This window comes from Xanthobacter sp. NM-25, assembly GCF_022138605.1.
Taxonomy (GTDB): Bacteria; Pseudomonadota; Alphaproteobacteria; order Rhizobiales; family Xanthobacteraceae; genus Xanthobacter.
In genome coordinates, this window is the sequence record NZ_JACBFS010000006.1 from 223,003 (window position 1) to 280,673 (window position 57,671).

51 protein-coding genes (1 of these 51 running past the window's edge) are annotated in these 57,671 nt (G+C 67.7%); 17 read left to right on the forward strand and 34 right to left on the reverse strand.

Features of this window, described 5'->3' with window-relative positions:
• On the forward strand, positions 1-199 hold the final stretch of the coding sequence (locus MEU52_RS17685; RefSeq protein ID WP_238123226.1) for a LysR substrate-binding domain-containing protein. It extends 770 nt beyond the left edge of the window; the window shows 199 of its 969 coding nt (coding positions 771-969); the start codon falls outside the window, past its left edge; the stop codon is at positions 197-199.
• On the opposite strand, the gene MEU52_RS17690 is transcribed toward MEU52_RS17685, so the two are convergent.
• Positions 145-882 carry a FadR/GntR family transcriptional regulator gene (locus MEU52_RS17690; protein ID WP_238123225.1) on the reverse strand — a complete coding sequence of 246 codons (738 nt, stop codon included), beginning with the start codon at positions 880-882 and terminating at the stop codon, positions 145-147. The two genes, MEU52_RS17685 and MEU52_RS17690, sit on opposite strands and share 55 nt — an antisense overlap.
• 347 nt (positions 883-1,229) lie before the next feature.
• Between MEU52_RS17690 and MEU52_RS17695 the strand changes: the two genes are divergently transcribed.
• The 7 genes from MEU52_RS17695 to serA all read left to right on the forward strand — a co-directional run bounded on the left by MEU52_RS17695 (position 1,230) and on the right by serA (position 11,895).
• Complete coding sequence (locus MEU52_RS17695; RefSeq protein WP_238123224.1) at positions 1,230-2,417, forward strand: acetyl-CoA C-acyltransferase family protein; 1,188 nt, start codon at positions 1,230-1,232, stop codon at positions 2,415-2,417.
• Positions 2,418-2,493: 76 nt separating this feature from the next.
• The gene (locus MEU52_RS17700; protein WP_238123223.1) at positions 2,494-4,152 is read left to right on the forward strand and encodes a long-chain fatty acid--CoA ligase; all 1,659 of its coding nucleotides are present in this window, start codon (positions 2,494-2,496) and stop codon (positions 4,150-4,152) included.
• A 61-nt stretch (positions 4,153-4,213) separates the two neighbouring features.
• On the forward strand, positions 4,214-6,298 hold the full coding sequence (locus MEU52_RS17705; protein ID WP_238123222.1) for a 3-hydroxyacyl-CoA dehydrogenase NAD-binding domain-containing protein: 2,085 nt from the start codon (positions 4,214-4,216) through the stop codon (positions 6,296-6,298).
• The gene (locus MEU52_RS17710; RefSeq protein ID WP_238123221.1) at positions 6,295-7,083 is read left to right on the forward strand and encodes an SDR family oxidoreductase; all 789 of its coding nucleotides are present in this window, start codon (positions 6,295-6,297) and stop codon (positions 7,081-7,083) included. The genes MEU52_RS17705 and MEU52_RS17710 overlap by 4 nt, the downstream gene beginning before the upstream one ends.
• Positions 7,084-7,123: 40 nt before the next feature.
• The gene (locus MEU52_RS17715; RefSeq protein ID WP_238123220.1) at positions 7,124-8,938 is read left to right on the forward strand and encodes an acyl-CoA dehydrogenase; all 1,815 of its coding nucleotides are present in this window, start codon (positions 7,124-7,126) and stop codon (positions 8,936-8,938) included.
• A gap of 108 nt (positions 8,939-9,046) precedes the next feature.
• On the forward strand, positions 9,047-10,243 hold the full coding sequence (locus MEU52_RS17720; protein ID WP_238123219.1) for an ABC transporter substrate-binding protein: 1,197 nt from the start codon (positions 9,047-9,049) through the stop codon (positions 10,241-10,243).
• Between the two features lie 362 nt (positions 10,244-10,605).
• Positions 10,606-11,895 (forward strand): phosphoglycerate dehydrogenase, encoded by a 1,290-nt coding sequence (serA, locus tag MEU52_RS17725; protein ID WP_238123218.1) that lies wholly within the window; start codon positions 10,606-10,608, stop codon positions 11,893-11,895.
• A 185-nt stretch (positions 11,896-12,080) separates the two neighbouring features.
• Here serA and MEU52_RS17730 read toward each other — a convergent pair whose 3' ends face one another.
• From MEU52_RS17730 to MEU52_RS17805, 16 genes are all read right to left on the reverse strand, one after another.
• Positions 12,081-13,103 (reverse strand): LLM class flavin-dependent oxidoreductase, encoded by a 1,023-nt coding sequence (locus tag MEU52_RS17730; RefSeq protein WP_238123217.1) that lies wholly within the window; start codon positions 13,101-13,103, stop codon positions 12,081-12,083.
• Positions 13,104-13,198: 95 nt separating this feature from the next.
• On the reverse strand, positions 13,199-14,824 hold the full coding sequence (locus MEU52_RS17735; RefSeq protein WP_238123216.1) for a TRAP transporter large permease: 1,626 nt from the start codon (positions 14,822-14,824) through the stop codon (positions 13,199-13,201).
• Between the two features lie 5 nt (positions 14,825-14,829).
• Positions 14,830-15,510, reverse strand: coding sequence for a TRAP transporter small permease (locus tag MEU52_RS17740; RefSeq protein WP_238123215.1), 681 nt, complete (start codon positions 15,508-15,510; stop codon positions 14,830-14,832).
• 107 nt (positions 15,511-15,617) lie between these two features.
• Positions 15,618-16,622, reverse strand: coding sequence for a DctP family TRAP transporter solute-binding subunit (locus MEU52_RS17745; RefSeq protein WP_238123214.1), 1,005 nt, complete (start codon positions 16,620-16,622; stop codon positions 15,618-15,620).
• Positions 16,623-16,952: 330 nt separating this feature from the next.
• Positions 16,953-18,428 carry an aldehyde dehydrogenase family protein gene (locus MEU52_RS17750; protein WP_238123213.1) on the reverse strand — a complete coding sequence of 492 codons (1,476 nt, stop codon included), beginning with the start codon at positions 18,426-18,428 and terminating at the stop codon, positions 16,953-16,955.
• A 52-nt stretch (positions 18,429-18,480) separates the two neighbouring features.
• Positions 18,481-18,921 (reverse strand): acyl-CoA thioesterase, encoded by a 441-nt coding sequence (locus tag MEU52_RS17755; RefSeq protein ID WP_238123212.1) that lies wholly within the window; start codon positions 18,919-18,921, stop codon positions 18,481-18,483.
• 7 nt (positions 18,922-18,928) lie between these two features.
• Positions 18,929-20,455 carry an acyl-CoA carboxylase subunit beta gene (locus tag MEU52_RS17760; RefSeq protein ID WP_238123211.1) on the reverse strand — a complete coding sequence of 509 codons (1,527 nt, stop codon included), beginning with the start codon at positions 20,453-20,455 and terminating at the stop codon, positions 18,929-18,931.
• A gap of 1 nt (position 20,456) precedes the next feature.
• Positions 20,457-20,693, reverse strand: a complete 237-nt coding sequence (locus tag MEU52_RS17765) for an acetyl-CoA carboxylase biotin carboxyl carrier protein subunit (protein ID WP_238123210.1) — start codon at positions 20,691-20,693, stop codon at positions 20,457-20,459.
• Positions 20,694-20,731: 38 nt separating this feature from the next.
• Positions 20,732-22,012, reverse strand: a complete 1,281-nt coding sequence (locus MEU52_RS17770; RefSeq protein WP_238123209.1) for a TRAP transporter large permease — start codon at positions 22,010-22,012, stop codon at positions 20,732-20,734.
• A gap of 3 nt (positions 22,013-22,015) precedes the next feature.
• Entirely contained in the window at positions 22,016-22,513 is a 498-nt protein-coding gene (locus MEU52_RS17775) for a TRAP transporter small permease (RefSeq protein WP_238123208.1), read from the reverse strand.
• A gap of 87 nt (positions 22,514-22,600) precedes the next feature.
• Positions 22,601-23,638, reverse strand: a complete 1,038-nt coding sequence (dctP, locus tag MEU52_RS17780; protein WP_238123207.1) for a TRAP transporter substrate-binding protein DctP — start codon at positions 23,636-23,638, stop codon at positions 22,601-22,603.
• Positions 23,639-23,827: 189 nt separating this feature from the next.
• Entirely contained in the window at positions 23,828-24,739 is a 912-nt protein-coding gene (locus tag MEU52_RS17785; protein ID WP_238123206.1) for an HpcH/HpaI aldolase/citrate lyase family protein, read from the reverse strand.
• Entirely contained in the window at positions 24,736-25,998 is a 1,263-nt protein-coding gene (locus MEU52_RS17790; RefSeq protein WP_238123205.1) for a CaiB/BaiF CoA transferase family protein, read from the reverse strand. Before MEU52_RS17790 ends, MEU52_RS17785 begins: the two co-directional genes overlap by 4 nt.
• Positions 25,995-26,483, reverse strand: coding sequence for a MaoC family dehydratase (locus MEU52_RS17795; RefSeq protein WP_238123204.1), 489 nt, complete (start codon positions 26,481-26,483; stop codon positions 25,995-25,997). Before MEU52_RS17795 ends, MEU52_RS17790 begins: the two co-directional genes overlap by 4 nt.
• A gap of 1 nt (position 26,484) precedes the next feature.
• Positions 26,485-27,639, reverse strand: a complete 1,155-nt coding sequence (locus MEU52_RS17800; protein ID WP_238123203.1) for an acyl-CoA dehydrogenase family protein — start codon at positions 27,637-27,639, stop codon at positions 26,485-26,487.
• On the reverse strand, positions 27,636-28,139 hold the full coding sequence (locus MEU52_RS17805; RefSeq protein WP_238123202.1) for a MaoC family dehydratase: 504 nt from the start codon (positions 28,137-28,139) through the stop codon (positions 27,636-27,638). The genes MEU52_RS17800 and MEU52_RS17805 overlap by 4 nt, the downstream gene beginning before the upstream one ends.
• A 280-nt stretch (positions 28,140-28,419) precedes the next feature.
• On the opposite strand from MEU52_RS17805, the gene MEU52_RS17810 reads away from it, so the two are divergent.
• The 6 genes from MEU52_RS17810 to MEU52_RS17835 all read left to right on the forward strand — a co-directional run bounded on the left by MEU52_RS17810 (position 28,420) and on the right by MEU52_RS17835 (position 34,796).
• Positions 28,420-29,265, forward strand: coding sequence for a helix-turn-helix domain-containing protein (locus MEU52_RS17810; protein ID WP_238123201.1), 846 nt, complete (start codon positions 28,420-28,422; stop codon positions 29,263-29,265).
• Between the two features lie 53 nt (positions 29,266-29,318).
• Positions 29,319-30,692 carry an acetyl-CoA carboxylase biotin carboxylase subunit gene (locus MEU52_RS17815; RefSeq protein WP_238123200.1) on the forward strand — a complete coding sequence of 458 codons (1,374 nt, stop codon included), beginning with the start codon at positions 29,319-29,321 and terminating at the stop codon, positions 30,690-30,692.
• A gap of 41 nt (positions 30,693-30,733) precedes the next feature.
• Positions 30,734-31,096, forward strand: a complete 363-nt coding sequence (locus tag MEU52_RS17820; protein ID WP_238123199.1) for a RidA family protein — start codon at positions 30,734-30,736, stop codon at positions 31,094-31,096.
• 12 nt (positions 31,097-31,108) lie between these two features.
• Positions 31,109-32,545 carry an aldehyde dehydrogenase family protein gene (locus tag MEU52_RS17825; RefSeq protein ID WP_238123198.1) on the forward strand — a complete coding sequence of 479 codons (1,437 nt, stop codon included), beginning with the start codon at positions 31,109-31,111 and terminating at the stop codon, positions 32,543-32,545.
• 71 nt (positions 32,546-32,616) lie between these two features.
• Positions 32,617-33,372: an SDR family NAD(P)-dependent oxidoreductase gene (locus tag MEU52_RS17830; RefSeq protein WP_238123197.1), complete on the forward strand. Its 756-nt coding sequence runs from the start codon at positions 32,617-32,619 to the stop codon at positions 33,370-33,372.
• 23 nt (positions 33,373-33,395) lie between these two features.
• The gene (locus MEU52_RS17835) at positions 33,396-34,796 is read left to right on the forward strand and encodes an MmgE/PrpD family protein (protein ID WP_238123196.1); all 1,401 of its coding nucleotides are present in this window, start codon (positions 33,396-33,398) and stop codon (positions 34,794-34,796) included.
• An 18-nt stretch (positions 34,797-34,814) separates the two neighbouring features.
• Here the strand turns inward: MEU52_RS17835 and MEU52_RS17840 are convergent, their stop codons facing one another.
• Positions 34,815-36,164, reverse strand: coding sequence for an aspartate aminotransferase family protein (locus tag MEU52_RS17840; protein ID WP_238123195.1), 1,350 nt, complete (start codon positions 36,162-36,164; stop codon positions 34,815-34,817).
• A 140-nt stretch (positions 36,165-36,304) separates the two neighbouring features.
• Between MEU52_RS17840 and MEU52_RS17845 the strand changes: the two genes are divergently transcribed.
• The gene (locus tag MEU52_RS17845) at positions 36,305-36,853 is read left to right on the forward strand and encodes a cupin domain-containing protein (protein ID WP_238123448.1); all 549 of its coding nucleotides are present in this window, start codon (positions 36,305-36,307) and stop codon (positions 36,851-36,853) included.
• Positions 36,854-36,919: 66 nt separating this feature from the next.
• On the opposite strand, the gene MEU52_RS17850 is transcribed toward MEU52_RS17845, so the two are convergent.
• The 8 genes from MEU52_RS17850 to MEU52_RS17885 are packed head-to-tail and all read right to left on the reverse strand — an operon-like array spanning position 36,920 to position 46,699.
• Positions 36,920-38,557 (reverse strand): hydantoinase B/oxoprolinase family protein, encoded by a 1,638-nt coding sequence (locus tag MEU52_RS17850; RefSeq protein ID WP_238123194.1) that lies wholly within the window; start codon positions 38,555-38,557, stop codon positions 36,920-36,922.
• Between the two features lie 10 nt (positions 38,558-38,567).
• Positions 38,568-40,655 (reverse strand): hydantoinase/oxoprolinase family protein, encoded by a 2,088-nt coding sequence (locus MEU52_RS17855; RefSeq protein WP_238123193.1) that lies wholly within the window; start codon positions 40,653-40,655, stop codon positions 38,568-38,570.
• A gap of 27 nt (positions 40,656-40,682) precedes the next feature.
• Positions 40,683-41,786, reverse strand: coding sequence for a DSD1 family PLP-dependent enzyme (locus MEU52_RS17860; RefSeq protein ID WP_238123192.1), 1,104 nt, complete (start codon positions 41,784-41,786; stop codon positions 40,683-40,685).
• Complete coding sequence (locus MEU52_RS17865) at positions 41,783-43,222, reverse strand: MmgE/PrpD family protein (protein ID WP_238123191.1); 1,440 nt, start codon at positions 43,220-43,222, stop codon at positions 41,783-41,785. The genes MEU52_RS17860 and MEU52_RS17865 overlap by 4 nt, the downstream gene beginning before the upstream one ends.
• A gap of 31 nt (positions 43,223-43,253) precedes the next feature.
• Positions 43,254-44,009 carry an ABC transporter ATP-binding protein gene (locus MEU52_RS17870; RefSeq protein ID WP_238123190.1) on the reverse strand — a complete coding sequence of 252 codons (756 nt, stop codon included), beginning with the start codon at positions 44,007-44,009 and terminating at the stop codon, positions 43,254-43,256.
• Position 44,010: 1 nt separating this feature from the next.
• The gene (locus MEU52_RS17875; protein ID WP_238123189.1) at positions 44,011-45,084 is read right to left on the reverse strand and encodes an ABC transporter substrate-binding protein; all 1,074 of its coding nucleotides are present in this window, start codon (positions 45,082-45,084) and stop codon (positions 44,011-44,013) included.
• 38 nt (positions 45,085-45,122) lie between these two features.
• A complete protein-coding gene (locus tag MEU52_RS17880; protein ID WP_238123188.1) occupies positions 45,123-45,878 on the reverse strand; it encodes an ABC transporter permease in 756 nt (251 codons plus the stop codon).
• On the reverse strand, positions 45,875-46,699 hold the full coding sequence (locus tag MEU52_RS17885; RefSeq protein ID WP_238123187.1) for an ABC transporter permease: 825 nt from the start codon (positions 46,697-46,699) through the stop codon (positions 45,875-45,877). Before MEU52_RS17885 ends, MEU52_RS17880 begins: the two co-directional genes overlap by 4 nt.
• Before the next feature lie 103 nt (positions 46,700-46,802).
• Between MEU52_RS17885 and MEU52_RS17890 the strand changes: the two genes are divergently transcribed.
• Complete coding sequence (locus MEU52_RS17890) at positions 46,803-47,540, forward strand: GntR family transcriptional regulator (protein WP_238123186.1); 738 nt, start codon at positions 46,803-46,805, stop codon at positions 47,538-47,540.
• Between the two features lie 17 nt (positions 47,541-47,557).
• Here the strand turns inward: MEU52_RS17890 and MEU52_RS17895 are convergent, their stop codons facing one another.
• Both MEU52_RS17895 and MEU52_RS17900 read right to left on the reverse strand, forming a co-directional pair.
• Positions 47,558-49,261 carry a hydantoinase B/oxoprolinase family protein gene (locus MEU52_RS17895; RefSeq protein WP_238123185.1) on the reverse strand — a complete coding sequence of 568 codons (1,704 nt, stop codon included), beginning with the start codon at positions 49,259-49,261 and terminating at the stop codon, positions 47,558-47,560.
• On the reverse strand, positions 49,251-51,296 hold the full coding sequence (locus MEU52_RS17900; RefSeq protein WP_238123184.1) for a hydantoinase/oxoprolinase family protein: 2,046 nt from the start codon (positions 51,294-51,296) through the stop codon (positions 49,251-49,253). The genes MEU52_RS17895 and MEU52_RS17900 overlap by 11 nt, the downstream gene beginning before the upstream one ends.
• A 144-nt stretch (positions 51,297-51,440) precedes the next feature.
• On the opposite strand from MEU52_RS17900, the gene MEU52_RS17905 reads away from it, so the two are divergent.
• On the forward strand, positions 51,441-52,352 hold the full coding sequence (locus MEU52_RS17905; protein ID WP_238123183.1) for a LysR family transcriptional regulator: 912 nt from the start codon (positions 51,441-51,443) through the stop codon (positions 52,350-52,352).
• Between the two features lie 19 nt (positions 52,353-52,371).
• Here MEU52_RS17905 and MEU52_RS17910 read toward each other — a convergent pair whose 3' ends face one another.
• The 6 genes from MEU52_RS17910 to urtB form a co-directional block, all read right to left on the reverse strand.
• The gene (locus MEU52_RS17910; protein WP_238123182.1) at positions 52,372-52,725 is read right to left on the reverse strand and encodes an FmdB family zinc ribbon protein; all 354 of its coding nucleotides are present in this window, start codon (positions 52,723-52,725) and stop codon (positions 52,372-52,374) included.
• 77 nt (positions 52,726-52,802) lie between these two features.
• Positions 52,803-54,035 carry a formamidase gene (fmdA, locus tag MEU52_RS17915; RefSeq protein ID WP_238123181.1) on the reverse strand — a complete coding sequence of 411 codons (1,233 nt, stop codon included), beginning with the start codon at positions 54,033-54,035 and terminating at the stop codon, positions 52,803-52,805.
• Positions 54,036-54,066: 31 nt separating this feature from the next.
• Positions 54,067-54,756, reverse strand: a complete 690-nt coding sequence (gene urtE / locus MEU52_RS17920; protein ID WP_238123180.1) for an urea ABC transporter ATP-binding subunit UrtE — start codon at positions 54,754-54,756, stop codon at positions 54,067-54,069.
• Positions 54,757-54,768: 12 nt separating this feature from the next.
• Entirely contained in the window at positions 54,769-55,548 is a 780-nt protein-coding gene (gene urtD / locus MEU52_RS17925; RefSeq protein ID WP_238123179.1) for an urea ABC transporter ATP-binding protein UrtD, read from the reverse strand.
• Between the two features lie 12 nt (positions 55,549-55,560).
• Positions 55,561-56,685 (reverse strand): urea ABC transporter permease subunit UrtC, encoded by a 1,125-nt coding sequence (gene urtC / locus MEU52_RS17930; protein WP_238123178.1) that lies wholly within the window; start codon positions 56,683-56,685, stop codon positions 55,561-55,563.
• A 10-nt stretch (positions 56,686-56,695) separates the two neighbouring features.
• A complete protein-coding gene (urtB, locus tag MEU52_RS17935) occupies positions 56,696-57,622 on the reverse strand; it encodes an urea ABC transporter permease subunit UrtB (protein WP_238123177.1) in 927 nt (308 codons plus the stop codon).
• Positions 57,623-57,671 lie beyond the last annotated feature (49 nt).

Consider the following 57,671-nt stretch of genomic DNA (forward strand, 5'->3'; position numbering starts at 1 on the left):
CACCAGCGACGAGGTGGTGTTTCGCCCGGTGACACCCACCATGGTGGCCGATGTCTACATGATCTACCGCCTGCGCGAGCAGGCCCCGGCCGTGCACGAATTCCTGCGCTGGCTGAGCACTCGCCCGGACGGAAGCGCCACCGGTCAGGCCCCCTCGAAGGCGATGGCCTCGCGCAGATCGAAGCTGCACAACTCGTAGCCGCGACGGAAATCCACCATGTGCCGGCGCATCCACAGTTCCGCCTGGTCGCGGTCGTGGTGCTTGAGCGCGTCGATGATGTGCCGGTGGGCATCGGCCAGCCGGCGCGGGCCGGTGACGCAGTTCAACGGATGGGCGAACAGCTTCTCCAGCGCCGGATAGAACAGCTGCGAGATGGGCTCGCGGGCCAGCAGCAGCGCCTTGTTGCCGGCGATCTCCGCCACCAGGGTGTGGAACGCCACATCGAGGGCGATGATGGAGCGGCCCGCCGCCAGCTCCTCTTCCATCTGCCGCAGGTTGTCTTCCAGCGCCGCGATCTGGTCGTCATCGATGCGGCTCGCCGCCCGCGCCGCCGCGCTCGGCTCCAGTGACATGGAGACCTCCCACAGCTCCTCGAAGGTGACCCGCTGCATGATGAGGGCGCGGGAGGCGCGCGGGGCGAGCTCGGTGTAATGGGGCTCCTTCACCACCAGCCGGCGGCCGGCCTCGCGGCCCACCAGCCCGCTCTCCTCCAGCAGGCGCAGGCCCTCGCGCACCGTGTGGCGGGCGAGGCCGAACTGCTCGGCCAGCTCGGTCTCGGTGGGCAGCTGATCCCCGGCGCCGATGCGCCCGCTCATGATCTGCTTCTCGATGGCGTCGCAGACGATGCGATAGGCGGGAACCGCCTCAATGCGTTGGAACATGTCGCCGCCTCGTTGGGTGTTGCCGGTCCGTAGCATTCCGATGCACATTGCGCAAATGTTCGCTTGTCCAACAAGCGAACATCGAATAGGAATGCGAGGCAAGCGGAACACACCGCACCGATCGGCCCGCCAGAGGCCGGCGGCAAACGGGCCCCAGCCGCGCCCGAGGGAGGACACGCCATGACCGGCCCGATTGACCTGCGACGCTCCCGCTGCGCCCCGCGCGCGGACACGCCGGCCAACGGCGCAGTTGCACCCGATCCCCGCCGGATCTGAACCGCGATCATGCGCCCCGGCGCCGGACCAGTGCGGGCCGGCGCGCCATCGACCATCACCAGGAAATTCTCATGACCCGTGACGTCGTCATCGTCGGCGCCGCCCGCACCGCCATCGGCGGGTTCGGCGGCAGCCTCAAGGATGTGCCCCTGTCCACCCTCGCCACCACGGTGGTGAAGGCGGCGCTCGATCGCAGCGCGGTGGAGCCGGACGCCGTGGGCCATGTGGCCATGGGCAACGTCATTCCCACCGAGCCGAAGGATGCCTATCTCAGCCGCGTCGCCGCCCTGAAGGCGGGCCTGCCCAAGGAGGTGCCCGCTTTCAACGTGAACCGGCTGTGCGGCTCGGGCCTGCAGGCCATCGTCTCGGCGGCGCAGACCATCCTGCTCGGCGATTGCGACATCGCCATCGGCGCCGGCGCGGAATCCATGAGCCGCGGCCCCTATCTCGCTCCCGGCATGCGCTGGGGCCAGCGCATGGGCGATGGCCGCATGGTGGATTACATGGTGGCCGCCCTGCACGATCCGTTCGACGACATCCACATGGGCGTCACCGCGGAAAACGTCGCCGCCCGCCATCAGGTGAGCCGCGACGATCAGGATGCGCTGGCTGCCGAAAGCCATCGCCGCGCGGCGGCCGCCGTGGCGGAAGGCCGCTTCCGCAGCCAGATCGTTCCGGTGGAGATCAAGACCCGCAAGGGCACGGTGATCTTCGACACCGACGAGCACGTGCGCCCCGACACCACCGTCGAGGTGCTGGCGAAGATGAAGCCGGTGTTCAAGCCCGATGGCAGCGTCACCGCCGGCAACGCCTCCGGCATCAACGATGCGGCCGCCGCCGTGGTGCTGGCCGATGCCGTCACCGCCGAACGCAAGGGGCTGAAGCCGCTGGCCCGCCTCGTCGGCTATGCCCATGCCGGCGTCGAGCCGGATCACATGGGCATCGGCCCGGTGCCGGCCACCCGCAAGGTGCTGGCGCGCACCGGCCTCACCGTGGCCGATCTCGACGTGATCGAATCCAACGAGGCGTTCGCCGCCCAGGCCTGCGCGGTCTCCCGCGAGCTCGGGTTCGATCCCGCCAGGGTGAACCCCAACGGCTCGGGCATCTCGCTGGGCCATCCGGTGGGGGCCACCGGCGCCATCATCACCATCAAGGCCATCGCCGAATTGCACCGCACCGGCGGGCGCTATGCCCTCGTCACCATGTGCATCGGCGGCGGCCAGGGCATCGCCGCCATCTTCGAGCGCCTCGGCGCCTGAGCACGGCCGGGTGCGGACGCGCCAACGTTCCGCACCCGGACCACACGAACACAAAAGACAAACAACGGGGGGATGCATGCGCGCCTTGATGCAGCAGCGCGAGCTGAACGTCTCGGACATCATCCGGTTCGCGTCGCGCTATCACACCGCCGCCCGCGTCACCACGCGGCGGCCCGATGGCAGCACGGTCGCGTTCAGCTATCCACAGATCGAGGCCCGCGCCGCCCGCCTCACCAAGGCGCTGCGCCGGCGCGGCATCGCCCCCGGCACACGGCTCGGAACGCTGGCCTGGAACGATCACCGGCACCTTGAGATCTATTACGGCCTCGCCGGCCTCGGCGCCATCTGCCACACCATCAACCCGCGCCTGTTCCCGGCCCAGATCGCCTACATCATCACTGACGCGGCCGATGCCATGCTGTTCGTGGATCCGCTGGAGATGGCGGTGGCGGAGGCCATCGGCCCTGCGCTGAAGGCGGCCGGGGTGAAGACCCTGGTGGTGCTCGGCGAGGATGCCGATGTGCCCAACACCCCGCTCAAGGCCGAGCTGGAGGTGATCTCCTATGAGAGCCTGATTGGCGCCGAAACGCCCGATCTCGATTGGCCCCGTTTCGATGAAAACGAGGCGGTGAGCCTGTGCTACACCTCCGGCACCACCGGCCAGCCCAAGGGGGTGCTCTACTCCCACCGGGCCATCGTGCTGCACAGCTATTCCACCAATCTGCCGGACTTCTTCGGCCTGCGCTCGGTGGATGTGGCGATGCCGGTGGTGCCCATGTTCCACGTCAACGGCTGGGGCGTGCCCTATAGCGCGCCGCTGGTGGGGGCGAGCCTGGTGCTGCCCGGCCCGCGACCCCAGGCAGCGGCCCTGTGCGATCTCATCACCAACCATGCCGTCACCTGGTCGGCGGCGGTGCCCACCGTGTGGCTCGGGGTGCTGGAGCATCTGCGCGCCACCCGCCCGACCCTCGCGGCACCATTGCGCATCGTGGTGGGCGGCGCCGCCTGCCCGGCGCATCTGGCCGCCGCCTTTCACGACGAATTCGGCATCACCGTCAACCACGCCTGGGGCATGACGGAAACCACCCCCTGCGGCCTCTACAACCAGCGCAAGGTGGAGAATAAAAACCTGCCGCAGGCGGAATGGCTGGCCCTGCAGCGCCGCCAGGGCCGCCCCACCTTCGGCGTCGAAACCCGGGTGATGGGCGCGGAAGGCACGGATGTGCCGGCCGATGGCGCGAGCCCCGGGGAACTGCTCATCCGCGGCCCCTGGATCGCCTCGGGCTATTTCAAGGTCAACGCCACCGATGCCGCCTTCACCGCCGACGGCTGGTTCCGCACCGGCGACATGGTGACGGAGGATGCCTCGGGCTATGTGGAGATCGTCGACCGCGCCAAGGATCTCATCAAATCCGGCGGCGAATGGATCAGCTCCATCACCCTGGAAAACATTGCCTGCGGCCATCCCGACGTGCAGGAGGCGGTGGTCATCGCCGCCCAGCACCGCAAATGGGACGAGCGCCCGCTGCTGCTGGTGGTGCCGAGGCCGGGCCATGCCATCGACAAGGCGGCGCTGCTCGACTGGTACCTCGGCAAGGTCGCCAAATGGTGGATCCCCGATGACGTGGTGGTGGTAGACGCCTTGCCCCACACCGCTACCGGAAAGCTGCAGAAGACGGAAGTCCGCAAGCAATTCGCCGATTACATCCTGAAGCGGGACGACGCCGCGCAGTAATCGCGCGCATTCATTTCATCATGTTTGCGCCAAGAGGCGCCAGAAGGTCCAGGGGGAGCTCGTGCCAGTCGAAACACGCATCGAGAACGGGATCGGGGTTGTCGTCTTCTCAAACCCGCCGCTCAATCCCATTTCCGCCACCGCCGGCATTCCCCAGGCGCTGCGGGAGGCGGTCACCGCCCTCGACGCCCATCCCGATGTCACCGCTTTGGTCCTAGCCTCAGAGGGGCGGATGTTCAGCGCCGGCGCCGACATTGCCGAGTTCAATGGCGACGCCGCCACCATCGCCGGTCCCATCCGCGGCCTCTGCGCCACCCTCGACGGCCTCGCCAAGCCGGTGGTGACGGCCATCCAAGGTGGCGCCCTCGGCGGCGGGCTGGAGCTGGCCCTTTCCACCGATTATCGCCTCGCGACGCCCGACGCCCGGCTCGGCCTGCCGGAGGTCACGCTGGGCCTCATTCCCGGCGCCGGCGGCACCCAGCGCCTGCCCTGCCGCATCGGCGTTGCCCCGGCGGTGAAGCTCATCACCACCGGAACGACGGTGAGCGCCACCACCGCCCAGGCCATGGGGCTGGTGGATGAGGTGGTGACGGGCGACGTGCGCACCGCCGCCATCGCCTTCGCCCGCACCCTTTCCGGCCGGCGCCGCAGCCGCGACACCGCCCCCGCCACCGACGGCGCCGCGGAGGCTCTGGCCACCGCCCGCGCCCAGGCCGCGCCAGGGGCGCCGGGGGATGCGGCGCGGGCCACCGTGGAGGCCATCGAGACCGGCATGCGGGACGGCTTCGATGCCGGGCTTGCCGCCGAATATGGGCTGTTCGACCAGTTGCTGGTGAGCGAGCCCGCGCGCGGCCTGCGGCACCAGTTCCTGGCCGAGCGGGCGGTGGCCCGGGTGCCGGGGCTCGAAGCCCTGGAGAAGCCCCAGCCGGTGCGCGCCGTCGCCCTCATCGGCTCCGGCACCATGGGCACCGGCATTGCCCTGGCGGTGGCGCAGGCGGGCCTGCCGGTGACCGTCATCGACACCACCGAGGCCGCGCTCGCCCGCTCCCGGGCCACCGTCGCCTCCACCATCGCCCGGACGGTGGAGCGCGGCCGCCTCACCGCCGAGGCCGGCGCCGCCCAGGAAGGCCGCATCCGCTTCTCGTCCGACATGGCGGACGTGCGCGGCGCCGATCTGGTGATCGAGGCGGTGTTCGAGGACATGGGGGTGAAGAAAACCGTGTTCGAGGCGCTCGACCGGCTGGCCGATCCCGGCACCCTTCTCGCCTCCAACACCTCGACCCTGGACGTGGACCAGATCGCCGCCTTCACGCGCCGCCCGCAGGACGTGATCGGCACCCATTTCTTCAGCCCGGCCAATATCATGCGCCTGCTGGAAGTGGTGCGGGGCGCGCAAACGTCGCCCGCCACCCTGGCCCGTGCGATGGGCTTCGCCAAGCAGATCCGCAAGGTGGGCGTGGTCTCCGGCGTGTGCGATGGCTTCATCGGCAATCGCATGTTCGAGGAATATCTGCGCCAGGCCTATGTCCTCCTGGAGGAAGGAGCCCTGCCGCAGCAGGTGGATGCCGCCATGGAGGCGTTCGGCATGGCCATGGGGCCGCTGCGCACCATGGACCTCGCCGGCCAGGACATCGGCTGGAGCATCCGCAAGCGCCGCGCCGTGGAGCAGCCCGACCGCCCCTATTCCCGCATCCCCGATCTCATCTGCGAAATGGGCCGCTTCGGCCAGAAGACCGGCGCCGGATATTATCTCTACGGCAAGGGCGGCAAGGCCGAGGTGGATCCGGCCATCGACACCCTGGTGGTGGAGGAATCCAAGCGCCTCGGCCTCACCCGCCGCGCCATCAGCGATGAAGAAATCGTCGAGCGCTGCGTGTTCGCTTTGGTGAACGAGGGCGCGCGCATTCTGGATGACAAGATCGCCTATCGCCCCCTCGACATCGATACGGTGTGGGTGTGCGGCTATGGCTTCCCGCGCTTCCGCGGCGGTCCGATGTTCTACGCGGACCGGGTGGGCCTGCCCCGGGTTCTGGAGCGCATCTCTGCCTTCGCCGGCGGCTATCAGGGCTGGGCCTGGGAGACGGCGCCGCTGCTGCGCCGCGTTGCGGCCACCGGCCTGTCCTCTCTCAATGGAGACGCTGCGTGACCACGCCCGGCACTTTGCATCGCCTGTTCGATCTCACCGGCCGCGTCGCCCTCATCACCGGCGGCTCGCGCGGCATCGGCCTTCAGATGGCGGAAGCCCTGGGCGAGTACGGTGCCCATGTGGTGCTTTCCGCCCGCAAGGTGGACGAACTCGCCGCCGCCAAGGCCCATCTGGAGCATCAGGGCATCGCCTGCACCACGGTGACGAGCGATCTCGCCGATCCCGGAGCCATCGTCCCCCTGGTGGAGGCCACGGGGGCGGTCGCCGGGCGCATCGACATCCTCGTCAACAATGCGGGCGCCACCTGGGGCGCCCCAGCCGAGGCCTATCCGCCCCAGGGCTGGGCCAAAGTGATGGACCTCAACCTCAACCGGCTGTTCGATCTCACCCGCGAGGTGGCGGCGCGGGCTATGCTGCCCAAGAGCTACGGGCGCATCGTCAACATCGCCTCCATCGCCGGCCTCACCGGCAATCTGCCCGGCATGGAAGGCACCGCCGCCTACAATGCCTCCAAGGGCGGCGTCATCGCCTTGACCCGCGCCCTGGCCGCGGAATGGGGGCGGCGCGGGCTCACGGTGAATGCCCTGGCGCCCGGCTATTTCCCCTCCAAGATGACCGCCGGCACCCTCGATGCCCACGGCGAAGCCCTCACCGCCATGACGCCGCGCGGCCGCCTCGGCGGCGCCGACGACCTGAAAGGCGCGGTGCTGCTGCTGGCTTCCGACGCCGGCGCCCACATCACTGGCCAGACCCTGGCGGTGGACGGCGGCATGACGGCGCTGTGAGCGCCCGGCCGCATCCCGCCCCGAACCCCGAGGAGCCCTCATGACCGATGCGCTGATCCGCCGATCGGACCTCGACTTCCTGCTGCTGGACTGGCTCGGCGTGGAGCGTCTCGCCGCGCTTGCCCCCTTCGCCGAGCTCAACCGCGAGACCCTCACCGCCCTTCTGGACCTGAGCGACAGCCTCGCCGCTCGCCATTTCCTCAGCCACTACAAGGCGGGCGACCAGAGCGAGCCACGACTCGACGGCGAAAGCGTGCGCATCCTGCCGGCCATCCACACCGCCCTCAAGGCCTATGCGGAGGCGGGCCTGTTCGGCCAGAGCTTTGCCGCCGAGCACGGCGGCCTGCAACTGCCGCTGACGGTGGCCGCGGCCTCCTTCGCCCATTTCCTCAGCGCCAATATCGCCACCGCCGCCTATCCCATGCTCACGGTGGCCAATGCCCGGCTGCTCACCCGCTTCGGCAGCCCCGAGCTGATCGCGGCGCTGGCCCTGCCGCAGATCGAGGGGCGCTTCTTCGGCACCATGTGCCTGTCAGAGCCGCAGGCGGGATCGTCGCTGGCCGACATCACCACCCGCGCGGTGGCGGATGGCGCCGACGGCCTCGGCGCCCGGTATCGGCTCGCCGGCAACAAGATGTGGATCTCCGGCGGCGATCAGGATGCCTCGGACAACATCTGCCACCTGGTGCTGGCCAAGATCCCCGGGCCCGACGGCAAGCTCGTGCCCGGCACCGCCGGCATCTCCCTGTTCGCGGTGCCCAAAGTGCTGGTGGCGCCGGGGGAGTTCGCCGGCAGCCGCAATGATGTGACGGTGGCGGGCCTCAACCACAAGATGGGCTATCGCGGCACCGCCAACTGCCTCCTCAACTTCGGCGAGGGCCGCCACCGGCCGGGCGATGCCGCCGGGGCGGTGGGCTATCTGGTGGGTGCGCCCGGCCAGGGCCTCGCCATCATGTTCATGATGATGAACGAGGCGCGGCTGCAGGTGGGGCTCGGCGCCGCCGCCCTCGCCTATCGCAGCCATCGCCTGTCGGTGACCTATGCCACCGAGCGCGCCCAGGGCCGCCCGCGCGGCGCCGCGGCGGACACCAGTCCGGTGCCCATCGCCCGCCACGCCGACGTGAAGCGGCTGCTGCTGGCGCAGAAAAGCTATGCCGAGGGCGCCCTGGCGCTGGTGCTGTTCTGCTTCCATCTGGCCGACCGCGCCGAAGTGGGACAGGACCAGGCGGCGCAAGCGCTGCTTGATCTCCTGACCCCCATCGCCAAGACCTGGAGCTCGGAATGGGGGCTGGTGGCCAGCGACATCGCCATCCAGATCCATGGCGGCTATGGCTACACGCGCGATTTCGACGTGGAGCAGCTCTACCGCGACAATCGCCTGAACCCCATCCACGAAGGCACCACCGGCATCCAGGCGCTGGATTTCGTCGGCCGCAAGCTGGTGCGCGACAAGGGCGTCGCGTTCGCCGCTTTGCTGCAGCAGATCGACGCGACCCAGGCCCGCGCTGCCGCCTCCCCCACACTGGTGGAGGCCGGCCGCATGCTGGGCATGGCCCGTGCCGCCGTGGCGGAGCTGGTGGAGAGCGTAGTGGCGGACCCGGCGGCCACCGCCGCCCTCGACAACGCCACCGCCCTCCTCTCCGCCTGCGGCCATCTGGTGGTGGGCTGGATGACCCTCGACCAAGCCCTCACGGCGCAAGAGCGGGCGGACCAGCTGCCGCCGGAACTGGTGGCCGGAAAGGTCGCCGCCGCCCGCTATTTCAGCGCCCACGAGCTGCCCAAGATCCCCGGCTGGCTGGCCCCATTGCGGTCCGCGCCGCAGCTGTTTTCCGAACTGTCGGCGGAGATGTTCTGACCGCCGACACACCCCGGGCACCCATCAAAAAGTGAATGACAACAGTCATCAAGGGAGGAAGCCATGTTGCCGGGTCATCGTGTGAGGAAAGCTCTTAGGCGCGCGCTGGTGTCGCTCGCCCTCGCCAGCAGCGCCCTGAGCGGGCCGGCCTTTGCGCAGGTCGCGAAGGATGCGGTGCGCATCGGCGTGTTGAACGACCAGTCCGGTCCCTATGCGGACCCGCAGGGCCCCGGTTCGGTGGCCTCGGCGCGGCTCGCCATCCGGGATTTCGGCGGCAAAGTGCTGGGCAAGCCGGTGGAGCTGCTGGTGGGCGACCACCAGAACAAGGCGGACATCGGCGCCAGCATCGCCCGCCGCTGGATCGACGTGGACGGAGTCGGAGCCATCGTCGATTTCGGCAATTCCGCCGTCTCCCTGGCGGTGCAGGACCTCGCCAAGAACAAGGCGGTCATCATCAACGTCAGCTCGGTGACCGACCGGCTGTTCGGCGATGCCTGCTCCCCCACCGCCTTCGTGTGGAATTATGATTCCTCCACCATCGCCAACGCCATCGGCCGGGCGGCGGTGAAGGCGGGCGGCGACACCTGGTTCCTGATCGTCGCCGATTATTCCTTCGGCCAGTCGCTACAGCAGCAGATCGAGCGGGTGGTGGTGCCGGCCGGCGGCAAGATCGTCGGCGTGGCGCGCCATCCGGTGGCGACCACCGATTTCTCCGCCTACCTGCTCCAGGCCCAGGCCTCCGGCGCCAAGGTGGTGGCCGCCCTCAATGCCGGCGACAACACCATCAACACCATCAAGCAGGCCGGCGAGTTCGGCCTGGTGGAGGGCGGGCAGAAGATCGCCGGCACCGCCTTTTACATCACCAATGTCCACGCCCTCGGCCTGAAGACCGCGCAGGGGCTGCAGTTCGTGGTGCCCTTCTATTGGGACCAGGACGACGCCTCCCGCGCATTCACCCGCCGGTGGCGCGCCGAGCGCGGCACGGATGCCGCCCCCTCCCATCTCCAGGCCGGGGTCTATAGCGCGGTTCTCGCCTATCTGCGGGCGGTGGAAGCAGCCGGCACCGACGATCCGGTGAAGGTCTCGGAAAAGCTGCGCGAACTGCCGGTGAACGACTTCTATGCCCAGGGTGCCAAGGTGCGTGCCGATGGGCGGCTCATGAAGGGCATGACCCTTTATGAGGTGAAGACGCCGGCGGAATCCAAGGGGCCGTGGGATTATCTGAAGCCGGTGCGCGCCATGCCCGCGGAAGAGATCATCCGCCCCCTGGCTGAAAGCAACTGCCCCTACGCGAAGGCGAACTGATGTGCCGTGGGGCGGACTGCACCAGATCTTCCGCTGCGGAATACAGATCCCGCCCCACGCACGCCAGCCTTGAGCACAGCGGGCAGCAGGCCCGGCCAGGGTCCCTGCCAAGGACGCAGCCCGGCCCGCCGCAATGACAGTGTCCACCGGCACTCCCCCCGCGACATCGCGTCCACTCGGAAAAATCCTGACGGGCCATCTGTTTGCGCGGGCCATGCCGGCGCGAGGGCGCGCCGGCGCAGGGGAGCCTAGACGCAGCCGGCAAAAGCGCTAAGTTCTCGCGCCCAAGGATCGCCCCACCCGGGGACGAGGCCGGTGCCCATGCTCCGCGCAGGACCCCACCGGCCAGTGCTCGAACTGCAATGCTGAAGGACGCCGAGATCGTGCCCGATAGCCCAATCAACCCGCCGCAACTGTCGCTGGCCAAAGACAAGATCAAGGTGCTGCTGCTCGAAGGCGTGAACGACAGCGCCGTGCAGCTCATGCAGGATGCCGGCTACACCAATATCACGCGCCTCGCCAAGGCGCTGGACGGTGATGCGCTGAAGGAGGCCATCAAGGGGGTGCACATCCTCGGCATCCGCTCGCGCACCCACATCACCGCCGAGGTGCTGGAAGCCGCCGACCGGCTCATCGCCATCGGCTGCTTCAGCGTCGGCACCAACCAGGTGGACCTCGACGCCTGCCGTGCCCAGGGCATCCCGGTGTTCAACGCCCCCTTCTCCAACACCCGCAGCGTGGCGGAGCTGGTGATCGGCGAGATCGTGATGCTGCTGCGCCGCATTCCCGCCCGCTCGCATGCCGCCCACGAGGGCCGCTGGGACAAGTCGGCCACCCACAGCCACGAGGTGCGCGGCAAGACCCTCGGCATCGTCGGCTATGGCAACATCGGCTCGCAGCTGTCCAACCTCGCCGAGGCGATGGGCATGCGGGTGATCTTCTATGATCTGATCGACAAGCTGCGCCAGGGCAATGCCGAGCCCACCGCCAGCCTTGAAGAGCTGCTGGGCCAGGCGGATGTGGTCACGCTGCACGTGCCGGAAACCGCCGCCACCCACGGCATGATCGGCCGGCGCGAGCTGGCCCTGATGAAGCCGGGCTCCTACTTCATCAACAACAGCCGCGGCACCGTGGTGGATCTGGAAGCGCTCGCCGATGCCCTGCGCTCGGGTCACATCCTCGGCGCCGCCGTGGACGTGTTCCCGGTGGAGCCCGGCTCCAATGGCGAGCGCTTCACCTCGCCCCTGCAGGGGATCGACAATGTCATTCTCAGCCCCCATGTGGGTGGCTCCACGCTGGAGGCGCAGGAGCGCATCGGCGCCGAGGTGGCGCGCAAGCTGGTGGATTACAGCGATACCGGCTCCACGGTCGGCACGGTGAATTTCCCGCAGGTGCAGCTGCCGGCCCGCCCGCTGGGCACCCGCTTCATCCAGGTGCAGCGCAACCTGCCGGGCATGCTCGGCCGGCTGAACGAGGTGCTGGCGCGCCACTCCGTCAACATCGCTGCGCAGTATTACGAGACCGACGCAGACATCGGCTATGTGGTGCTGGACGCCGATGCCTCCGCCGCCGACAGCCAGGCGGTGCTGGAAGACATCCGGGCGCTGGAAGGCACCATCCGCGCCCGCCTGCTCTACGAATACAAGGCCTGATCCCATCAGCCCCGGTCTTCGACCGGCGCCACGCGGGTCCGCTCAAGCGCCGCGCGGGCTTGACCAACGGTCCATGAGAAAAGCTCATGAACCTTTGGTATGAGCCGCGTTCCGGCTCACCCGTTCAAAGAGAAAGGCGCCGGTGGCCCAGCCATCGGCGCCTTTCTCTTTGCGGGCGCCACCCGTCAGCGCCAGCCGAGGGCTGGCGCGACATGGGTCAAGATCGCCTCGATGACGTGGGCGTTGTAGTCGACGCCCAGCTGGTTGGGCACCGTGAGCAGCAGGGTATCGGCCTCGGCGATGGCCTCGTCCTTGGCCAGTTGCTCCACCAGCTTGTCGGGCTCCCCGGCATAGCTGCGGCCGAAGATGGCGCGGGTCTTCTCGTCGATGAAGCCGATCTGGTCCTGGTCCTGGCCCGAGCCGCCGAAATAGGCCCGGTCGCGGTCATCCACCAGGGCGAAGATAGAGCGGCTCACCGAGGCCCGCGGAGCGCGCGCATGGCCCGCCTCTTTCCACGCCTCGCGATAGGCGCGGATCTGTGCCGCCTGCTGCACATCGAACGGGCGGCCATCCTCGTCGTCCTTCAGGGTGGAGCTCTGCAGATACATGCCGAGCTTGGCGGCCCAGATGGCCGTCGCGTTGGAACTCGCCCCCCACCAGATGCGCTCGCGCAGCCCCTCGGAATGGGGCTCGAGGCGCAGCAGGCCGGGCGGGTTGGGGAACATGGGCCGGGGGTTCGGCTGGGCGAATCCTTCCCCGCGCAGCACGTCCAGGAACACTTCGGCATGGCGGCGGGCCATGGCGGAAGCGTCCTCGCCCTCCGGCGGGCGGTAGCCGAAATAGCGCCAGCCGTCGATCACCTGTTCCGGCGAGCCGCGGCTGATGCCGAGCTGCAGCCGGCCGCCGGCGATGAGGTCGGCGGCGCCCGCATCCTCCGCCATATAGAGCGGGTTCTCATAGCGCATGTCGATGACGGCGGTGCCGATCTCGATGCGCTGCGTGCGCGCCCCCACCGCTGCCAGCAGCGGAAACGGCGACGACAATTGCCTAGCGAAGTGATGGACGCGGAAGTAAGCGCCGTCGGCGCCCAGCTCTTCCGCCGCCACCGCCAGCTCGATGGACTGCAAAAGCGCGTCCGACGCGCTGCGGGTCTCGGATTGGGGCGAGGGGGTCCAATGCCCGAAGGAGAGAAAGCCGATCTTCTTCACGATGCTGCCGTATCAGGGAAAACAGGTGCGCACAGTACGCCGCCGGCGCCTTATGCGCACCTCCTGCCCGATCACAACGACGCGGGCTCGCCGCGTCAATGCACCAGCAGTTCCGGCCCCATCACCGCATAGGGCAGCCAGGTGGAGAGGACCGGCACATAGGTGACGAGGATCAGGAACAGGAACAGCACCACCACGAACGGCGCCGCCGCCTTGACCACCTGCACCAGGCTCATGCCGGTGATGCCCGAGGTGACGAACAGGTTCAGGCCGATGGGCGGCGTGATCATGCCGATTTCCATGTTCACCACCATGATGATGCCGAGGTGGATGGGATCCACCCCGAGCTGCATGGCGATGGGGAACACCACCGGCGCCACGATCAGCAGCAGGCCCGAGGGCTCCATGAACTGCCCGCCGATGAGCAGCAGCACGTTCACCGCGATCAGGAAGGTGAACCAGTTGAAGCCCATGTTCAGCATCAGATCAGTGATGGCCTGAGGGATCCGCTCCGAGGTGAGCACATGGGCAAACAAGAGCGCGTTGACGATGATGAACATGAGCATGATCGTCGTGCGGGCGGCATCCACCGTGACCTGGCGCGTCTCCTCGTTGAAGAAGGCCCGCAAGGCGTTGCGGCCGCTCAGCGCCAGGTTCCGCCCCCACACCGGGAGGCTCGCCGCCAGATAGAGCGGGATCTGGCCGACGCTGGCGCGCTCGCCGCGCCACAGGATGTAGCTGCCGCCCAGAAGCGCGCCGATGACGAGGCCGGACAGGGCGCGCGTCTGGATGTTCAGAAGCGCGCTCTCCACCTTGTCTGTGGCGAAGAAGGTCAGGATCATCCAAACGCAGAAGAAGGCGGCGCCATAGACCGTGGCGGAAAAGCCCACCCGCGCCCGCCGGCTGTCCCGCTCCAGCACCCAGGGCACGCCCTTCATGGGCCCCATGTCGCGGTAGATGAACAAGGCCACGAAGAAGGCATAGACCGCAGCCACCGCCGCCGCCTCGGTGGGCGTGAAGACGCCGCCATAGATGCCACCGAGGATGATGACGATGAGGAACAGGCCCCAACCGGCCTCCTTGCCACCCTTGAGGATCTCGCCGAAGCCGCGCCATGGTTCAGCCGGCAGCCCCTTCCAGCGGGCGAACACATAGATGGCCGCCATCAGCATGAAGCCCGCCACCAGGCCCGGGATCACCCCCGCCAGGAACATGCGCCCCACCGAGACATCGGTGGCCGCCGAATAGACCACCATGACGATGGAGGGCGGAATGAGGATGCCGAGGGTGCCAGCATTACAGATGATACCGGCGGCGAAATCCCGCGAATAGCCCACCTGCCGCATGCCGGCGATGGCGATGGTGCCGATGGCCACCACTGTTGCCGGCGAGGAGCCGGACAGCGCGGCGAACAGCATGCAGGAGAGCACCGAGGCCATGGCCAGCCCGCCGCGGAAGTGGCCCACCGTGGCAATGGCGAAATGGATGAGCCGCCGCGCTACGCCGCCGGTCGACATGAAAGCCGAGGCGAGCACGAAGAAGGGGATGGCCAGCAGCGTATAGTTCTGCGAGGCCGTGAACAGCTGCAAGGCGATGGACGACATGGAGTCGGTGGAGAAGAAGGCGATCGTCAGAATGGACGACAGACCCAGCGACACCGCCACCGGCGCACCCAGGAACAGCAGGCCGAACAGGAGGCCGAAGAGAACGACGAGTTCCATCCCGGTCAATCCTTCAACACGTCTTTGTTCTTGGCGACGAGGTCTTCGGCTTCATGGCTGGCGATCACCAGCTCCCGCTCGCCGCGCCAGATCTGAACGAAGGCCTGCAGGCCGCGATAGGCGAGCAGCGCCAGCCCCACCGGCAGGATGAGATAGGCGATCCAGCGCTGCACCCGCTCCTGAACCCCGAATGCCTCCTGGATGAACAGCGGATAGCGCAGGTCATCGAGGCCGATGCCGACCTTGTAGAAGCGGGTCCAATACGCCACCGCGCCGCCCTTGGTGTGGGCGCCCAGATAGGTGAGCCAGTCGGCCGACAGCAGGATCACCGCATAGAGCACGACACTGAGCGCACCGAACAGGGCCGCGAGGCGGAACAGCCGGCGCGGCAGCGCGCGGATCGCCGCATCCACCCCCAGGTGCAACCCCTGCTTGATGCCGTATCCCATGCCGAACAGGATCATCCAGGCGAACAGGATGCGGGTGAGCTCCAGGGCCCCGCCCCATCCGGACGAGAAGCCGTAGCGGGCGATGACCTGGATGAAGGAAATGAGGGTGATGGCCGCCAGCAGCAGCGCCAGGACATTCTCTTCAAGCCGTGTCACGGCCTTGGGAAAACGGCGCTCCGCGAGGAACAGCAGCACAATGAGACCAAGGATTGCGAAATAGGGCCAGGAGGCTGCCATGGTGTTCCCCGAGGCCGCCACGTTGCGGCGGCGATGCGGTCAGGACTGTGGGCTCCAGTGACGACACCGGCGAAGCGGCGGGGGCCAAATGCCCCCCCGCCTGGTCCTCAGCCGCCGTTGGCTGCCACCGCGGCCTTGATGTTGTCCTGGCCGATGTCCTTCTCGAACCGGCTCCACACGGGTTTCATGATGTCCACCCAGGCCTTGCGCTGCTCAGGCGTGAGCACCCGCACCACCGAACCGGCCTTGATGATGTTCTCGCGGTTCTTGTTCTCCACGGCGGCCACTTCGGCATTGGCGCCAGCGGTCACCTCGTCGACGATCTTCAGGAACTGGTCGCGCACGTCCGGCTTCAGGCCATCCAGCCATTCGGTGGACGTGACCAGCAGATAAGCGAGAACCTGATGGTTGGTCTCGGTGATGCCGTCCTGCACCTCGAAGAACTTCTGGGTGTAGATGTTCGACCAGGTGTTTTCCTGGCCATCCACCACACCGGTCTGCAGGGCGCCATAGACTTCCTTGAAGGCGAGCTTCTGCGCCGAGGCGCCCAGGGCCTTGATCATGGCTTCCGCGACATCCGAGGTCTGGATACGGAACTTGAGGCCCTTGGCGTCGGTGGGCAGAATCAGCGGCTTGTTGGCGGAGAACTGCTTGAGGCCGGAAATCCAGTAGCCGAGCCCCATGTAGCCCTTGTCCTTCATCACCGTCAGCAGGTTCTTGCCGGTGGGGCTGGCCGTGAAGCGGCCCACCGCATCCAGGTCCTGGAACAGGAAGGGCAGATCGAACAGGCGATACTTGAGGGTGTAGGCCTCGAACTTGGACAGCGAGGGCGCAGCCAGCTGCACGTCACCCAGAAGCAGGGCTTCCAGCACCTTGTCATCGTCGAACAAAGTGGAGTTGGGGAAGACCTCCATGCAGGCCTTGCCGTTCATCTCCTTGTTCACCCGGTCGGCCAAAAGCCGCGCCGCATCCCCCTTGGGATGGCCCGCATTGGCAACCACATGGCTGAATTTGATGACCACCTCTCCCGGGTCGCAGCCTGCGGCCTGAACCGCCGGAGCGGCAGCGGAGAGGGCAAGCGCGGACACCACTGCCAGAAGCAGCTTCTTCATCTCGGCGTTCCTCCACTCGGGGCATCTTCGGCCCCGCTTATTGGCTTTCGCGCCAGGCCCGTTGGCGCGGGCATGGCAATCGGCAAGACGGAACCTCGGACCCCGCGGGTGACCGGCATTGAAGCCGGCCCTCCCCACAGCCGATGGCGTGCGCCAAACCCGGCGTCCCGTACCGCTGCGTCACACGGTACAGCAAAACGCCGCGCTTCAACATGCGTTATCGTGTAGGGCGGGATCAAGCACGACGAACGGACCACTGGTCGTTTCGTCTCCGACCCCTTTTCGTCTCCACTCCCTGGTGGGCAGTACCGCGGGGCGGCGAGCGGTCGCTCAGCTGGCGAAATCGATCAGCACGGTCTTGTGCCGCATATTGGCCTCCACCGCCTGGCGGCCGAGATCCTTGCCGATGCCGGAGCTCTTGTAGCCCCCCGTTGGCAGGATGAAGTCCCCGGTGCGGTTGTAGCGGTTGATCCACACGGTGCCGGCCTGGAGGGTGCGCATGGCCCTGAGCCCACGGGCGAAATCGCCAGTGTAAACGCCGGCCGCCAGCCCGTAGTCCGGATGGTCGGCGAGGGCGAAGCCCTCCTCCTCCTCGTCAAACAGCTGGAAGGTGATGACGGGGCCGAACACTTCCTCCCGCACCACCGGCGTCTGCTCGTTCGCCTGGGTCATGATGGTGGGCTGGTAGAAGGCGCCGGTGAATTCGGCGAAACGCGCCCCGCCCACCAGGGCTTCCGCCCCGGCGGCGCGGCTGCGCGCCAGGATGCCGTCGATGCGGTCCGCCTGGGCCGGCGAGATGATGGGCGAGAAAGTCGATGCCGCGAGCCAGGTGAGACCCGGCTCTACGGCGGCAAAGTGCGCCTTCAGCTTCTCCAGCAACGCCTCCCCCACCGCCCGCTGGACGATGACGCGGGAGCCGGCGACGCAGGCCTGGCCCGCATTGCCCAGGATGGACTGGCAGATATGGCCGGCCACCTGGTCGAGATCCGGCGCATCGGCAAACACCAGCTGCGGGCTCTTGCCGCCCAGTTCCAGGGTCACCGGCTTCATGCCCGACTGGGCCGCCGCCGTCATCACCGCGGCACCGGTGCGGGTGGAGCCGGTGAAGGAGAGCTTGCCGATGCCCGGATGCCGCGACAGCGCCTCTCCCGTCACCGCGCCGGTGCCCTGCACCACGTTGAAGATACCCGCCGGCATCCCCGCCTCGATGGCGAGTTCGGCGAGGCGCACGGTGGAAAAGGGCGTGAGCTCGGAAGGCTTCAGCACGATGGCATTGCCCGCTGCCAGCGCCGGCCCGAGCTTCCATGAGGCCATGATGAGCGGGAAGTTCCACGGGGTGATGGCCCCCACCACCCCATAGGGCTCGGAAATGATGAGGCCGAGATTGTCGGCCTTGGTGGCGGCCACGTCGCCGCCGAGCTTGTCGGCATATTCGGCGCAGAAGCGGATGCATTCAGCGCTGAACACCACATCGCCGCCGGCCTGGGCGATGGGGCGGGTGGAGCCGAACGCCTCCAGCGGCGCCAGGGTCTCGCTGCGCGCCTCCATGAGATCCGCCCAGCGCCGCAGGATGCGCGCCCGCTCCCGTGGCGGGCAGGTGGCCCAGCCACTGGTGCGGGCCGCCGCCTGCGCATTCACCACCGCCCGGTCCACCAGATCGGCCCCGCCGATGGGCAGCTCCGCATAGGCCACCGCGTCCGACGGGCGCCGTACCGTCACCGTGTCGCCGCCCCGCCCCTCCACCACCTCGCCACCGATGAAGTGGCCATTGGCAAAGGCAATCTGGCTCGGATCGAAATCACGCATGGCAGACCTCACGGCAGGACGTCAGAGCGGAACGGGAGACGGGTGCGGCGCCTCAGGGCCGTGCCATGAGGGCGAGCAGCTTGGCGCGCTCCTCGTCATCAAAAGGCGTGGCCTTGCGCAGGGTGCGATCCACATTCACGGTGATCGCCCGGCCCGTGACGATGGCGCGCTCGCCATCGAACAGCCCCTGCCCGAACACCACCGCCGAGCGGCGCACCTCGACGATCCGGCAGCCCGCGTCCGGTGTTCCGGGATAGTTCAGCTCGCCGATGAAATCGCTCTCGAGATGCACCAGCATGTAGGTGCGCTGTTCATTGCGAACCAGCGGTGTGCGCTCTTCGATAAAGCGGTTGCGCGCATTCTCCAGCAGCGCCAGCAACGCCAGATTGTTGACGTGCCGGTTCTGGTCGAGATCGGCGATGCGCAGGCTTTCGCGCGTGAAGAAATCGAACGCGGCGCGCTGGCGCAGGTCCGGTGTGGTGGGGGTGTCCATCAGATCCTCAATAGGTGGTCGGCCAGGTGGCGAGGCGGCGCAGCCCGATGCCGCCGGAAGGCCGGCGGGTGTGCAGCGCGCGCATGCGGATCAGCCAATCCCGCGTCTCGTAGGGGGCGATCACCGTCTGTGCCATGAAGGCGTTGGCGAGTGCGTAAGCGGACGTGTCGCGGGTCAGCTCGGCCTCAAGCTCCGCATAGCGTTCCGGGGTCTGGCCGGGCTTCAGGCGGTGCAGCACGTTCATGGCCGGCTGGCGACCCATGAGGCTCACCTCGGCGGTGAACCACGCCGCCATCTCGTCGCAGTATCCGGCCCCCATGTTGAGATGGGCCTGGCCATAGGACTTGCGCATGATGACGCTCAGCTTCGGCACGGTGGCCGCGCCCAGCGCCTGCAGGTAATTCATGATCTTGCCCGGCATCTTCTGCCGCTCGCCGGCGGCGCCCACCAGGAATCCGGGCGTATCTGCGAAGGTGATGAGCGGGATGTTGAAGCTGTCGCACAGGACGATGAAGCTCACCACCTTGTCGCAGGCATCCGCATCGAGCGCTCCGCCCTTGTGCTGGGGATTGATGGCGATGACGCCCACCGTCTCCCCGGCCAACCGGGCAAGGCCGGTGAAAGCCACCGGCGCGAACCGTTCCTTCAGGGGAAACAGGGTGCCGGCGTCGAAGATCACCTCCAGCAGGCGCTTCACGTCATAGGTGCGCTTCGGGCTTTCCGGCAGCAGGTCCAGAAGCCGCATCTGGTCGCCTCCCGGCGCGCCGGGGGCGATGCGCGGCGGCAGTTCCTGGCCGTGGGAGGGCATGTAGGACAAAAACCGCTTGATGAGGTCGATGGCCTCCTCGTCCGTGTCCACGGCGCGGTCCACCACGCCGGTCACCTGGGTCTGCACCTCCCAGCCGCCGAATTCGCGCGGGTCGGCCGCCTCGGCCAGCGCCACCGAAGTGACGTGCTCGCTCGACACCGCCAGCACCGCGCCTTTGCGCATCACCACGAAATCGGACATGGAGGCGTAGAAGGAGCCATCGCCATAGGTCAGGCCCAGCACCGCCGCCGCCCACGGGGACGAGCGATCGCGCCACAGTTCCGAATGCTCGCCCGCCCGGTGCAGCCCCTGGCCACCCATGATGTCCGGGATGCGCGAGCCGGCGCATTCGTTGAGCAGCACCAGCGGCACGCCATTCTTCGCCGCATTGGCCTTGGCATGGTGGAACTTCTTGTCACCGATGGCGGAAGTGGAGGCGCCGAGGGTGGTGAAATCCGCCGCATGCACCACCACCGGCCGCCCGTCCACGCTGGCGGTGCCGCTCACATAGCCGTCGCCAGCGGAGCGCGCCTCATCCTCGGGACGGATGGAGACGGCGAGCTGCCCCCATTCGCTGAAGCTGCCGTCATCGCTCAGATGGGCGACACGCTCGCGGGCGTTCAGGATGCCCTGCGCCTTGCGCTCCTCCAGCCGCTTGGCGGAACCCATGGCCAGCGCCCGCGCGCGCCGGCGCTCCAGCTCTTCGATCTCGTTTTGAAACGCCATCTCACTCAATCCATGCCACGATCTGATCCGCAGCCACCGGATCCGCCGGCTGCACCAGCACCTCGCTCACCCGGCCGGCCTTCGGCGCCAGCACGGGGATTTCCATTTTCATGGATTCGATGACCATCAACTCCTGATGCTCTTCGACGCTGTCGCCCACCGCCACCAGCACCTGCCAGACGGAGCCCGACACTTCTGAAATCGCTGAGGTTTTGCTCATCGGTTCAACTTTCTTCACGAGCCGGCCCCTGTGGGATCGGCGGCAGAGGGAAACGGCTACTTGCCGAAGATCAGGTCCGGCAGCCACAGCGACAGGAACGGCACATAGGTGACCACCATCAGCAGCGCGAACAGCAGCAGTTGCAGCGGCAGCACGCCCTTGGTGACGACGCTGAGCGGCGTTTTCGCCACGTTCGAGAGCACGAACAGGTTGAGGCCCACCGGCGGGGTCAGCAAGGCCAGCTCCATGTTGATGGTGATCACCACCGCGAAATGCACCGGATCGATGCCCATGGGCTTCAACAGCGGCACCAGGATCGGCAGCGTGATCAGCATGATGGAGATGGCCTCCAGGAACATGCCCATGACGAGCAGGATCACGTTGATGATCAGCAGGAACTGCCAGGGCTGCAGGCCGCTCTCGCCAATGGTCCGCACCACGCTGCCGGGCACGCCGGAGGCGGTCAGCCATTGGGCAAAGGCGAGCGCGGTGGCGATGATGATGGTGATCACCGCCGCCCCCTGCACGGAATCGCCGATCTCCGAGAGGCAATCGCGCCACGTGAAGCCCTTGTAGTAGAAGAGCGCGATGATCAGGGCCATGGAGGCCGCCACCACCGATGCCTCGGTCACCGTGGTGAAGCCGCCATAGATGCCCACCGCGATCACCACCGGCAAAGACAGGGCCGGCAGCGCGTGAAGAGTGACCTTCACCGCTTCCGCACGGTCGCGTCGCGGCTCGCGCGGCAGCTTGTAGCGATGGGCGTAATACATGGAATAGGCAACGAAGATCGTGGCCTGGATCAACCCCGGCACCACACCGGCCAGGAACAGGCGCGGCACCGATTCTTCGGCGATCAGCGCGAACAGGATCATGGCGAGGCTGGGCGGAATGAGGATGCCCAGGGTGCCGGACGAGGCCAGAACGCCCAGCGTGAACGGCATGGGATAGTTCCGCTCCTTCATGGCCGGAACCAGGATGCCACCCATGGCCACCGCGGTCGCCACCGACGAGCCGCAGATGGCCCCGAACAGGGCGCAGGCCACCACCGCGACGATGGCGAGCCCGCCGCGCACCTGCCCCACCCACAGGCTCACCATGTCGATGAGCGCCTTGGCCACCCCGCCCTTCTGCATGAAGGAGGCGGCCATGACGAAGAACGGCACCGCCAGCAGGGTCTCGGAATTCAGCCCGTCGAGCATGCGCTGGAACGCGCCGATCACCGGATCGCCGTTGATCGCGTACATGAAGACGGCGACCGAGCCGAGCACCAGATAAAGCGGCATGCCGATGGCGAGCATCGCGAAGAAGACGACGCCGAAAAGCTGGATCGACATGGCTCAGATCTCCACCGCGGTGTGGAGCGCCATGGTCTTCTCGTCAAAGCGCATGAGATAAGCCCAGAAACGCTGGACATAGCGCAGCAGCAGCAGCGCGCCGCCCACCGGCGCCGCCGAATAATAGATCCACAGCGGGAAAGCGAGGCCGGTGGGGCTGCGCTCGTCCAGATCGAAGGCGTCGAAGGTGATCTTCCAGCCATACCAGATGAGGCAGACCGAGAAGATGATGCCCACCAGGCAGTTGATCAGCTCGAACCAGCGCTGGGTGCGCACCGAGAGGTGGGAGATGACGAAATCGGCGCGGATGTGGGAATCGACGCGCACCAGTTCGCTCACCCCCACGAACATGGCCCACACGAGCATGTAGACCGCAACCTCGGCGAACCAGGTGATGGCATAATCCCGGAACAGCCACAGGGAAATGATCTGATAGGAATACATCGCCAGCGCGACAGCGCCGATGATGCCGATGAAGAGCCGCTGCGCCTTGGCGATCATGAGCGCTCGACCTTTCGCAAACGAAGTGGAAAAGCCCCGTCGGGCAGCCGGCCGAAACCGGATGCCAGACGGGTCAGGTGAAGCGGCTCAGGTGTTCTGCTTCAGCGCGGAGAGCGCCATCTTGACGAGCTCGGGATTGATCTTGAGCTTGGGCACGAGTTCATCCTGGGTGGACATCAGGCCCTTGCGGATGTCGTCGAGCAGGGACTGCTCGGGGCGCACCACCGTCACCCCATTGGCGGCCAGCGTGTCGAATGCCTTCTGCTGCGCCGCCGTGGTCATGGCGCGGAACTCGGTGATGTGGTCGGCCCAGCTGCCGATCAGCAGATCCTGCAGCGGCTTCGGCAGCTTGTCATAGGAGCCCTGCGCGATGACGGGGATATATTGGTGGAAGAACTGGCGCTCCACCACCGTGCACTTGATGCCCGAATCCCACAGCTTCGAGGAGGCGACGCCGGCCGAATTGGAATACATGGCGACGAAATTACCCTGGCTCAGGGCCATGGGCACCTCGGCCCAGGGCACCAGCACCGGGTCGCCACCGAAATAGCGGATCCGCGCCTCGGTGCCGGCGCCGCCGAAGCTGCGCACGCGCAGGCCCTTCAGATCGAGGCTGGAACCGATCATGCGGGTGGCATGGGTGTCGCTGTAGCCGTGATCCAGCCACTTGCCGATCACCTTCACCTTCAGCTTGTCTTCGAGCTGCTTGTTGATGGCCTGGCCCACCGCCCCGTCGCTGACGGGGTGCATGGCCGGCTGCGGCACGCCGAAGAACATGGGCAGAAGGAAGATGTCGTTGTTGGGGTCGATGCCACCCAGCACCCAATTGCCCGGCATGGCCATGTCGATGGCGCCCTGGCGCAGGGCCCGCGGCACGTTCACATCGTTGAACAGCTGAGCCGAATGGAACAGCTCGATATCGAGTTCGCCATTGGACTCCTTCTTCAGCATCTCCAGCCACTTGGTGACGACCGCGTGGCGGTGGTGGCCGGGCGCGTCATCGGTGGACATCTTGAATTTGAAGACGGTCTGGGCGCGGGCGCCGATGGCCGGCATGGCCAGGCTGGCACCCACGGCGGCGGATGCAGCGAGGAGGCCTCGCCGCGACAGTTTGAAGGTGTCCATGTTCCCCTCTTCTTTCGGTCGATCTGGAAATCGTCGTTGGAACTGGAAGTGCCGGCTGATGCCGTTTCTTTTTTCAGGATCGGCCGCGATGCCGCGACCGAGAGCACATGGAACCGGCCAGACGCGGCGCGGTCGGCGCAACCGCCTGCGGATGACACCGCAGGCCTACGCATTCACACATTGGCGAAATCACATGCCGATCAGATCGGCCTTCTTCAGCATGGCGCTGAACATGCGGATGGAGGCGACATCCACCATGGTGCCGTCCACCTGGATGGCGCCGAGCCCCTGGGCCTCGGCGTCCTTATAGGCGGCGGCGAGCTTGCGGGCCCGCGCCACCTGGTCCTTGTCGGGGGTGAAGACCGACAGCGCCCACTCGATCTGCGCGGGATGGATCGCCCACTTGCCCACGCAGCCCAGGGTGAGGGAGCGGGAAGCCTCCTCGGTGTAACCGGCCGGATCACGGAAATCCGCATAGGGCCCGTCCACCGCATCGATGCCGGCGGCGCGGCAGGCCATCACCATGCGGAAGCGCGAATAGTGCCACACGTCGCCGGGATAGGGCCCCACCTTGCCATCGGGGGTGATGAGCACCCCCATGGAGGCGGAAAAATCCCCCATGCCGAAGATTAAAGCCTCCAGACGCGGCGACGATTTCGCAATCGCCTCGACGTTCTGGAGGCCCTCCACCTCCTCAATCAGGGCTTCGAGGCCGATGGATTTGGTGAGGCCGAGGTCCTGCTCGATCTGGCTCAGCAGGGTGTCGGCAAACAGGATGTCGGAAGGGGTCTTCACCTTCGTCATCATGAAGGTGTCGATATTTTCCCGCGCGCCTTCCACCACCTCGAGAATGTCGCGGTAGGTGTATTTGGTGGACAGGTCGTTGATGCGCACGCAGCGGGTCTTGCGCCCCCAGTCGAGGGTATTGAGGGCCTCGATGATATTCTTGCGGGCCGCCGCCTTCTGGCTGGGCGCCACCGCGTCTTCCAGATCGAGGAACACGTGGTCGGCATCGGAGGCCGCGGCCTTGCGGATCATCTTTTCCGACGAGCCGGGAACGGCGAGCTGGACGCGCCGCAGGCGCTGGGGACGAGTGCTCATGCTGCAGTCTCTGGGGTGGGAGTGCGGGGCCGGCCGAAGGCGCCGGCGGTCTTCAGGCGGGCGACGGCATCGGCGGAAAGGCCCGCTTCCGCCAGCACCGCCTCGGTGTGCTCGCCGAGCAGCGGCGCCCGGCGCCGGATGCCACCGGGCGTCGCCGTCATCTTCACCGGCGTGCCGGCGAGGGTGACGGGCGTGTCCATGCCCGGCTGCTCCACGGCGACGATCATCTCGCGGGCGGCGAAATGGGGATCGGCCATGATGTCGGCAACGTTGTAGACGGGACCAAACGGGATCTTGCCGCCCAGCAGGTCCAGCAGCTCTTTCTTGCTGCGAACCCCGGTGAAGGCGGAGAGGATCCCGATCAGCGCCACCCGGTTCTCATAGCGCCCTTCCCAGGTGGAAAAACGCGGGTCGGCGGGCAGCTCCGGCATGGCGAACAGCCGGCACAATTCGCCGAACATGCGGTCGTCATAGGCGGTGATGGTGCACCAGCCGTCCTTGGTGGGGAAGGTACCGAACGGGCAGAGGAAGGGATGCTGGTTGCCCTGCGGCACCGGCACCATGCCGCCATAGGCATATTGGTGCAGCACCCGCTCGCACAGGGCGAGAATGGAATCCACCATGCTCACGTCCACCAACTGGCCCTCGCCCGTGCGTTGCGCATGGTGCACGGCGCAGACGATGCCGAAGGCGGCCAGCATGGCCGGCACGATGTCGCCCACCCCCGGCCCGATCTTGGTGGGCTCGCCATTCTCCGTGCCGGTGATGGCCATGATGCCACCGAAGGCCTGGGCCACCACGTCATAGGCCGGCCAGTCTCCATAGGGACTGGGCAGGGTGCGCGGATCACCAAAGCCGCGGATGGTGGCATAGACGAGCTTGGGGTTGCGCGCCTTCAAGGTCTCGTAGGACAGGCCGAGCCGCTCCATCACGCCAGCCCGGTAGTTCTCGACGATCACATCGGCGCCGTCGATCAGCTGCAGCAGCACGTCGCGCGCCTCGGCCGATTTCAGATCGAGGGTGATGGAGCGCTTGTTGCGGTTCACCGAGGCGAAATAGCCGGCGAAGGCCTTGAGCTGATCGTCCGGATGGAACGGCCCGAAGGTGCGGGTGACGTCGCCATCGGGCGGCTCAACCTTGATCACGTCGGCGCCCTGGTCGGCCAGCATCTGGGTGCAATAGGGACCGGCCAGGAAGTGCGTCATGTCGATGACGCGCAGATCGCCGAGCGCACCGAGCGCCACAGCCGGGGGGCTCATGCCGGCCTCCAGTGGCTGGCCCGCTTCACCAGCACCCGGCGCACGCATTCGCACACCACCACATTGTCCTGGTTCACGCCGAAGTGGCGGAAGGTGACGATGCCGGCATCCTCCCGCTCGGCCTCCTCCTTGGCCACCACCTCGGTGTAGGCATAGAGCGTATCGCCATGGAACACCGGCGATTTCAGCCGCAGGCCGGTCATGCCGATCTCCGCCAAAGCATTCTCCGCCGTATCCTGGCTGGCCATGCCGACGACGAGGGCGGTGGTCACGCCGCCGAACACCACGCGCCTGCCGAACGGCGCGGTCTTCATCATGTGCTCGTCGAAATGGCCGGCGGCAGTGTTCATGACGAGGTTGGTGATGAGCACGTTCTCCAACGGCTCCACGGTCTTGCCGCGGGCATGCTTCATCACGGCGCCCACCTCGAACGCCTCGAAATAGCTGCCCGGCGCGGTGAGGGTCGCAACAGTCGCGCGATCCATCTCACATCCTCCCCAGAAGGCTGTCGGAGATGACCCGCAGCTGGATCTCGGAGGTGCCCTCGAACACCTTGGTCAGGCGCGCGTCACGCCAATAGCACTCCACCGCGTGATGGGTGGTGTAGCCGGCGCCGCCATGGATCTGCAGCGCGTCGGAGGTCACCCGCTCGGCCATCTCGCTGGCGATATATTTGGCCATGGAGGCCTCGCGGTCACAGCGCACGCCGGTGTCGATCTGGTTGCACACGAAATGCGTGAACTGCCGGCAGGCCTCCACTTCGGTGGCCATGCGGGCGATCTTGAAGCGGGTTTCCTGGAAGGCGGCGATGGGCTGGCCGAACTGCACCCGTTCCTTGGAATAGGTGATGGCGTCTTCCAGCCCCGCCCGGGCGACACCCACGGCCCGCGCCGCCGTCTGGGCGCGGGCGCTTTCCAGCCCCTGGGTGGCGTAATAGAAACCCTTGCCTTCCTCACCGATCATGTTTTCGGCGGGAATGCGGAAATTGTCGAAGGCCAGCTCATAGGTCTTCATGCCGAAATAGCCGATTTTCGGAATGGGAGATCCGGCCATGCCTTCGGGGAACTCACCCCGCTTCTTCTCGAAGATGAACATTGACAGGCCGAGATGCCGCTTTTCCGGCGGCGCCTTGGAGGTGCGCGCCACCAGGATGATGAAATCGGCTTCTTTCGCGAAGGTGCACCAGTATTTGTTGCCGGTGACGAGATAGCTGTCGCCGTCCTTCACCGCGCGGGTAGTCATGGAGGCCACGTCGGAGCCGGCGCCCGGCTCGGACATGGCGAAGGCGCCCACCATCTCGCCGGCGGCCATCTTGGGCAGGAAGTGCTTGCGCTGGGCCTCGCTCATCTGGTGGCTGCCGATCAGCAGGTTGCCGCGCACGATGATGGAGCCCACCGACATCCAGCCGCGCGCCAGCTCCTCGGAGACGAGGCAATATTCAAAGCAGCCGAGGCCGAGGCCGCCGTATTCCTCCGGAATGAGGATGCCGAAATAGCCGAGCTCACCCAGCTTGTCGCGCAGCGCCATGGGGATGTCCGCCCGCTCGGGATCGAGCTTGTTGGCGAGCGGGATCACCTCGCGGCGGGTGAACGCGCGGGCATGCTCCTGAATGGCGCGCCGCTCTTCGGTCATATAGGTCATTGAGCCGTTTCCTGCTGGGCGTTTTCCGCTCCCGCATCCTGGCGGGGCCTGGCGCGCGGAACCATGTTGGTGCGCACGAACGAGATCACCCGCTCACCGCGCTGGTTAAAGCCCTCGGTGTGCCAGGTGGCGATGCCCATCATGGCGTTGGACGAGGACTCCCGCAGGCCGGTGACCGTGGAGCGAGCGGTGAGCGTGTCGTCAGGATAGACCGGCGCCTCATAGGCAAGGTCGTCGACCCCGAGAAACGCTCCGCCCACCTCCGAGAGGTCCTCCACCGAGAGGCCGAGAACCAGGGTGAACACCATGAGCGGGTTCACCGGTGTCTCGGGGTGGCCGAGCGCGATTGCATACTCGCGATTGAAGTAGAGCGGGTTGAAGTGCAGCGTGAGGGTGGAGAACAGCGCTGCCTCGGAATTGCGCAGCGTGCGCCCCCAATGGTGCTCAAAGCGGCGACCGATCTCGAACGCCTCGAAGTGGTTGCCTTTGGGAACAGGCACCGCGGTTTTCAGGAAATCACTCGTCATATCAAACGCGAAGCCTCCAGCCACACGCGTGACCCCGGCCCGCAGGCCGCGCCGAATCTGCGTGCCCAACATTTAGACACATTAAATTCAGTGCACTCAGTTTGATGTGATGAAACAAAATGTCAATGGCTGATATTTTGATGAGATCGAAACTTGACAGGAAATTTTCGATCACACTAATTGTCGTGAGGAGACCCCGGGAGGCCGGCGCGCAGGGGCGTTGAGTGACTCATCCGGGGATGGAAAGACGACCGTGAAAGACACATCGAAGGCCACGACGGCCAAGCAGAAGGCGGCGACGGCCGCGACCCGCCCGGTGGATGCCACCGGGGCCGAGGGCGCGGCGCCCGATCACGCCAAGGCAAACGACAGCAAGACGCACGAAAGCCGGGCGGACGAGACCAAATCGAAAGCCGGGAAGACGAAGGATATTGAGGCCAAGGCTGCGAGCGAGCCGGTGACTGCCGCCCAGCCTGCCGACACCTCGGAGCCGAGTGCCGACGACATCCATGCCGAGGCCGACGCCCGGGTGGGCGCGGTGGTGCGCGCCGAGCGACTGCGCCGCGGCTGGTCGCTGGGCAAGCTCGCCGAACAGGCCATGATCTCCACCGGCATGCTGAGCCAAATCGAGCGCGGCCTTGCCACCCCCTCGCTGCGCACCCTGCGGCTGCTGGCCGGCGCCCTCGATGTGCCCATCACCCAGTTCTTCGAGGGCGACAATGTTCCGCCCACGGCCAACCCGTTCATCGTGCGTGCGAACGAGCGGCATTGCCTGAACCTCACCACCACCGGCATCAACAAGATGTTCCTGATGCCGCCCGGCTCCAGCCTGATGGAGATGTGGGAGTTCCGCTTCGCCCCCGGCGGCACTTCCGGTGGCGCCCTCTACAACCACAATGGCGAGAAGGCCGGCGTAGTCATCAAGGGCCGCATAAAGCTGCTGATCGGCGATGACACCTATGTGCTGGAGGAAGGCGACAGCTTCCGCTTCTCCAGCATGCTGCGCCATCGCGTGGACAATGATTCCGACGAGGAGGCGCGGGTGATCTGGGTGGTCACCCCGCCGGCATCGGGAGGCCGCGCGCCCTCCCGCCAGTAGCGGCCCGGCGGGCTCCTCCGCCGCCCCACATCGCTGAACGCAAGGCTGACCCGATGAAGAAAATTCTCGTGGCCAATCGGGGGGAGATTGCCCGCCGGATCTTCCGCTCGTGCCTCCAGCGCGGCCTGGCGACGGTGGCCGTCTATTCCGAGGCGGACGCCGGCGCCGCCCATGTGGCGGAAGCGGACGAAGCCGTTCTGCTCGGCCCCGCCGCCGCGCGCGAGAGCTATCTGAAGGGCGACGCCGTCATCGCCGCCGCACTCCGGTGCGGGGCCGATGCCCTCCATCCCGGCTATGGCTTCCTGGCGGAAAATGCGGATTTCGCCGCTGCCGTTATCGCCGCCGGCCTCACCTGGATCGGCCCCGCGCCGCAGACCATCCGCGCCATGGGCGACAAGCAGCGCGCCCGCGAAATCGCGCAAGCCGCCGGCGTGCCCGTGGTGCCCGGCAGCGCCCGTTTCGAGGGCACCGCGGAGGGCTGGCAACAGGCCGCCGACGCGGTGGGTTATCCGCTGCTGGTGAAGGCGGCGGCGGGCGGCGGCGGCATCGGCATGCGCCGGGTGGATGCCGCCGAAGGGCTCGCCGCCGTGGTGGCCGCCACCCGCTCCATGGCGGCCCGCACCTTCGGCGACGGCACCATTTATTTCGAGCGTTTCGTGCCCACCGCCCGCCATGTGGAGGTGCAGGTGTTCGGCTTCGGCGATGGCCGCGCGGTGCACCTGTTCGAACGCGACTGCTCGCTGCAACGCCGGTTCCAGAAGGTGATCGAGGAGAGCCCCGCCCCTGGCCTGCCAGCCGCGGTGCGATCCGCCATGGCGGACGCCGCCGTACGGCTGTGCGCGGCCACCGGATATGCCGGCGCCGGCACCGTGGAATTCATCTTCGACGTGGAGAAGGAAACCTTCTTCTTCCTGGAGATGAACACCCGCATCCAGGTGGAACATCCGGTGACGGAGATGGTCACCGGCCGTGATCTGGTGGGCCTGCAGCTCGATCTTGCCTCAGGCGCCCTCGCGCCCTTCGACCAGGACAGCGTGGCAACCTCCGGACACGCCATCGAATGCCGGCTCTATGCGGAAGATCCCGCCCGCAATTTCCTGCCCTCCCCCGGCATGCTCAGCACCTATGCGGAACCGCCCGCCGCACCCGGCCTGCGGGTGGATTCAGCCTATCGCGAAGGCGATGCCATCACCCCCTTCTATGATCCCATGATCGCCAAGCTCGTCATCCACGGCGAGACGCGCGACGCGGCGCGCCTGCGCGCCATCGAGGCCCTCAAGGCCTTCATGGTGGAGGGCCCCACCACCAACAAGGCCTTCCTGATCGCCTGCCTCGAAGACCCGGAATTCGCCGCTGGCCGCGTCGATACCGGCTTTATCGAGCGTCGCCGCGCCATGCTGATCCCGCCGCGTCCCGCGGCCGCCTGAGCGCCGACGTCCTTTCCCCTCCCACACAGCGGAAGCCCAATATGAGCAGCACGCCCATCGAACGCCTCGGCATCGGCCCTCGCATGTCCCAGGTCAGCATCCATGGCGGTGAAACCGTCTATCTGGCGGGACAGGTGGCCAAGGAAAAGGCCGGCGCCTCGATCCGCGAGCAGACCGAGGAAATTCTCGGCAATGTGGAGCGCCACCTCGCCTCCGTCGGCTCCAGCAAGGAGCGCATCCTGCAGGCCACCATCCTGCTCGGCGACATGGCCTCCTTCGATGAGATGAACTCGGTTTGGGATGCCTGGATCCCGCAGGGCCACACCCCCGGCCGGGCCTGCTACGAGGCCAAGCTGAACCGTCCGGCGCTGGGCGTCGAAGTCATCATCGTCGCGGCACGCTGAGCGCAGGCGGTCATGGCTCATCCCAGCTCCCACCTTCTCGACTTCTATATCGACGGCGCCTGGCGCGCCCCGGCCTCCGCAGAGCGCGTCGCGCTCATCGACCCGGCGACCGAGGCGCCCATCGGCAGCGTCGCCTTGGGCGACGAACAGGATGTGGATGCGGCCGTGGCCGCCGCCCGCGCGGCCTTCGCCCGCTTCAGCACCACCCCCGCCGCCGAGCGGGTGGCGCTGCTGGAGCGCATCGCCACACTCTACGAGGCTCGCCTCGACGACCTGGCCACGGCCATCTCGCAGGAGATGGGCGCGCCCAAGCGCATCGCCAGGCGCGCCCAGGCGGCCGCCGGCCTCGCCCACCTGCGGCAGGCCGCGGAGGCGCTGCGCGGCTTTGATGGGGAAGAGCAGATGGGCACCACCCGCGTGGTGCGCGAACCCATCGGCGTGTGCGCCCTCATCACCCCCTGGAACTGGCCGATGAACCAGATCGGCTGCAAGGTGGCGCCGGCGCTCGCCGCCGGCTGCACCATGGTGCTGAAGCCCAGCGAGGAAGCCCCGCTTTCCGCCCTCCTGTTTGCCGAAATCCTGCATGAGGCCGGGGTGCCAGCGGGCGTGTTCAACCTGGTGAACGGCACCGGCGCCGGCGTCGGCGCCGCCCTGTCGCGCCACCGGGATGTGGACATGGTGTCTTTCACCGGCTCCAACCGGGGCGGCGTCGCGGTCGCCCAGGCGGCGGCGGAGAGCGTCAAGCGGGTGCACCAGGAACTGGGCGGCAAGTCCCCCGCTTTGATCCTCGACGATGCGCCGCTGGACAAGGCGGTGAGCGCCACCCTCAAGGGCGCCTTCCTCAACAGCGGCCAGAATTGCGACGCGCCGACCCGCCTGTTGGTGCCCCGCGCCCGCCTCGCGGAGGCCGAAGCCGTGGCCCGCCAGACCGCCGAAGCGATGATCGTCGGTCCGCCCGGCGATGACGCCACCGTCATGGGCCCGGTGGTGAATGCCCGCCAGTTCGCCCACATCCAGGCGCTGATCGCCGATGGCCTCGCGGCCGGCGCCCGGCTCGTCACCGGCGGCCTTGGCCGCCCGGACGGGCTCGACGTGGGCTTTTACGTGCGGCCCACCGTGTTCTCCGGCGTCGACAATGCCATGCGCATCGCCCGCGAGGAGATCTTCGGCCCGGTCGCCTGCCTCATCCCCTATGACCATGAGGAAGAGGCGATCGGCATTGCCAACGACACCGCCTATGGCCTCTCCAGCTACGTCTGGTCGGCGGATCTCGATCGCGCCCGCCGCGTCGCCCGGCGCATCCGCGCCGGCATGGTGCATCTCAACGGCGCCTTCTCCGATTTCGCCGCCCCGTTCGGCGGCTACAAGGCGTCCGGCAACGGCTCGGAATGGGGCCGCTACGGCCTTGAGAGCTATCTGGAAGTCAAATCCATCTTCGGCCACGGCTGATATCCTTGCTCCCCGCCCGCCTGCGGCCGGGGGCCGCGCGGGCATCCCACCTGGCTTCAGGAGCCCGCGTCATGAGCTTTACCGACAAAGTTGTGGTGATCACCGGCGGCGGCCAGGGCATCGGCCGGGCCTATGCCCTGGCCTTCGGCAGCCGCGGTGCCGCCATCGTCATCGCCGACACCAATCTTGCAGCCGCCACGGCGGTTGCGGACGAGGTGAAGGCGGACGGCGGCAAGGCCATCGCGGTGGCCACCGACGTGTCCGACGAGGCCAGCACCCGCGCCATGGCGGACGCCGCCAAGGCCGCCTTTGGCTCCATCGACATCCTCATCAACAATGCGGCGGTCTTCTCCACCCTCACCCTGAAGGGGTTCGAGGAGATCTCGGTGGAGGAGTGGGACCGCATGTTCGCGGTCAACACCCGCGGCGTGTTCCTGTGCGCCAAGGCGGTGGCGCCGATCATGAAGCAGAACCGCTACGGCAAGATCATCAACATGTCGTCGGTGGTGGTGGATACGGGCCGGCCCGGCTACGCCCATTATGTGTGCTCCAAGGGCGCCGTGGTGGCGCTGACCCGGGTGCTCGCCACCGAGCTCGGGCCATTCGACATCAATGTCAACGCCATCAGCCCCCACGGCATCGCCACCGAGGTGCCGCGCAAGACCATCACAGAAGACCAGTGGGCGGGGGTGATCGCCTCCCAGGCCATCCGCAAGAAGGGCGGGGTCAAGGATATGATCGGCATCGCTTTGTTCCTCGCCTCCGATGACAGCCACTACATCAGTGGCCAGATCATCGGCCTCAACGCCGGCGCCCACTACAACTGAGCGCCAACGGCGGGGAGCACGCGATGGAGACGCCGCAGGATGCCCCTGGCGCCGGCTCGACCGGCGCCCTCGCCACCTTCATCACTTCGGCGGAGATCCCGGCTGAGGTGACGGCGCGGGCCATCCCGCTGCTGCTCGATACCCTGGCCGTGACCCTGGCGGGCGGGCGCGAGCCGGCGGCGCTGCAGCTGGCCGCCACCCTGCCCAGGGATGGATCGGTGGCCGGCACGCCGTCCTTCTGGGCGCCGCTCACCTACCGGGCGGACGACGCGGCGCTACTGTTCGGCGTCGCGAGCCACGTGCTCGATTATGACGACGTGAGCATGCTGGCTCTGTGCCATCCCAGCGCGCCGGTGCTCGCAAGCCTCCTGCCGCTGTCGTGCGGCCAGTCCGGCCGGGCGATCCTTGCCGCCTTCGCGGTGGGCACCGAGGTGATGATCCGGGTGGGCGAAGCCATGGGCTTTCAGCCCTATGGCCTCGGCTTCCACGCCACCGCCGTTCTCGGCCCCCTCGGCGCGGCGGCCGCCGGCGCCCGCCTCATGGGGCTCGATGCCCGCCAAGCCGGCCACGCCTTAGCCATGGCCGCCAGCCTCGCCGGCGGCATCCGGGCCAATTTCGGCACGCCGGTGAAATCCCTGCATGTGGGGCTGGCCGCCGCCCATGGCCTCAAAGCGGTGCAATGGGCGACCGCCGGCGTCACCGGCGCTCAGGAGGCCTTCGACGGGCCGGTGGGCTTTCTCCATGCGTTCTCCGGCGGGGAAACGTCCGGGCTGGGCGCCATCCGCCTCGGCGCGCCGTTCGCGCTGGTGGAGCCGGGGTTTGAGCAGAAGCGCTATCCGTGCTGCTACATGCTGCACAAGATCGCCGAGGCCACCCTCGCCTTGCGCCGCGCCCACGGGCTGGATCTTACCACGGTGCGCGCCGCTCACGTGGAGATGCCGCCCGGCGGCAGCGGCCCGCTGATCCATCCCTTTCCGCGCACCGGGCTCGAGGCGCTGTTCAGCGGGCCCTATTGTGTCGCCGCCGCGCTGGCCGATGGGGAGATCACCCTGGCGAGCTTCACCGATGAGCAGGTCATGCGGCCGCCGATCCAGGCCCGCCTGCACGACATCACCCTCGCCGAGCGCCCAGGCGCCGCACTCTCCGGCGCCGCCATCGCCCACGCGCCGGTGATGGTGCGGATCACCACCGCCACCGGGCAGAGTTTGTCCCACACGGTGACCCTTCCGCCCGGCTCGCCGGCCGATCCGGTCACCCCCGCGCAATTGCGCGCCAAATGGCGGGACTGCCTGCTGCGGGCCGCGCCCCATGCCGATGCGGAGACGGTGGAGCAATTGTTCGAACAGGGGCTGCGGCTGGGGGAGATGGCGACCCTCTCCCCCTGGCTGTCGGAGCTGCGCGCGACCCTCGCCCGCCCGGGCTGAAGGGCCGCGCCGCCCGCATCACGCCGCACGGGCGATGGCTCCGGCGAGGATCTCCGCCATCTCGCCGATCTGCGCCGGCGTGACGATCAGCGGCGGCGACAAAGCGATGATGTCGCCGGTGACGCGGATCAACAGGCCCTTGGCGAGGCAGTCCACGAACACGTCATAGGCGCGCGCTCCCGGCGCGCCGGGCCGGGACTCCAGCTCGATGCCCGCGACGAGGCCGATGGTGCGGATGTCCGACACATGGGGCGCGGCTTTCAGGCCGTGCATGGTGTCCGCCCACAGATCGGCCAGGCCGGCGCCACGGGTGAGCAGGCCCTCTTCCGCATAGATGTCGAGGGTGGCGAGACCGGCGGCACAGGCCACCGGATGGCCGGAATAGGTGTAGCCGTGGAACAGCTCGATGGCCTCCACCGGCCCCTGCATCATCGCATCATGCACCGCCCGGCTCACGAACACCGCACCCATGGGCACGGCGCCGTTGGTGATGCCCTTGGCGGTGGTCACGAGATCCGGCACCACGCCGAAATAGTCGGTGGCGAAGGGCGCGCCCAGGCGACCGAAACCTGTGATGACCTCATCGAAAATCAGCAGGATGCCGTATTTTTTGGTGATCTCCCGCAGCCGCTCCAGATAGCCCTTGGGCGGCAGCAGCACGCCGGTGGAACCGGCCATGGGCTCGACGATGACAGCGGCGATGGTATCCGCCCCATGCAGGCCCACCAGGCGCTCCAGATCGTCCGCCAGTTCCACCCCATGCTCGGGCAGGCCGCGCACGAAGCGGTTGCGGGCGGGATCATGGGTGTGGCGCAGGTGATCCACCCCCGGCAGCAGCGGGCCGAAGGTGCGCCGGTTGTTGACGAGGCCGCCCACCGAGATGCCGCCGAAGCCCACCCCGTGATAGCCGCGCTCGCGGCCGATGAGCCGGGTGCGGGTGCCCTGGCCAATGGCGCGCTGATAGGCGAGCGCGATCTTCAGCGCCGTATCCACCGATTCCGAACCGGAGCCGGTGAAGAAGACGCGGTCGAGCCCCGCCTCCGGCCCGCCGGGGGCGATGGCCGCGAGCCGTTCGGCGAATTCAAAGGCGAGCGGATGGCCCATCTGGAAGGAGGGCGCATAATCGAGGGTGGCGAGCTGCCGCCCCACCGCCTCGGCGATGCTGGCGCGGCCGTGGCCGGCGTTCACGCACCACAGGCCCGCCGTGCCATCCAGCACCTTCGCCCCGTCCACGGTGGTGTAATACATGCCCTCGGCCGCAGCCAGCAGCCGCGGCGCCGCCTTGAACTGGCGGTTGGCGGTAAAGGGCATCCAATAGGCATCGAGCGGGGCGGCGTTGGACAAGGCGGGCTTGGGGGCAGCGGTCATCGGAAGGTCTCCTTCGCGGCCAGCAGATCCGGTTCGCGATTTGCCAACAAGTCCTTTTCTTGATTCCCACAACCTACTGATTTCTAATGATCGTGATCGCATCTGTTGCGGATCTTGAACGCGTGAAACAGGGGGATGCCATGGAGATGGATGTGGGCGCGCGGCTGCGCTTCGTGCGCACCCGGCATGGCCTCTCCCAGCGGGCCCTCGCCAAGCGCGCCGGGGTCACCAATTCCTCCATCTCGCTGATCGAATCCAATGCGGTGAACCCCTCGGTGGGGGCGCTGAAGCGCATCCTCGACGGCATCCCCATCGGCCTTGCGGAATTTTTCGCTCTGGAGCCGGAGAAGCCCACCCAGGTGTTCTATGCGGCCGAAGAATTGGTGGAGATCGGCAAGGGCGCCATCTCCTATCGCCAGATCGGCGACAGCCTGTTCGGCCGGGCCCTGCAGATCTTGAAGGAGCACTACGCCCCCGGTGCCGATACCGGCCGGGTGCCCCTCGCCCACGAGGGGGAGGAAGGCGGCATCATCCTGTCCGGCCGGCTGGAGGTGACGGTGGATGGCGAGCGGCGCATCCTCGGGCCGGGCGACGCTTATTATTTCGAGAGCCGCCGGCCCCATCGCTTCCGCTGCGTGGGACCCGAGCCGTGCGAGCTGGTCAGTGCCCTGACCCCGCCGAGCTTCTGACCCCCCAACGCAAGATCGCGCCGGGCGGGGTGCCCGGCGCGATCTCATGTTTCTCAGGCGCAACCGTCAGCTGGCGGCGGTCACCTTGCCCTGGCGGATGTCCTCGGCGATGGCGGCGGGGTCGCGCTCCTCGGCCGGGCCATAGCCGCCGGCACCCGCCATCTCGAAGCGCAGCACGTCGCCGGCGTTGAAGCGGCGGGTGAATTTGGAGGGCAGAGGCTCCGCCGCCGCCGTGCCCGGATTGAGAATGGAGCGGGCATGGGCGCCGCCCTCACCGCCGAACAGGCCGAAGGGCTGGGACTTGAAACGATCGGAGCGCACCTGCACCTGCACGTCGTCCGCCAGCAGCCGATACTGCCGCACCAGGCCGAGCCCGCCGCGATAGCGCCCGGCGCCGCCGGTATCCGGCAGGAAGCCGTATTCGTCGATCCGCAGCGGGTTTTCCGCCTCGATCAGCTCCACCGGCACATTGGCGAGATTGCCGATGCAATAGGGGCCGGCATCCTGCCCATCGGCATCGGGCCCGCCGCCGAGGCTGGTGTTGTTGTGGAATTCCAGATGCAGGAAGCGCCGGCCCGCCCCGTCCGCCCCGGAGGCGGCGATGGCGAATTCCGAGCCGCCGGCACAGGCCGGCATGCGGCCGGGCAGCAGCAGCGCCAGGGCCCCGAGCACGATGGAGCGCAGCCGGAAGCCCACCTGCCCGCGCGAGCCCACCGCCGCCGGGAAGCTCACGTCCACGAAGGTGCCCGGCCGGGTGTTCACGGTGATGGCGCGATAGAGCCCCGCATTGTTGGGGATCTGCGGGCCGAGCACGGTGCGGATGGCGGCATAGGTGCAGGAAACGGCGAAGGCCCGGTTGCAATGCACCGCCCCGCCCTTGTCATCGTCGGTCTGCGAAAAATCGGCGATGATCTCGCTGCCCTTTTTGGTCAGCTTCAGGTGGATGCGGATGGGCCCGTTGCCGACGCCGTCGTCATCGTTCCACTCCACGAACTCCACCTCGCCGTCGGGCAGCGCGGCGATGTCGGCGCGGGTCAGGGTCTCGGCGTAATTGATGAGGTCGTCGAGATAGGCTTCGAGCACGTCGGGCTGCCAGCTGCGGGCGAGCTTCTCCACCTCGGCGGCGGCGGCGTCCAAAGCGGCGAGCTGGGCCCGCACATCGCCCATCACCCGGTCCGGCACGCGGGTATTGAACGCGATGATGCGCATGAGGGTCTCGTTGGGCACCCCCTTTTGCACCATCTTCACCGGCGGAATACGCAGCCCCTCCTCGAACACCTCCATGCTGTCGGCGGCATTGCCGCCGGGCACCCGGCCGCCGAGGTCCGAATGGTGCAGGATGAGGCTGACGATGGCCACCCGCCGGCCGTCCACATAGACCGGCTTGAAGGTGAAGATGTCGTTCAGGTGGCTGCAGCCCGAATAGGGATCGTTGCTGGCCAGCACGTCGCCTTCATGGATGTCGTCGCCGAAATGGGCGAGGCAGGCTTCCAGCGCCGGCATCACCACGCCAAGATGCACCGGCACGGCGAGGCCCTGGGCCACCAGCCGGCCCTGCGCGTCGCAGACGGCGGCCGAGAAGTCCATGGAGTTCTTAACGTTGGAGGTGCGCGCGGTGCGCGTCACCATCACCAGCGCGTTGTCGGCGGTGGTGACCAGGGCGTTCTTGAGGAGCTCCCGGCGCACCGGATCAATGGTGATCATGTTTCTCTCCTCAAGCGGGGCGGCGCGTGAGCACCACATTGTTCCAGTCGTCGATGGCCGCATCCCAGCCGGGCAACACCACCACCGTAGTGTCGTATTCCTCGATGATGAGCGGGCCGGCGATGGGGCGCGCGGTGAGGGCGCGGCGCGGCATCACCGGCGTTTCGATCCAGCCGGCCTCGCCAAAGAAGGCGCGCCGCGCGGTCTGGGCGGCGGTCTTCTCGGCGCCACGCTGCACATGGTCGGGCATGCGCGGGGCTTCCGGCACGCCGTGGCACACCAGCTTCAGGGACACGAACTGGATCGCCTCCCCCGGCGAGGCATAGCCGAACACAGCACGGTGCTCCGCATGGAAGGCGGCTTCCAGCTCCGCCAGGGCATTCTCGCCCTCCGGCACCGGCAGGGTGAGCGGCGCGGTCTGGCCGAGGTAGCGCAGATTGGCGAACAGGGCGAGATGACGCCGGCTCGCGTCCCGGAAGCCCTCCGAGAGCAGCATCTCCACCCCGCGCGCCACCAAAGGCGCGGCGGCGGCATCGAGGGCGGCGCGGTCCACCTCGGCGAGGCGCTTGTAGAAAGCCGCCACCAGTTGGTGCTCCACATCGGCGAACAGCATGCCCAGGGCGCTGAACAGGCCGGCCACCGGCGGCACCACGATGCGCGTCATGCCGGCGGCATGGGCCAGGGTGCAGGCATGCACCGGCCCGTTCCCGCCGATGGCGAGCATGGTGTACTGGGAGGGATCGCGCCCCTTCTCAGAGGACACACCGCGCAGGGCGCGCAGCATGGTGGCATCGGCGATGGCATGGATGCCGTAAGCAGTGTCGGTGATGGAGAGCCCCACCTTCTCGCCCAGGGCCGCCATGGCCGTCCGCGCGCCCTCAATGTCGAGGGAGAGCTCGCCGCTCACCAGGGCCTTCGGGTTGAGATAGCCCAGCAGCAGATTGGCGTCGGTGACGGTGGGGTCGGTGCCGCCCCGGCCATAGGCCACCGGGCCGGGCTCGGCGCCGGCGCTGCGCGGGCCCACCAGAAGGCCGCCGGCGGCATCGCTGGCGGCGATGGAGCCGCCGCCCGCCCCCACCTCGGCGATATCGATAGTGGGCACCTGCACCGGATAGCCGGCGCCCTTGATCATGCGCGTGCCGAGCGCGGCGCCGCCGCCCACCTCGGTCTCGGGGCAGAGCGAGAAGGCGTGCTGCTCGATGACGGTGGCCTTGGCGGTGGTGCCGCCCATGTCGAACACCAGCATGTCGCCCACGTCGATCTTCACGCCCAGCCGCTGGCCGCCCAGCACGCCGGCGGCGGGGCCGCTCTCGATGATGTCGATGGGCTGGCGCGCCACCACGTCGCCGGGGGAAATGCCGCCGCTCGACTGCATGATCATCAGCGGCGCGGTGATGCCGAGCCGGTCGAGCCGCGCCTTCAGGGCATCCACATAGCGGCCCACCACCGGGCGGATATAGGAATTCACCACCGTGGTGCTGGTGCGCTCGTATTCACCGAGCTGCGGCAGCAGGTCCACCGAGGCGGTCACCGGCACGCCGGGCAGGCGCTCGGCCAGGATCGCCGCCGCCTCGCGCTCGTGGCTGGCATTGACGTAGGAATTGATGAAGGTGACGGAGACCGCCTCCACCCCTTCCGCCTTCAGGGTGGCGGCCGCTGCCTCCAGGCTGTCGCGGTCGAGGGGGATCAGCTCGGCGCCACCGGCGTCGATGCGGCCTTCCACCTCCAGGCGCAGGCGCCGCTCCACCAGGGGATCGGGCTTGCGATAATGGATGTCGTAGAGGCGTGGGGTGCGGTAGCGGCCGATTTCCAGCACGTCGCGGAAGCCGCGGGTGGTGACAAGGCCCACCTTGGCGCCCTTGCGCTCGATGATGGTGTTGGTGGCCACGGTGGTGGCGTGCACGAACTCGCCGATGTCGGCCGCGTCCACCGACAGCTCGGCGAGCAGCGCCGAGACGCCGGTTTCGATGCCCTGGCTGTAGTCCTTCGGCGTCGAAAGCACCTTCTTGCTGAAGATGGTGCCGTCATCCCGCATCAGCACGACATCGGTGAAGGTGCCCCCGATGTCCACACCGAGGCGATAGGAAGTCCGCTTCATGTTGGTTCCGTCGATGTTTGAACGGGCTCAGCGCAGCCGCGCGCCCGCGGGGATGGGCCACACATGGGCGATGCGCCCGTCGCGTATGGCGTAGATTTCGCTGTGGAGATGCACGGTGGTGTCGGCATAGCCCACCACGTAGCGCAGCCGATCGCCCACCCGCGGGGTGGCGCTGGGCGCGGCCAGCTCGATCTTGCCGTGCTCGGCGGAAAAGCCCACCTGCGCCACCTGCGGCACATCGAGCGGCACCGGCGTGCCGGCATCGGTGCTCATGGCCTTCTTGCCGGCATCGGTGATGATGCGGGTAGGCGTCGGCCGGCTGGTGACGGTGGCCAGCACCGTCAGCGCATATTCGAGCGGCACGTGGTAGAGGTCGTGATAATGCACGTCGCCGAACAGGATGCCGCCGGCCTGGATCTCGGTGACACCGGGCACGAAGGCCGAGGTGGCATAGGTGCCGGTGCCACCGCAGCTCACGATGTCGACGGGGATGCCCTGGGCCCGGCACAGATCGGCGCTCGCCACCAGGGAGCCCACCGCCGCGGTGATGGCGTGGCGCTTCTCCTCAGGATCAGCGATGCGGGTGGTGTGGCCCTCCCAAGTCATCACCCCGGTGAGACGCAGCGACGGATAGGTGGTGATGACGCGCGCCAGATCGAGCACCGGCGCCCCCGGCAGCACGCCGGCGCGGGCGGTGCCCGTATCCACCTCGATGAACACCCGGAGGACAACCCCGGCCTTGACCGCGGCGGCGGCCAGCGCCGCCACATTGTCCGGCCCGTCCACCGCCACCGCCACGTCGGCGCGGGCCTGCAGGCGCATCAGGCGGGCGATCTTGATAGGGCCCACCACTTGGTTGGCGATGAGGATGTCGGAAATGCCCGCATCCACCAGCATCTCGGCTTCCGAGACCTTGGCGCAGGTGATGCCGATGGCACCCGCCGCCATCTCCAGGCGCGCCATGTCCGGGGACTTGTGCACCTTGCAGTGCGGCCGCCAGTTGACGCCGGCGGCCCGGCAGACGCCGACGATGCTCTGGAGATTGCGCTCCATGATGTCGAGATCCACCAGCAGCGCCGGGGTATCGATGGCGTCGAGGGGGGCGCCGATCAGCTCGGCGAAGCCGCTCACTTCAGCACCTCCGGCCGGCAGGCGAGGAACAGGCTCACCACGTCGCGGGCCTCGTCCAGCGCGTCGAGATTCATCACCGTCGCCTGCAGCGCCGCCACCGGCGCGTCGGGGGCGTTGAAGCCCCAGCGCAGGCAGGAGGCGAATTTGGCGAACACCTCCGCCTCGCTCATGGGCTCCTCGGGGGCGCCCTTCATGGTCTGGCGCTCGGCCACCAGGGTGCGGCCGTCGGCAAGCTCCAGCACCACCCGGGCGGGGGCGATGGCGGTGGGTTCGATATCGGCACCGGCGATGGTGGAGAAGCGGGCGGCGAACGCCACGTCATCGGCGCGGATGCGATCGGGCGTGAAGCTGCCGATCTCCACGCCGCCATCCACCAGCGCGGCGGCGAAGGCATAAGCGGCGTTGAACTGGGCATGCACCACGGGATTGGCATGGGTGCGATCGAACGGCGCGCCGACGATCTTGCGGTTCACCTCGCTCAATTCGATGGTGCCGCGCACGATGTCTTGCGGCTTCACCCCCTGCGCCCGCAGCTCCAGCGCCAGCTGGATGGTGGTGTGCACGCAGCGGCAGCATGGATAGGGCTTCATGGAGAGGTCGCGCACGTGCCAGGACGTGCCGAGCCCCTCGGTGAGAATTTCCGGCTTCACCTCGCCCCGCTCATAGAGCTTGAACAGGCCCGCCTCGCCCTCCAGGAACCGCACCGGACCAGTGATGCCGTTGGCGGCGAGATGGGCGGCGAGCACGCCGGAACGGGCGGCAAAGCCGGGCCCGACCCGCTTCGCCAGCGCCCCGTCGGCGATGAACTGGGTGGTGCCGGACAATTGCACGAAGGCGAGGGCCAAAGCGTTCAGCGTGTGCTCGGCATCGAGCCCGAACACCTTGGCGGCCGCCGCGGCGGCGGAGATGGTGCCGAGCGCCGTGGTGGGGTGCCAGCCCTTCCCCAGCGAATTGTAGCAGGTGAGGCCGAGCCGGCAGAACACTTCCACGCCCACCGCCAGCGCCGTAATCATCTCGCGGCCGGAAACCGGGGTCTCCTTCGCCTCCACCGCCGCCAGCACAGCCGGCAGCACCACGCAGAACACATGCACCCGGGCCGGATCATGCTGGTCGTCGAAATCGAGGCTGTGGGCGGCGGCGCCATTGGCGAGCGCGGCGGTGGCGGGGTTGGCGGTGCGGCCGGTGAGCAGCATCGTCGCCTTTCCGCAGGCCTCCCAGGCCGACAGGGCGGCGGTCAATTCGGCCATGCCCGGCGCCCGCGCCGCGCCGCCGATCACCCCCAGGGTATCGAGGGTGAACAACTTGACGATGCGCACCACATCCGCCGGGAGATCCTCGAAGCTGAGGCCGGCGAGGGTGGTGGCGACGGCCCGTCCGATCGCGGGATCGGCGGGCGGCAGGGGCGTGCGGGCAGCGGGCGTGCGGGCAGGGGTCATCTGGTTCATGGCGTCACGCAGGGATACGGGTTCAGGCGTGGATGTCGTGTCGGAGGAGATCGGAGATCTCCCGCCGCAGGTCCAGGAAGGCGGGATCGAGCTTCATGCTCTCCTGCCGGGGCCGGGCGAACGGCACCACGATTTCCCGCAGCACATGGGCCGGGCGCTTGCTGAACACCAGGATGCGATCGGCGAGGTAGAGCGCTTCCTCGATGCCGTGGGTGACGAACAGCACCATCTTGCGCTCCGCTTCCCAGATGCGGACCAGCTCGTCCTGCAGGATGTCGCGGGTCTGCACGTCGAGGGCGCCGAACGGCTCGTCCATCAAGAGCAGGCTGGGGCGGATGCAGAAGGCGCGGGCGATGCCCACCCGCTGCTGCATGCCGCCGGAGAGCTGGTGCGGCCAGGCGTGCTCGAAGCCGCCAAGGCCGACGAGGTGCAGGTAATGCCGGGCCTGCTCCAGCCGCTCGGCCTTGCCGACACCCATCACCTCCAGCCCGAAGGCGACGTTCTCCAAGGCGGTGCGCCAGGGGAACAGGTCCGCCCCCTGGAACACCATGCCGCGACCGGTGCCGGTCTTGCCGGTGATGTCCTTGCCATCCAGCAGGATGGTTCCGGAATCCGCCGGCACCAGGCCGTTGATGATCTGCAGCAAGGTGGACTTGCCGCAGCCGGAGGGGCCGAGGAGCGCGACGAACTCGCCCTCCTCCACCTCCAGCGACTGATCCACCAGCACCGGTGCGCCGCCGAAGGCCTTGGAGACGTTCTTGACGGAAAGATGAGCCATTTCAGGCGAGCTCTTTCACCGCGCGATCCACATAGGTGCGATCGATGATGTTTTCGAGCTTCAGCGTGCCCGTGAGCGCGCCGGCCTCCTTGTAGACCGGGATCATCTTGGCGAATTCATCCGCCGTCATGGTCTGCATGTCGTTCGGGAAGGCCTTGATGTCCTTGGTCAGGGTCTCCCACACCGGCTTCAGGACAGCGTCATCGGCCGCCTTGAGCTCCTTGGAGGAGGCGTAGGTGGCCACCTGCTGCTTGTACCAGGCATAGTCGGAATTGGTCTTGCGGAAGGAGGTGAGCACCGCCTTCAGCAGGGCCACGGCGGCCGCCTTGTTCTCGTCCGGCTCCAGCCACTTGGCGGTGGTCATGACAATGGCGCTGAACCAGTTGCCGAACTCCTGCCAGGGCTTCACCAGGATCTGGTAATTGCCCCGGGTGGCAAGCTCGGCGGCCTGCTCCACATGCATGGGCACCGCATCCACCCGGCCGGCGATGAGGGCACGGGCGCGATCGCCGGAAGATCCCATCTCGATGAAGTTGATCTTCTTCGGGTCGATCTTACGCTTGATGAGGGCGCCCACCAGCATCACATACATGAAGTCGCCGATGGAATTGACGGCGATGGTACCGCCCTGCTCGGCAATCTGCTCCAGACTCTTCACCTTATCGGCGTTCGACACCACCACCTGCGAGGTGTTGTTGTAGGACAGGCCGATGATCTTGACGTCGGCGCCGGCTTCCGCGGCCGCCAGGGTGGAGGCCACGTCCGCATCGCCGAAATCGGCGGCGCCGGCGATCACCTCCTGGGCAATCTGCGGGATCTTCTTGGTGGGTCGCACCTCGGGCTCGCCATAGCCGGGGATCTGCGGCAGCAGCGAACGGAGCGCGGCCTGCATGGGCACGTTGATGGCGGCGGCGGAGGCGAGCGTGTTCACCTTCAGCACCCGGCCGGTCTGGGCCAGCGCCCCCGGCACCGGACCCAAGGTGATCACCCCCAGGCCACCCAGCCCCGCGGCAAGGCCGGCGCCCGCTCCGGCGCGCAGGAAGCCGCGCCGGCTCACATGGTCGAAGTGCGACATCTGTTGATCCTCTGGCTTGTTATGGGGGAGACGCCTCATCACTCGCGGGTCCGGCTCGCGTACCAGGGGGCGGCCCGGTGGGCGACCCAGCGCATGAGGGCAGTGGCGGAGACCGAGACCACCATCAAAATGACGATCAGCGCGAACAGCGGCGCCGTGGACAAATCGAGCCCGGCATCGTTCAGCAGGCCGCCATAGCCGGCGGAGATGAACATCTCGGCGGTGACCATGGCGCGCAGCGCATGCACGAAGCCGACCCGGGCGGCGATCATCACATAAGGATGCAACGCCGGCAGGATCACATAGCGGAAGCGCTGGACATCGGAGGCACCGAACGAGCGCGCCACATTGACGAGGCGCAGGGAGACGGCGCGCGCAGCCTCTGTCACCGAGACCACCACGTACCAGACCGTCACCACGAACACGATGGCGGTGCTGAACACCAGCCCGCGCCCCATGAGAATGATGAACAGGGGCACGATGGCCGCCGCCGAGATGACGATGCACATGGCGGCCCAGGGCTTCACGATAGCATTGACCACCGCGTTGCGGCCCATGGCGATGCCCAGCGGCACCCCCACCACCAGCGCCAGCACATAGCCGATCATCATCATCCACATCATGCGCCACAGGGCGGCCCAGAAGGCGGGATCGACGAGGATGGTGCCGAGGGCGCCGGCGGCCTGCACAGGGGTCGCCAGAAGCGCATCGCCCAGATGCTGGCCGGCGAGCTGCCACAACCCCAGCAGCAGCACGATGCCGAGGATGTTCACGGGGAGCGAGCGGCCGATCATGCGTGAGCCCTCGGACGCCAGATGCACACGCGCCGTTCCACCAGCAGCAACGCTTCCTGAAGGGCGAGGCCCAGGAGGCTCAGCACCACCAGAAGCCCCAGCACCGCGGCACTGTCGAGCCGCACCGCCGCCTGCTTCATGATGGCGCCGAGATTGACCGCGGCAAGGAACAGCTCGGCGGTGATCATGGCATTCACCGCCCGCACCACGCCGATGCGCAAGGCGGTGAAGAGGAAGGGCAGGCTCTCGGGCAACAGCACCAGCCGGGTGCGCTGCCAGGGGCTGGCGCCGAACGAGCGGCCGACGTTCAGCAGCTTCTGGTCGGCATTGCGGGCGCCGGTGCTGACGACGATGATCATGTCGAACACGCACATCATCACCACCAGGGCGACCCGGGCCTCGAAGTAGAGGCCGAACCAGATCATGATGAATGGCACCCAGGCGACGCTCGGCACCGCATAGACGAGGTTCACGATGGGATCGAGCAGGTCGTTGATGAAGCGCACCCGGCCCATGGCCATGCCCACCGGAATGGCGATGGCGCAGGCGATGGCATAGCCCACCACCATCTGCTGCATGGAGCCTGCCAGGGCCAGCGGCAGCTCGCCGCTCGCGATCATGCTCCACAGCCGGGCGGCCACCGCCACCGGAGAAGCCAGGACGAAGCTGGAATAGCCCTGCGCCACCACCTGCCAGATCACGAGCCCGGCGGCGATGGAGGCGGCATAAAGGAAGCCGAAGGACCGCTGGCCCGTTCTCGGGCCGGGCGGCCGGGCCGCGCGTCCGGGCGCGGCGGCAGGGGCATCGGTTTCGATCGTCATTCCCATCGGCCCTGGAGGGTTCGGGGCTTACGCCCTCGCATCTGTTACGATAAAGTTAGACACATAGTTGACTAGCTGTCTAGTCAGGTTGAAGGGGTGCCTTTTGTCGTCAACCGACTTCACGCCGATCTACGCGCGCATCCAGCAGTTCATCCGCGACGAGATCACGTCGGGGCGGCTGGCGGAAGGCGATCGCGCGCCCTCGGAACCGGAACTGGCCAAGCGCTTCTCCACCACCCGCGCCACCGTCGCGCGGGCCCTGCAGCAGCTGGTGTTCGAGGGGGTGATCGTGCGCCGCTCCGGCAGCGGCACCTTCGTGGCGCCGGCCCGCCTCAGCGCCCCCATCGACCTCACGCGGGTGCGCTCGTTCGAGGAGCAGGTGAGCGCCAAGGGCGCGAGGGTGGGCTATGAGACCCTGCATTTCACACCGCGTGCCGCCAGCCCCGGCGAGATCGAGGCGCTGCATCTGGAGCCCGGCGGCGCCGTGTTCGAGCTCGATCGCCTGCGCCTCGTCGGCGGCAAGCCCATGAGCATTGAGCACCGCATCATCCCCGACGAGCTGGGCAGCCGCATCACCCCCGCGCTGCTGGCGGAAAAGTCGCTCCACCAGATCCTCGACGAGGCGTTCGGCCTCAGGGTGCAGCGGGTGGAAGGGCGCATCCGCGCCGGCACCGCCCGCGGCCAGACCGCCGATCGGCTCGGGGTGAAGCGCGGGGCGCCGGTGCTGATCCGCGATTATGTGCTGTTCAGCGCCGACCGGCGGCCGCTGGTGTGCGGCGAATCCATGTATCGCGACGAATTCCACATCGACTATGTGGTGCAGCAGACCCGCGGGGATTGAACCGGCCGGCGTGCCCCTCATCCCGCATCCTCCAGCCCGTAGATGTCCCGCGCCGCCGCCGGGCTGACATAGCCTGAGGCCACATCCCGGGCCACCGCCGCCCGCTCCCGCTGGCGGGGATCACCATAGCCGCCGCCCCCGGCCGACAGGCACACCACGCGGGCGCCGGGCGCCACCTTCAGGCCGCTCGCATGCACGCCGATGGCATGGGAGGCGCCGGCGCTCTCCAGGGCATAGGCGTGGCCCGGCCCATCGGCGCCGCCGGCCGTGCCCGCCGGCCGCACCAGCACCCCTTCGCCCGAGGCGTTCAGCACCGCCGGTTCCGGGCCCTCATAGCGCAGCACCAGCCGCCCGCCGAGGCCGCCGCGCCAGCGCCCGGCGCCGCCGCTGTCGGTGGTGAGCGCATATTCCTCCACCACCAGCGGATAGGCGGCCTCGGTGCGCTCCACGCTGGGCGAGGCGGTGCCGCCGGGATTGTGCAGCCCGCCGATATTGACCCAGCCGTCATGTCCCGCGCTGGCGCCGGTGCCGCCCTTGTTGAAGAAATAGTGCCAGATGAAGGGCACCCCGCCCCGGTCCGCCCCCGCGAGGGCGAAGCGGAAGCGGCGGGCGAAGCCGCCGATGGCGCGGGCCGGGTCCGCCCCTTCCAGCGCCTGCAGCACCGCCTCGATGAGGGCGCAGGCGGTGGAGGAGGTGCAGGCCCCCACTGGCGCCGGCACCACCGGATCGAGCAGGCTGCCCGGCCGGGTGCGGATCTCGATGGCGCGGGCGCTGCCGTCGTTGAGCCCGTCCTCGTCGCCGCTGAAATAGAGGAACGCCACCATCACCGCCGCGCGAGTGTTGGCAAAGGGACTGTTGATGAAGGCCTTCACCTGGTCCGGACAGGCGGAAAGGTCCACCACCGCCCGGCCATCGGCGATGTCGATGGTGACGGGAATGGGCAAAAGGCCCCCGGTCGCGCCGGCAAATTCCATATGGCCGATGGCACTGTGACGGCCTTCCTGGCAGCCCTTCAGCAAAGCGCGCATCACCGCCTCGCCGCCATCCAGCACCGCCTTGACGCAGGCGGCGATCTCGGCGCTACCATAGCGGGCATAGAGATCGCCGAGCCGGCCGGCGCCGAGGCGCACGGCGGTGAGCTGGGCCAGGATATCGCCGCGCAGATCGCCGGGCTTGCGGGAATTCTCCGCCACCAGGCGCAGCACGTCGTCCTTGAGCTGGCCGGCGTGCACCAGCCGCACCGGCGGAATGCGCAGCCCCTCCTGCCAGATCTCGGTGGCGGCGGCCGCATAGCCGCCCGCCGACATGCCGCCGATGTCGCCCTGATGGGCGCGCAGCGCCACCCACAGGCGCACTTTGCCGTCAGCAAAAAATGGCATGGCCAAGGTCACGTCCGGCAGGTGGCTGCCGCCCCAATAGGGGTCGTTGGCCATCAGCACGTCGCCTTCCGCCAGATCGTCGGCGACGGCCTGCGCCATCAATTGCACCGCGCGGGGCATGGCGCCCATGTGGATGGGCACCCGCTCGGCCTGGGAGACGGTGAGGAAATCCGCATCCAGCACCACCGCCGAGAAATCCTGATTCTGGTTCAGGATCGGCGAGAAGCAGGTGTGCGTCATGGTCTCCACCATCTCTTCCGTCACCGCCTTCAGCTTGTGACGGACGACGGCGAGGGTGAGCGGGCTCAAGGGCTCGCGCGAGGAGGCCGGTTCACTGGACATCTGAAACGCTCTCGATGACGAGGCTGCCGAACCGGTCCACCGTACCGGTGCTGCCGGGCTCGACCAGAATGGTGGTGGAGGCGGATTCGACGATGGCCGGACCCGATACGCGCATGCCGGCGCGCAGATCATCGAACCAATAGATGGGCGCGCGCAGCGGGGTCTTGAGATAGGTCTCGCGGATGCCGCGCAGCGCCGGGGTGGGATCGGCCGGCCCCTCCTCCTCCATGGGCAGGGTCAGCTTGGGCAAGGCGCCGAACACCGAGACCCGGCAGGTATCGATGATGCCGGGCTCGCCCTCATGGGCGTGGTGGTAGAGGCCGCGATAGGCCTGCGTGAAGGCCTGTTCCAGCGCCGCCGGATCGCAGTTGGCGCCGACCGTGACGGGAATGCCGTGGATCTGCCGGGCATAGCGGCATTCCATGGAGCGCTGCACGCGAATGTCGGCGCTGCCCACGCCACTCTCCGCCAAGAGCTTGCGGGCGCGGGCCTCGAGATCGGCGAACACCGCCTCGATCTCCGGGGCGCTCAGGGCGCCGATGGGCCGATCGAGGGTGCATTGCAGGTCCTGGCGGATGTCCGCCGCCAGGAAGCCCACCGCCGAGAGCACCGAGGCCATGCGCGGCACGATCACCTTCGGGATGGACAATTCGCGGGCCACCCCATTGGCGTGGAGGCCCCCGGCTCCACCGAACGACATCAGCGCGAAATCGCGCGGGTCGCGGCCACGCCGCACGGTGGCAAGGCGGATGCCTTCGGTGATGCCGGAGGTGGCGAGCACGTGCACGGCCCAGGCCCCCTCCTCCACCGAAAGCCCCAGGGGCTCCGCCACATCGGCGGCGATGGCGGCGCGAGCGGCGTCCACCGACAGCCGCATGCGCCCACCGAGGAAGGTCTCCGGCGAGATAAAGCCCAGCACCAGATTGGCATCGGTGAGGGTGGCGCGGGTGCCGCCCTTGCCGAAACAGGCGGGCCCCGGCGCGGCACCGGCGCTGCGCGGCCCCACCGCCAGGATGCCGCTCGCATCCATGCGCGCCAGGCTGCCACCGCCGATGCCGATGGGATTGACCTCGATGGCCGGTGCGGTGATGCGCAGGCCGGCGAGATCGGTCTTGTCCCGCTCCACCGGGCGGCCATTCTCGATCACGCAGATGTCGGTGGTGGTGCCGCCGGTGTCGTAGGTGACGAGGTTGCCGGCGCCGAGCGCCTGGGCGAACAGCGCCCCCGACATGGCCCCGCCCGCCGGCCCGCTGGTGACCGCCCCCACCGCCCGGCGTGCCGCCGCCGCGATGGGCAGTACCCCGCCCGCCGACTGCATGACGAAGATGGGCACGGTGATGCCCCGCGCCTGCAATTGATCGGACAGGTGCTGCAGATAATCCCGCAGCCCCGGCCCCACATAGGCATTCACCAGAGCGGTGGAGAGCCGGTCATATTCCCCCTCGCGGGAGAGCACCTCGTGGCTCAGGGACACGAACGGGCTCCAGCCGGCGCGGGCGATGGCCTCGCGCACTGCCAATTCATGTTCCGGCCGGCGATGGGCGTGGAGGAAGGCGACCACCACCCCTTCCACTCCCGCCGCCTTCAAGGCGGCGATGGCCGCATCGAGCTCGGTGGCATCGAGGGGGGTGGTGACAGTGCCGTCGGCCCCCACCCGCTCGCTTACCTCCAGTCGCAGCGGCCGCGCGACGATGGGCTCCGGCGGCGCGGTGCGCAGGGCGTAGCGGTTCTCGCGGGCGCCGTCGCGCAGCTCGATCAGGTCGCGGAAGCCGCGGGTGGTGACGAGGCCCAGCTTAGCGCCGGCCCGCTGCACCAGGATGTTGGTGGCGACCGTCGTGCCATGGATGAAGACGGTGACCTTGGCGAGCAGCGCATCGAGGCTCTCGCCACGGGCGGCCGCCATGCCCTCCAGGGCATCCACCACCCCGCGCGAGGGATCATCCGGCGTCGAGGGCGCCTTGTGGAACGAAACGCCCGCGCCATCGGCGAGCACCAGATCCGTGAAGGTTCCCCCCACGTCCACGCCGATCAGCACCGCCGCATCCTCACCCGTTGCATGGAAGCCTCCACTCTCGAAGGCTCCATCAGGGCAGGCCGCGAGGCGGCAAACAATGACATTGATCTGGCCTTTGCGATGCCAAAATGGCATCAGTCAGAGAGCCGAGATCGCGAGGTGGACATGAACCTGAACGCGCTGCGCAATTTCATCGCCGTGGTGGAGGCGGGCGCGATCCGCGAGGCGGCGGATACGCTGCATCTGGCCCAATCGGCGCTGAGCCGGCAGATCCTGGCCCTGGAGCGGGAGTTTGGCGCGCAATTGCTGGAGCGCCTGCCGCGCGGGGTAGTGCCCACCCCCGCCGGACGGGTGGTGCTGCGCCATGCCCGCCTCACCCTCGACCAGATGAACGGCGCCCGCGAAGAGATCGCGGCCTTCGCCGGCCTCAGGACCGGGCAGATCCGCATCGGCGCCATCGAACCCTTCGCCAGCGGGCCGCTGGCCGCCTGCATCGCCCGCTTCCAGGCCCGCTATCCCGGCATTGGCGTGGAGGCGCGGGTGGGCAATTCGCGCCAGGTGGCGCGCCTGGTGCAGGAAGGCATCGTGGAGCTCGGCATCGCCTACAATGCGCCGCGCACCGAGGGCCTCACCGTGCGCGCCGCCGCCCGCCAGCCGTTGGTGGCGCTGGTGCGGCCCGGCCATGATCTCGCCCGGCAAGAGGCGGTGAGGCTCGCCGATCTCGCCGGCGCGCGCCTTATCCTGCCGCCGGCCGGCTCCCCCACCCGCCTGCTGATCGAGGAGGCGGCGCGGCGGGCGCGGCTCATTCTGGAACAGGTGGCGCTGGAGAGCGATTCCGTGGCGCTGCGCCTCGCCGTCGCCGCCCGCACCGAAGGGGTCGCCATTCTCGCCCATCTCTCCGGTGTCGCCGCCTGCGCCGCCGGAACGCTCACCATGCGCCCCATCGCCGATCCGCTGCTGGGCGCCGGCCAATTGGAGCTGCTATGCGGCACGGGACGGACCCTGTCAAAGGCGACCGCCGCCTTCGAGCGCCGGCTGCGGACGGCGCTGAAGGCGGTGGATCAGCCCCCGCCCTGACCGGCGTGAAAGGGCAGGCTCAGTGGCTGATCATCCACGGCCGCGCGGTGGGAAAACTCTTAGCGCCGGTGGGCGAGACGCGGGTGCGGCTCTTCATCTTCGGCGCGCAGCAGGCGCAACCCGCCTTGTGCTGGGCGCGGGCGCTCTTCTCGGCATATTCACCCACGCTCAACGGCGCGTTGGCGCTGCGCTCGTTGGTGGCGAAGGCGGCGCGGCGGCCCGCATCCATGCCCGCCACATGGGGCGCGGTGAGGAAGGCGCGGGGGGAAAACGCGCGGCACTCCGGGCAGGGCTGCGCCGCGTCGCATTGGCTCATGGGGTGCATCTGGGTGAACGGCCCGCAGTCCTCGCACATGTAATCATAGACCGGCATGGGCATCCTCCGCGTCAATCGCAGGAACTCACAAGAAAAGGCCGCCGGAGCGCGGGGCGCCCCGGCAGAGAGGGGGTTCAGTCTTCCAGCGCGACCGGCATGTCGATGGAGCCATCGAGGAACTTCTGCGGCCCGGCCGCCGAAGGCTTGATGTCGAAATCGAAGATTTCCGTGGGCAACCACAAGGTGGCGCAGGAATTGGGAATATCCACGACCCCCGACAGATGCCCCTGCACCGGCGCGACGCCGAGCAGCGAATAGGCCTGGGCGCCCGAATAGCCGAACTTCTTCAGGTATTCGATGGCGTTCAGACAGGCCTGACGATAGGCCACATTGGCATCGAGATAATGCTGGGTGCCGCTCTCATCCACCGAGATCCCCTCGAAGATGAGGTAGTCCTTGTAATTGGGGGTGATGGGTGAGGGCTTGAAGATGGGATTCTTGATGCCGTACTTGGTCATCCCCTCCTTAATGAGGTCCACCTTGATGTGGAGCCACGCGCCGAACATCTCAATGGCGCCGCAGAAGGTGATTTCGCCATCGCCCTGGGAGAAGTGCATGTCGCCCATGGAAAGGCCGGCGCCCGGCACATAGACCGGGAAGTAAATGCGCGAGCCGCGCGACAGATCCTTGATGTCGCAATTGCCGCCATGCTCGCGGGGCGGCACCGTGCGCGCACCTTCCGCCGCCACCCGCGCCTTGTCGTCACCGGTGAGGCGGCCGAGATGGGCCGTCTTGGCGAAGGGCGGGTTGGCCAGCGGCGGATTGCGGGTGGGATTGGTGTCGATGAGCGCCTGCTCGCGGGTATTCCAGGTGTCGAGCAGCGCCTTCGACGGCAGGGTGCCGATGAGGCCGGGATGGATGAGGCCGGCAAAGCCCACGCCGGGCACATGCCGCGAGCGGGTGAACAGGCCCTCGTAATGCCACACCGACTTCTGCGCGAGCGGGAACTGATCGGTGAGGAAGCCGCCGCCGTTCTTCTTGGAGAAGAAGCCGTTGAAGCCCCATTCGTGGCCCTCCAGCGTGCCGGCGTCGAGGATGTCCACCACCAGGAGGTCGCCGGGCTCGGCGCCCTTCACGCCGATGGGGCCGGAGAGATAGTGCACGGTGGTGAGATCCACGTCGCGGATGTCGTCGGCACTGTCGTCGTTCTTGATGGCGCCGCCGGTCCAGTCCACCGTCTCCACCCGGAAATCGGCGCCGGGATCGACCCACACGGCGATCGGGATATCCGGATGCCAGCGGTTGTGGAGGTTCTCATTCTCCGTGGCCGGCCGCGACAGGTCGACCGAGATCAGGGTCTCAGGCATGGCTCTTCCTCAGGTTGAACGGGCAGAAGCGTTAGACGGACAGGAAACGGGCGACCTTGGCCTCGTCGATATCGGCGCGCAGGTCCTGATGGACGATCTCGCCATTCTCGATCACCAGCACCCGGTCGGCGATGTCGAGGGCGAAGGAGAGCACCTGTTCCGACACCACGATGGACAGGCCCCGCTCGGCGCGGATGCGCTTCAGGGTGCGCGCCATCTCGCGGATGATGGAGGGCTGGATGCCCTCGGTGGGCTCATCCAGCAACAGCACCTTGGGGCGGGTGGCGAGCGCCCGGGCGATGGCCAATTGCTGCTGCTGGCCACCGGAAAGGTTGCCGCCGCGCCGATGCTTCATATCGAGCAGCACTGGGAATAATTCATAGATGTCCGGCGGCACCTTGCTGTCATGATGGGCGACGAGGCCGGTCTCGATATTCTCCTGCACCGTCATGGAGGAGAAGATCATCCGCCCCTGCGGCACATAGGCGATGCCCCGCGCCACCCGCTGATAGCTCTTCAGATCGGTGATCGGATCGGCCCCTAAAGTGACGGCGCCGGATTTGGTGGGCACCACCCCCATCAGCGACTTCATGAGCGTGGTCTTGCCCATGCCGTTGCGGCCCATGATGGCGACGATCTCCCCCGGCGCCACATCGAAGGTGAGGCCGTGCAGCACTTCGCTCTGGCCATAGGAGACGACGAGCTTGTCGACATTGAGCATGGTCGTTTCCCCTCAGTGGCCGAGATAGACTTCGATGACCTTGGGATCGGCCTGCACCTTGGCCATGGGCCCCTCGGCGAGGATCCTGCCCTGGTGCAGCACGGTGACCTTGTGGGCGATATCCTCCACGAACTTCATGTCGTGCTCGATCACGATCACCGAGCGATCCTTGATGATGGTGTTGAGCAATTCCGCCGTCTTCTTGCGCTCGGCGACGCTCATGCCGGCCACCGGCTCGTCCAGCATCAAGAGTTCGGGGTCCTGGATCAGCAGCATGCCGATTTCCAGCCACTGTTTCTGGCCGTGGCTCAGATATTCGGCCCGCTGGTGGAGCTGGTCGGCCAGGAAGATGGTCTTGGCCACCTCCTCCACCCGCTCGATCACCTGCGCATCCCGCTTGAAGGCAAGGGCGCCGAACACGCCACGTCCGCGCGGAAACGAGATCTCCAGATTCTCGAAGACGGTGAGGTCCTCATAGATGGAGGGGTTCTGGAATTTCCGCCCCACCCCGGCGCGGACGATCTCATATTCCTTCAGGCGGGTAAGCTCGGTGTTCTTGAACTTCACCGAGCCCGCGGTGGCCTTGGTGCGGCCGCAGATGAGATCGAGCACCGTGGTCTTGCCGGCGCCGTTGGGGCCGATGATCACCCGGATCTCATTCTCATCCACATAGAAGGAGAGGTCGTCCACCGCCTTGAAACCGTCGAAGGAGACAGTGAGACCTTCCACCGCCAGGAGGAAATCGGGGCCCATCTGGTCGGTGATGACGGTGGGGACAGCTTGCGCGTTCATCGGGGCATCTCCTCATTCGGCCGGAGCGGGCGCGGGGCGGGAACCGGAGCGGCCCTTGCCGCCGAACAGCGCGTCGATGCGCGGCTCCACATGGCTGCGATAGAGGCCGGCCAAGCCGTTGGGGAACAGCAGCACCACGGCGATGAACAAGGCACCGAGGCCGAACAGCCACAGCTCCGGAAAGCTTTCCGAGAACGACGTCTTGGCCCAGTTCACCAGAAGGGTGCCGTAGACCGCTCCCAGCAGGGAGAGGCGTCCGCCCACCGCCGTATAGATGACCATCTCGATCGAGGGCACGATGCCGACGAAGGAGGGGGACATGAAGCCCACCTGCAGGGTGAACATGGCCCCGCCGACGCCCGCCAGCGCCGCCGCGAGGCAGAACACGAACACCTTGAAGCTCGCCACGTCATAGCCGGAGAACCGCACCCGGTCCTCCTTGTCCCGCATGGCCACCAGGATGCGCCCGAGCTTGGAGCCGCGCACCCATTGGCACAGCACGATGGCCCCCAGCAGCAGCGCCACGTTGACGAAGTAGAGAATAGTCTTCGCGCTGTCGGTGCGGATGTCCCAACCTGCCAGGGTCCGCAGGTCGGTGATGCCGTTGATGCCGCCGGTGTAGCCCTGCTGGCCGACGATGAGGATGGTCATGATGGCGGCGAGCGCCTGGGTGATGATGGCGAAATAGACGCCGCCCACCCGCCGCCGGAACATGGCATAGGAGATGATGAAGGCGAACACGCTCGGCACCAGCACCACCGCCAGGATGGACAGGGGCAGGGACTTGAACGGCACCCAGAAGAAGGGCAGCTGGGTGATCTGGTTCCAGTCCATGAAATCGGGAATGCCGGGGGTGGACTGGATCTTGGTGGCCTCGGGCGTGGAGGACTGAAGCTTCAGATACATGGCCATGGCATAGCCGCCGAGGCCGAAGAACACCCCCTGGCCCAGGGAGAGGATGCCGGCATTGCCCCAGCACAGCACCAGGCCCACCGCCACGAAAGCATAGGTGAGATACTTGCCCACCATGTTGAGTCGGAACGGCTCCAGCACCAGGGGCAGCACCACCGCCAGCAGCACGGCGAGGATGAGAAGGCCGAGGAGGTTCTTGAAACGGGGGGAGAGCGCTTGCGTCATGTCGGCCTCCTCAGCGCCGGACCTTGAGGACGAACAGGCCTTCCGGCCGCACCATGAGGATGCAGACCACCACCAGCAGGGTGAGCACCTTGGCCATGGAGCCGGACATGAAGAATTCCATGGTCGACTGCGCCTGGGAGATGGTGAAGGCCGAGGCGATGGTGCCGGCAAGAGAGGCGGCACCGCCGAACACCACCACCAGGAAGGTATCGACGATATAGAGCTGGCCGGCGGTCGGCCCGGTGGAGCCGATCATGGTGAAGGCGCTGCCGGCGATGCCGGCGATGCCGCAACCGAGGCCGAAGGTGAAGCGGTCCACCCGCTCGGTATCGATGCCCACCGCCCCGGCCATGGGCCGGTTCAGCACCACGGCGCGCACCTGCAGCCCCCAGCGCGAGCGGAACATGAGCAAATAGACGGCGATGGCGATGAGGGTGGTGAGGCCCATGACGAACAGGCCGTTGATCTGCACCTCGATGGTGTCGGTGATGGGCAGCGAACCCATCATCCAGTCCGGCAGCTCCACGCCCACCTCACGGGCCCCGAAGATGGAGCGGAACGCCTGCTGCATGATGAGGGAGAGGCCCCAGGTGGCGAGCAGGGTGTCCAGCGGCCGCTTGTAGAGGAAGCGGATCATGCTCCACTCCACCAGCATGCCCAGGGCGCCGGAGGCGCAGAAGGCCACCGCCATGGCGACGAAGAAGTAGATGCCGTAGAGCCCCGGGGCGAAGGCGTGGAACGCCTGCGAGGTCAAGTAGGTCATGTAGGCGCCGAGGATCATGAACTCGCCGTGCGCCATGTTGATCACGCCCATCTGGCCGAAAATGATGGCGAGGCCCAGCGACATGAGCACGAACACGGAGAACAGGATCAGGCCGGCGAAGGCCTGCATGGCGAAGATGGAGCCCAGCTCCCCCAGCGAATATCCCATGAACATCAAAGCACCCCCAGCGGCGCGGGCCGCATGATCCCCAAGGCGAAGCCGG

Bases quoted from the DNA above. Each gene is read 5' to 3' on its own strand.
- MEU52_RS17690 (WP_238123225.1), bottom strand. From the start codon at position 882: ATGTTCCAACGCATTGAGGCGGTTCCCGCCTATCGCATCGTCTGCGAC.
- MEU52_RS17830 (WP_238123197.1), top strand. From the start codon at position 32,617: ATGAGCTTTACCGACAAAGTTGTGGTGATCACCGGCGGCGGCCAGGGC.
- MEU52_RS17735 (WP_238123216.1), bottom strand. From the start codon at position 14,824: ATGGAACTCGTCGTTCTCTTCGGCCTCCTGTTCGGCCTGCTGTTCCTG.
- MEU52_RS17855 (WP_238123193.1), bottom strand. From the start codon at position 40,655: ATGAAGCGGACTTCCTATCGCCTCGGTGTGGACATCGGGGGCACCTTC.
- urtD (WP_238123179.1), bottom strand. From the start codon at position 55,548: ATGAACGCGCAAGCTGTCCCCACCGTCATCACCGACCAGATGGGCCCC.
- MEU52_RS17840 (WP_238123195.1), bottom strand. From the start codon at position 36,164: ATGACCGCTGCCCCCAAGCCCGCCTTGTCCAACGCCGCCCCGCTCGAT.
- fmdA (WP_238123181.1), bottom strand. From the start codon at position 54,035: ATGCCTGAGACCCTGATCTCGGTCGACCTGTCGCGGCCGGCCACGGAG.
- MEU52_RS17825 (WP_238123198.1), top strand. From the start codon at position 31,109: ATGGCTCATCCCAGCTCCCACCTTCTCGACTTCTATATCGACGGCGCC.
- MEU52_RS17745 (WP_238123214.1), bottom strand. From the start codon at position 16,622: ATGAAGAAGCTGCTTCTGGCAGTGGTGTCCGCGCTTGCCCTCTCCGCT.
- MEU52_RS17885 (WP_238123187.1), bottom strand. From the start codon at position 46,699: ATGACGATCGAAACCGATGCCCCTGCCGCCGCGCCCGGACGCGCGGCC.
- MEU52_RS17790 (WP_238123205.1), bottom strand. From the start codon at position 25,998: ATGAGCCCCCCGGCTGTGGCGCTCGGTGCGCTCGGCGATCTGCGCGTC.
- urtC (WP_238123178.1), bottom strand. From the start codon at position 56,685: ATGACGCAAGCGCTCTCCCCCCGTTTCAAGAACCTCCTCGGCCTTCTC.
- MEU52_RS17850 (WP_238123194.1), bottom strand. From the start codon at position 38,557: ATGATCACCATTGATCCGGTGCGCCGGGAGCTCCTCAAGAACGCCCTG.
- MEU52_RS17795 (WP_238123204.1), bottom strand. From the start codon at position 26,483: ATGGATCGCGCGACTGTTGCGACCCTCACCGCGCCGGGCAGCTATTTC.
- MEU52_RS17775 (WP_238123208.1), bottom strand. From the start codon at position 22,513: ATGATCGCCAAGGCGCAGCGGCTCTTCATCGGCATCATCGGCGCTGTC.
- MEU52_RS17700 (WP_238123223.1), top strand. From the start codon at position 2,494: ATGCGCGCCTTGATGCAGCAGCGCGAGCTGAACGTCTCGGACATCATC.
- MEU52_RS17910 (WP_238123182.1), bottom strand. From the start codon at position 52,725: ATGCCGGTCTATGATTACATGTGCGAGGACTGCGGGCCGTTCACCCAG.
- MEU52_RS17785 (WP_238123206.1), bottom strand. From the start codon at position 24,739: ATGAGCACTCGTCCCCAGCGCCTGCGGCGCGTCCAGCTCGCCGTTCCC.
- serA (WP_238123218.1), top strand. From the start codon at position 10,606: ATGCTGAAGGACGCCGAGATCGTGCCCGATAGCCCAATCAACCCGCCG.
- MEU52_RS17740 (WP_238123215.1), bottom strand. From the start codon at position 15,510: ATGGCAGCCTCCTGGCCCTATTTCGCAATCCTTGGTCTCATTGTGCTG.
- MEU52_RS17865 (WP_238123191.1), bottom strand. From the start codon at position 43,222: ATGACCCCTGCCCGCACGCCCGCTGCCCGCACGCCCCTGCCGCCCGCC.
- dctP (WP_238123207.1), bottom strand. From the start codon at position 23,638: ATGGACACCTTCAAACTGTCGCGGCGAGGCCTCCTCGCTGCATCCGCC.
- MEU52_RS17895 (WP_238123185.1), bottom strand. From the start codon at position 49,261: ATGTCCAGTGAACCGGCCTCCTCGCGCGAGCCCTTGAGCCCGCTCACC.
- MEU52_RS17870 (WP_238123190.1), bottom strand. From the start codon at position 44,009: ATGGCTCATCTTTCCGTCAAGAACGTCTCCAAGGCCTTCGGCGGCGCA.
- MEU52_RS17755 (WP_238123212.1), bottom strand. From the start codon at position 18,921: ATGGACACCCCCACCACACCGGACCTGCGCCAGCGCGCCGCGTTCGAT.
- MEU52_RS17750 (WP_238123213.1), bottom strand. From the start codon at position 18,428: ATGCGTGATTTCGATCCGAGCCAGATTGCCTTTGCCAATGGCCACTTC.
- MEU52_RS17820 (WP_238123199.1), top strand. From the start codon at position 30,734: ATGAGCAGCACGCCCATCGAACGCCTCGGCATCGGCCCTCGCATGTCC.
- MEU52_RS17770 (WP_238123209.1), bottom strand. From the start codon at position 22,012: ATGTCGATCCAGCTTTTCGGCGTCGTCTTCTTCGCGATGCTCGCCATC.
- MEU52_RS17845 (WP_238123448.1), top strand. From the start codon at position 36,305: ATGGAGATGGATGTGGGCGCGCGGCTGCGCTTCGTGCGCACCCGGCAT.
- MEU52_RS17800 (WP_238123203.1), bottom strand. From the start codon at position 27,639: ATGACCTATATGACCGAAGAGCGGCGCGCCATTCAGGAGCATGCCCGC.
- MEU52_RS17695 (WP_238123224.1), top strand. From the start codon at position 1,230: ATGACCCGTGACGTCGTCATCGTCGGCGCCGCCCGCACCGCCATCGGC.
- urtB (WP_238123177.1), bottom strand. From the start codon at position 57,622: ATGTTCATGGGATATTCGCTGGGGGAGCTGGGCTCCATCTTCGCCATG.
- MEU52_RS17875 (WP_238123189.1), bottom strand. From the start codon at position 45,084: ATGTCGCACTTCGACCATGTGAGCCGGCGCGGCTTCCTGCGCGCCGGA.
- MEU52_RS17760 (WP_238123211.1), bottom strand. From the start codon at position 20,455: ATGGCGTTTCAAAACGAGATCGAAGAGCTGGAGCGCCGGCGCGCGCGG.
- urtE (WP_238123180.1), bottom strand. From the start codon at position 54,756: ATGCTCAATGTCGACAAGCTCGTCGTCTCCTATGGCCAGAGCGAAGTG.
- MEU52_RS17880 (WP_238123188.1), bottom strand. From the start codon at position 45,878: ATGATCGGCCGCTCGCTCCCCGTGAACATCCTCGGCATCGTGCTGCTG.
- MEU52_RS17715 (WP_238123220.1), top strand. From the start codon at position 7,124: ATGACCGATGCGCTGATCCGCCGATCGGACCTCGACTTCCTGCTGCTG.
- MEU52_RS17905 (WP_238123183.1), top strand. From the start codon at position 51,441: ATGAACCTGAACGCGCTGCGCAATTTCATCGCCGTGGTGGAGGCGGGC.
- MEU52_RS17835 (WP_238123196.1), top strand. From the start codon at position 33,396: ATGGAGACGCCGCAGGATGCCCCTGGCGCCGGCTCGACCGGCGCCCTC.
- MEU52_RS17815 (WP_238123200.1), top strand. From the start codon at position 29,319: ATGAAGAAAATTCTCGTGGCCAATCGGGGGGAGATTGCCCGCCGGATC.